The 55,231-nt window shown below is 59.1% G+C and carries 58 protein-coding genes and 1 tRNA gene (2 of these 59 running past the window's edge); 15 read left to right on the top strand and 44 right to left on the bottom strand.

Annotated elements, in window-relative coordinates:
* Positions 1–353: the 3' portion of an ABC transporter substrate-binding protein gene (locus BFQ03_RS27180; RefSeq protein ID WP_032857394.1), read on the top strand. The gene continues 1,390 nt to the left of window position 1, outside the view; 353 of the gene's 1,743 nt are visible here — the last part of the coding sequence; its start codon lies off the left edge, out of view; it ends in the stop codon at positions 351–353.
* 86 nt (positions 354–439) lie between these two features.
* Here BFQ03_RS27180 and BFQ03_RS27175 read toward each other — a convergent pair whose 3' ends face one another.
* The 25 genes from BFQ03_RS27175 to BFQ03_RS27050 all read right to left on the bottom strand — a co-directional run bounded on the left by BFQ03_RS27175 (position 440) and on the right by BFQ03_RS27050 (position 28,376).
* Positions 440–754 carry a helix-turn-helix domain-containing protein gene (locus BFQ03_RS27175; protein ID WP_032857393.1) on the bottom strand — a complete coding sequence of 105 codons (315 nt, stop codon included), beginning with the start codon at positions 752–754 and terminating at the stop codon, positions 440–442.
* The gene (locus tag BFQ03_RS27170; protein ID WP_065944452.1) at positions 751–1,095 is read right to left on the bottom strand and encodes a type II toxin-antitoxin system RelE/ParE family toxin; all 345 of its coding nucleotides are present in this window, start codon (positions 1,093–1,095) and stop codon (positions 751–753) included. Before BFQ03_RS27170 ends, BFQ03_RS27175 begins: the two co-directional genes overlap by 4 nt.
* A gap of 238 nt (positions 1,096–1,333) precedes the next feature.
* The gene (nuoN, locus tag BFQ03_RS27165; RefSeq protein ID WP_065944419.1) at positions 1,334–2,797 is read right to left on the bottom strand and encodes an NADH-quinone oxidoreductase subunit NuoN; all 1,464 of its coding nucleotides are present in this window, start codon (positions 2,795–2,797) and stop codon (positions 1,334–1,336) included.
* Between the two features lie 7 nt (positions 2,798–2,804).
* A complete protein-coding gene (gene nuoM, locus BFQ03_RS27160; RefSeq protein ID WP_029293337.1) occupies positions 2,805–4,337 on the bottom strand; it encodes an NADH-quinone oxidoreductase subunit M in 1,533 nt (510 codons plus the stop codon).
* Between the two features lie 39 nt (positions 4,338–4,376).
* Positions 4,377–6,230, bottom strand: a complete 1,854-nt coding sequence (nuoL, locus tag BFQ03_RS27155; protein ID WP_032857391.1) for an NADH-quinone oxidoreductase subunit L — start codon at positions 6,228–6,230, stop codon at positions 4,377–4,379.
* Entirely contained in the window at positions 6,227–6,535 is a 309-nt protein-coding gene (gene nuoK / locus BFQ03_RS27150) for an NADH-quinone oxidoreductase subunit NuoK (RefSeq protein WP_003174727.1), read from the bottom strand. Before nuoK ends, nuoL begins: the two co-directional genes overlap by 4 nt.
* A gap of 2 nt (positions 6,536–6,537) precedes the next feature.
* Positions 6,538–7,041 carry an NADH-quinone oxidoreductase subunit J gene (gene nuoJ / locus BFQ03_RS27145; protein ID WP_017476146.1) on the bottom strand — a complete coding sequence of 168 codons (504 nt, stop codon included), beginning with the start codon at positions 7,039–7,041 and terminating at the stop codon, positions 6,538–6,540.
* Positions 7,042–7,050: 9 nt separating this feature from the next.
* Entirely contained in the window at positions 7,051–7,599 is a 549-nt protein-coding gene (gene nuoI, locus BFQ03_RS27140; RefSeq protein ID WP_003174725.1) for an NADH-quinone oxidoreductase subunit NuoI, read from the bottom strand.
* Positions 7,600–7,610: 11 nt separating this feature from the next.
* Positions 7,611–8,618: an NADH-quinone oxidoreductase subunit NuoH gene (gene nuoH / locus BFQ03_RS27135; RefSeq protein ID WP_017737147.1), complete on the bottom strand. Its 1,008-nt coding sequence runs from the start codon at positions 8,616–8,618 to the stop codon at positions 7,611–7,613.
* The gene (gene nuoG, locus BFQ03_RS27130; protein WP_065944418.1) at positions 8,615–11,329 is read right to left on the bottom strand and encodes an NADH-quinone oxidoreductase subunit NuoG; all 2,715 of its coding nucleotides are present in this window, start codon (positions 11,327–11,329) and stop codon (positions 8,615–8,617) included. Before nuoG ends, nuoH begins: the two co-directional genes overlap by 4 nt.
* Positions 11,330–11,464: 135 nt before the next feature.
* Positions 11,465–12,820: an NADH-quinone oxidoreductase subunit NuoF gene (gene nuoF, locus BFQ03_RS27125; RefSeq protein ID WP_032857385.1), complete on the bottom strand. Its 1,356-nt coding sequence runs from the start codon at positions 12,818–12,820 to the stop codon at positions 11,465–11,467.
* A complete protein-coding gene (nuoE, locus tag BFQ03_RS27120) occupies positions 12,817–13,314 on the bottom strand; it encodes an NADH-quinone oxidoreductase subunit NuoE (protein ID WP_029293358.1) in 498 nt (165 codons plus the stop codon). The genes nuoF and nuoE overlap by 4 nt, the downstream gene beginning before the upstream one ends.
* A gap of 2 nt (positions 13,315–13,316) precedes the next feature.
* Complete coding sequence (gene nuoC, locus BFQ03_RS27115; protein ID WP_032857382.1) at positions 13,317–15,101, bottom strand: NADH-quinone oxidoreductase subunit C/D; 1,785 nt, start codon at positions 15,099–15,101, stop codon at positions 13,317–13,319.
* A gap of 72 nt (positions 15,102–15,173) precedes the next feature.
* Entirely contained in the window at positions 15,174–15,848 is a 675-nt protein-coding gene (locus BFQ03_RS27110; RefSeq protein WP_012724951.1) for a NuoB/complex I 20 kDa subunit family protein, read from the bottom strand.
* A gap of 10 nt (positions 15,849–15,858) precedes the next feature.
* Positions 15,859–16,272, bottom strand: coding sequence for an NADH-quinone oxidoreductase subunit A (locus BFQ03_RS27105; protein WP_003219575.1), 414 nt, complete (start codon positions 16,270–16,272; stop codon positions 15,859–15,861).
* A gap of 576 nt (positions 16,273–16,848) precedes the next feature.
* A complete protein-coding gene (gene aceA / locus BFQ03_RS27100; protein WP_007946425.1) occupies positions 16,849–18,174 on the bottom strand; it encodes an isocitrate lyase in 1,326 nt (441 codons plus the stop codon).
* 508 nt (positions 18,175–18,682) lie between these two features.
* Positions 18,683–19,408: a secretin N-terminal domain-containing protein gene (locus BFQ03_RS27095; protein ID WP_032857378.1), complete on the bottom strand. Its 726-nt coding sequence runs from the start codon at positions 19,406–19,408 to the stop codon at positions 18,683–18,685.
* Between the two features lie 238 nt (positions 19,409–19,646).
* Complete coding sequence (locus tag BFQ03_RS27090; RefSeq protein WP_032857376.1) at positions 19,647–20,069, bottom strand: GNAT family N-acetyltransferase; 423 nt, start codon at positions 20,067–20,069, stop codon at positions 19,647–19,649.
* Positions 20,062–21,231 (bottom strand): ribosomal protein uL16 3-hydroxylase, encoded by a 1,170-nt coding sequence (locus tag BFQ03_RS27085; RefSeq protein ID WP_065944417.1) that lies wholly within the window; start codon positions 21,229–21,231, stop codon positions 20,062–20,064. Before BFQ03_RS27085 ends, BFQ03_RS27090 begins: the two co-directional genes overlap by 8 nt.
* A gap of 84 nt (positions 21,232–21,315) precedes the next feature.
* A complete protein-coding gene (purB, locus tag BFQ03_RS27080) occupies positions 21,316–22,686 on the bottom strand; it encodes an adenylosuccinate lyase (RefSeq protein WP_032857373.1) in 1,371 nt (456 codons plus the stop codon).
* Positions 22,687–22,811: 125 nt separating this feature from the next.
* The gene (hflD, locus tag BFQ03_RS27075) at positions 22,812–23,435 is read right to left on the bottom strand and encodes a high frequency lysogenization protein HflD (RefSeq protein ID WP_032857372.1); all 624 of its coding nucleotides are present in this window, start codon (positions 23,433–23,435) and stop codon (positions 22,812–22,814) included.
* On the bottom strand, positions 23,432–24,556 hold the full coding sequence (mnmA, locus tag BFQ03_RS27070; protein ID WP_065944416.1) for a tRNA 2-thiouridine(34) synthase MnmA: 1,125 nt from the start codon (positions 24,554–24,556) through the stop codon (positions 23,432–23,434). Before mnmA ends, hflD begins: the two co-directional genes overlap by 4 nt.
* Positions 24,557–24,615: 59 nt before the next feature.
* Complete coding sequence (locus tag BFQ03_RS27065; RefSeq protein WP_065944415.1) at positions 24,616–25,062, bottom strand: NUDIX hydrolase; 447 nt, start codon at positions 25,060–25,062, stop codon at positions 24,616–24,618.
* Positions 25,063–25,569: 507 nt separating this feature from the next.
* On the bottom strand, positions 25,570–25,971 hold the full coding sequence (locus BFQ03_RS27055) for a carbohydrate-binding module family 20 domain-containing protein (RefSeq protein WP_032857367.1): 402 nt from the start codon (positions 25,969–25,971) through the stop codon (positions 25,570–25,572).
* A 179-nt stretch (positions 25,972–26,150) separates the two neighbouring features.
* On the bottom strand, positions 26,151–28,376 hold the full coding sequence (locus tag BFQ03_RS27050) for an NADP-dependent isocitrate dehydrogenase (protein WP_032857365.1): 2,226 nt from the start codon (positions 28,374–28,376) through the stop codon (positions 26,151–26,153).
* Between the two features lie 495 nt (positions 28,377–28,871).
* Between BFQ03_RS27050 and icd the strand changes: the two genes are divergently transcribed.
* Entirely contained in the window at positions 28,872–30,128 is a 1,257-nt protein-coding gene (gene icd / locus BFQ03_RS27045; protein ID WP_032857553.1) for an NADP-dependent isocitrate dehydrogenase, read from the top strand.
* Between the two features lie 79 nt (positions 30,129–30,207).
* On the opposite strand, the gene cspD is transcribed toward icd, so the two are convergent.
* Complete coding sequence (cspD, locus tag BFQ03_RS31045) at positions 30,208–30,507, bottom strand: cold shock domain-containing protein CspD (protein WP_032857551.1); 300 nt, start codon at positions 30,505–30,507, stop codon at positions 30,208–30,210.
* A gap of 224 nt (positions 30,508–30,731) precedes the next feature.
* On the opposite strand from cspD, the gene clpS reads away from it, so the two are divergent.
* Together clpS and clpA are read left to right on the top strand one after the other, a co-directional pair.
* Positions 30,732–31,100 carry an ATP-dependent Clp protease adapter ClpS gene (gene clpS / locus BFQ03_RS27035; RefSeq protein WP_029293391.1) on the top strand — a complete coding sequence of 123 codons (369 nt, stop codon included), beginning with the start codon at positions 30,732–30,734 and terminating at the stop codon, positions 31,098–31,100.
* A gap of 29 nt (positions 31,101–31,129) precedes the next feature.
* Positions 31,130–33,400, top strand: coding sequence for an ATP-dependent Clp protease ATP-binding subunit ClpA (gene clpA, locus BFQ03_RS27030; protein WP_032857364.1), 2,271 nt, complete (start codon positions 31,130–31,132; stop codon positions 33,398–33,400).
* Positions 33,401–33,586: 186 nt separating this feature from the next.
* Here clpA and infA read toward each other — a convergent pair whose 3' ends face one another.
* The 3 genes from infA to aat all read right to left on the bottom strand — a co-directional run bounded on the left by infA (position 33,587) and on the right by aat (position 35,349).
* Positions 33,587–33,805 carry a translation initiation factor IF-1 gene (infA, locus tag BFQ03_RS27025; protein ID WP_002553999.1) on the bottom strand — a complete coding sequence of 73 codons (219 nt, stop codon included), beginning with the start codon at positions 33,803–33,805 and terminating at the stop codon, positions 33,587–33,589.
* A 100-nt stretch (positions 33,806–33,905) separates the two neighbouring features.
* Positions 33,906–34,613, bottom strand: a complete 708-nt coding sequence (locus BFQ03_RS27020) for an arginyltransferase (protein WP_065944413.1) — start codon at positions 34,611–34,613, stop codon at positions 33,906–33,908.
* A gap of 55 nt (positions 34,614–34,668) precedes the next feature.
* On the bottom strand, positions 34,669–35,349 hold the full coding sequence (aat, locus tag BFQ03_RS27015) for a leucyl/phenylalanyl-tRNA--protein transferase (RefSeq protein WP_065944412.1): 681 nt from the start codon (positions 35,347–35,349) through the stop codon (positions 34,669–34,671).
* Positions 35,350–35,863: 514 nt separating this feature from the next.
* On the opposite strand from aat, the gene BFQ03_RS27010 reads away from it, so the two are divergent.
* The 6 genes from BFQ03_RS27010 to cysG are packed head-to-tail and all read left to right on the top strand — an operon-like array spanning position 35,864 to position 43,352.
* Positions 35,864–38,272, top strand: coding sequence for a DNA translocase FtsK (locus BFQ03_RS27010; protein ID WP_065944411.1), 2,409 nt, complete (start codon positions 35,864–35,866; stop codon positions 38,270–38,272).
* 57 nt (positions 38,273–38,329) lie between these two features.
* The gene (lolA, locus tag BFQ03_RS27005) at positions 38,330–38,953 is read left to right on the top strand and encodes an outer membrane lipoprotein periplasmic chaperone LolA (RefSeq protein ID WP_032857353.1); all 624 of its coding nucleotides are present in this window, start codon (positions 38,330–38,332) and stop codon (positions 38,951–38,953) included.
* Positions 38,954–38,963: 10 nt separating this feature from the next.
* Complete coding sequence (locus BFQ03_RS27000) at positions 38,964–40,289, top strand: replication-associated recombination protein A (protein WP_032857352.1); 1,326 nt, start codon at positions 38,964–38,966, stop codon at positions 40,287–40,289.
* Complete coding sequence (gene crcB, locus BFQ03_RS26995; protein ID WP_032857351.1) at positions 40,286–40,660, top strand: fluoride efflux transporter CrcB; 375 nt, start codon at positions 40,286–40,288, stop codon at positions 40,658–40,660. The genes BFQ03_RS27000 and crcB overlap by 4 nt, the downstream gene beginning before the upstream one ends.
* 16 nt (positions 40,661–40,676) lie before the next feature.
* Positions 40,677–41,957 carry a serine--tRNA ligase gene (serS, locus tag BFQ03_RS26990; protein WP_032857349.1) on the top strand — a complete coding sequence of 427 codons (1,281 nt, stop codon included), beginning with the start codon at positions 40,677–40,679 and terminating at the stop codon, positions 41,955–41,957.
* Positions 41,958–43,352: a siroheme synthase CysG gene (gene cysG / locus BFQ03_RS26985; protein WP_065944410.1), complete on the top strand. Its 1,395-nt coding sequence runs from the start codon at positions 41,958–41,960 to the stop codon at positions 43,350–43,352.
* Between the two features lie 128 nt (positions 43,353–43,480).
* Here the strand turns inward: cysG and BFQ03_RS26980 are convergent, their stop codons facing one another.
* The 7 genes from BFQ03_RS26980 to BFQ03_RS26950 all read right to left on the bottom strand — a co-directional run bounded on the left by BFQ03_RS26980 (position 43,481) and on the right by BFQ03_RS26950 (position 47,691).
* Positions 43,481–44,476: a glutathione S-transferase family protein gene (locus BFQ03_RS26980; protein ID WP_032857347.1), complete on the bottom strand. Its 996-nt coding sequence runs from the start codon at positions 44,474–44,476 to the stop codon at positions 43,481–43,483.
* 88 nt (positions 44,477–44,564) lie between these two features.
* On the bottom strand, positions 44,565–45,566 hold the full coding sequence (locus BFQ03_RS26975; RefSeq protein ID WP_065944409.1) for a glycosyl transferase family protein: 1,002 nt from the start codon (positions 45,564–45,566) through the stop codon (positions 44,565–44,567).
* On the bottom strand, positions 45,563–45,898 hold the full coding sequence (locus tag BFQ03_RS26970) for a TusE/DsrC/DsvC family sulfur relay protein (RefSeq protein WP_032857343.1): 336 nt from the start codon (positions 45,896–45,898) through the stop codon (positions 45,563–45,565). Before BFQ03_RS26970 ends, BFQ03_RS26975 begins: the two co-directional genes overlap by 4 nt.
* A complete protein-coding gene (gene tusB / locus BFQ03_RS26965; RefSeq protein ID WP_065944408.1) occupies positions 45,895–46,188 on the bottom strand; it encodes a sulfurtransferase complex subunit TusB in 294 nt (97 codons plus the stop codon). The genes BFQ03_RS26970 and tusB overlap by 4 nt, the downstream gene beginning before the upstream one ends.
* Positions 46,188–46,538 carry a sulfurtransferase complex subunit TusC gene (gene tusC, locus BFQ03_RS26960; protein WP_032857340.1) on the bottom strand — a complete coding sequence of 117 codons (351 nt, stop codon included), beginning with the start codon at positions 46,536–46,538 and terminating at the stop codon, positions 46,188–46,190. Before tusC ends, tusB begins: the two co-directional genes overlap by 1 nt.
* Before the next feature lies 1 nt (position 46,539).
* Complete coding sequence (gene tusD / locus BFQ03_RS26955; RefSeq protein ID WP_032857339.1) at positions 46,540–46,932, bottom strand: sulfurtransferase complex subunit TusD; 393 nt, start codon at positions 46,930–46,932, stop codon at positions 46,540–46,542.
* Positions 46,933–47,019: 87 nt separating this feature from the next.
* Positions 47,020–47,691: a Bax inhibitor-1/YccA family protein gene (locus tag BFQ03_RS26950; RefSeq protein WP_029293588.1), complete on the bottom strand. Its 672-nt coding sequence runs from the start codon at positions 47,689–47,691 to the stop codon at positions 47,020–47,022.
* Positions 47,692–47,843: 152 nt separating this feature from the next.
* On the opposite strand from BFQ03_RS26950, the gene BFQ03_RS26945 reads away from it, so the two are divergent.
* Positions 47,844–47,934: transfer RNA gene (locus BFQ03_RS26945), tRNA-Ser, on the top strand.
* A 116-nt stretch (positions 47,935–48,050) separates the two neighbouring features.
* On the opposite strand, the gene BFQ03_RS26940 is transcribed toward BFQ03_RS26945, so the two are convergent.
* The 3 genes from BFQ03_RS26940 to BFQ03_RS26930 are packed head-to-tail and all read right to left on the bottom strand — an operon-like array spanning position 48,051 to position 49,568.
* Positions 48,051–49,100 carry a tyrosine-type recombinase/integrase gene (locus tag BFQ03_RS26940; RefSeq protein ID WP_065944407.1) on the bottom strand — a complete coding sequence of 350 codons (1,050 nt, stop codon included), beginning with the start codon at positions 49,098–49,100 and terminating at the stop codon, positions 48,051–48,053.
* Position 49,101: 1 nt separating this feature from the next.
* Positions 49,102–49,344, bottom strand: coding sequence for a DUF4224 domain-containing protein (locus tag BFQ03_RS26935; protein ID WP_065944406.1), 243 nt, complete (start codon positions 49,342–49,344; stop codon positions 49,102–49,104).
* Between the two features lie 2 nt (positions 49,345–49,346).
* Positions 49,347–49,568, bottom strand: coding sequence for a hypothetical protein (locus BFQ03_RS26930; RefSeq protein ID WP_065944405.1), 222 nt, complete (start codon positions 49,566–49,568; stop codon positions 49,347–49,349).
* A 747-nt stretch (positions 49,569–50,315) separates the two neighbouring features.
* Between BFQ03_RS26930 and BFQ03_RS26925 the strand changes: the two genes are divergently transcribed.
* On the top strand, positions 50,316–50,729 hold the full coding sequence (locus tag BFQ03_RS26925; protein WP_065944404.1) for a TonB family protein: 414 nt from the start codon (positions 50,316–50,318) through the stop codon (positions 50,727–50,729).
* Between the two features lie 81 nt (positions 50,730–50,810).
* On the opposite strand, the gene BFQ03_RS26920 is transcribed toward BFQ03_RS26925, so the two are convergent.
* Positions 50,811–51,179: a hypothetical protein gene (locus BFQ03_RS26920; RefSeq protein WP_065944403.1), complete on the bottom strand. Its 369-nt coding sequence runs from the start codon at positions 51,177–51,179 to the stop codon at positions 50,811–50,813.
* A gap of 193 nt (positions 51,180–51,372) precedes the next feature.
* On the opposite strand from BFQ03_RS26920, the gene BFQ03_RS26915 reads away from it, so the two are divergent.
* Positions 51,373–51,621, top strand: coding sequence for an Arc family DNA-binding protein (locus BFQ03_RS26915; RefSeq protein WP_065944402.1), 249 nt, complete (start codon positions 51,373–51,375; stop codon positions 51,619–51,621).
* A 243-nt stretch (positions 51,622–51,864) separates the two neighbouring features.
* Here BFQ03_RS26915 and BFQ03_RS30105 read toward each other — a convergent pair whose 3' ends face one another.
* Both BFQ03_RS30105 and BFQ03_RS26905 read right to left on the bottom strand, forming a co-directional pair.
* Positions 51,865–52,146, bottom strand: a complete 282-nt coding sequence (locus tag BFQ03_RS30105) for a hypothetical protein (protein ID WP_139115750.1) — start codon at positions 52,144–52,146, stop codon at positions 51,865–51,867.
* Positions 52,147–52,479: 333 nt separating this feature from the next.
* Positions 52,480–53,172 (bottom strand): ASCH domain-containing protein, encoded by a 693-nt coding sequence (locus BFQ03_RS26905; protein ID WP_065944400.1) that lies wholly within the window; start codon positions 53,170–53,172, stop codon positions 52,480–52,482.
* A 107-nt stretch (positions 53,173–53,279) separates the two neighbouring features.
* Here BFQ03_RS26905 and BFQ03_RS26900 point away from each other — a divergent pair, with 107 nt between their 5' ends.
* Entirely contained in the window at positions 53,280–53,954 is a 675-nt protein-coding gene (locus tag BFQ03_RS26900; protein ID WP_065944399.1) for a hypothetical protein, read from the top strand.
* A gap of 96 nt (positions 53,955–54,050) precedes the next feature.
* Here BFQ03_RS26900 and BFQ03_RS26895 read toward each other — a convergent pair whose 3' ends face one another.
* Entirely contained in the window at positions 54,051–54,272 is a 222-nt protein-coding gene (locus BFQ03_RS26895) for a DUF4406 domain-containing protein (protein WP_239695291.1), read from the bottom strand.
* Positions 54,269–54,700: a hypothetical protein gene (locus tag BFQ03_RS26890; RefSeq protein WP_065944398.1), complete on the bottom strand. Its 432-nt coding sequence runs from the start codon at positions 54,698–54,700 to the stop codon at positions 54,269–54,271. Before BFQ03_RS26890 ends, BFQ03_RS26895 begins: the two co-directional genes overlap by 4 nt.
* 54 nt (positions 54,701–54,754) lie before the next feature.
* On the opposite strand from BFQ03_RS26890, the gene BFQ03_RS26885 reads away from it, so the two are divergent.
* Positions 54,755–55,231, top strand: the 5' portion of a protein-coding gene (locus tag BFQ03_RS26885) for a hypothetical protein (protein ID WP_065944397.1). It continues 414 nt past the right edge of the window; the window shows 477 of its 891 coding nt (coding positions 1–477); the start codon lies at positions 54,755–54,757; the stop codon falls past the right edge of the window.

The raw sequence follows: 55,231 nt of genomic DNA, 5'->3' as shown, positions 1-55,231 counted from the left end.
AGTTCTACCGCAGCCCGGCGCGGGTGCAGTGGACACCGACCGGTACCAACGTGCCGGACTATCCACGCCTGGCCCAACTGTGGTGGAGCCACATTTCGGAAGCCGCCAGCGGCGAGAAAACCCCGCAACAGGCACTGGATGGCCTGGCCAAGGACCAGGACGCGATCATGACGCGCCTGGAGCGCTCCAAGGTGCAGCCGATCTGCGGACCGAAGATGAACCCCGAGCGCGACGCCCAGTACTGGTTCGACCAGCCGGGCGCACCGAAGCCGAAACTGGCGAACGAGAAACCCAAGGGTGAAACCGTGAACTATGCCGATTTGCTCAAGTCGTGGGAGGCGGCGCGTAAGTGAGGTAGGTCGGATAGTAAAACGGCACCGTGAGGTGCCGTTTTTGTTGATGTGTGAAAGACCGCTTCAGCAGTCTTTAAGGCAGATAATTAGCTTAGCAATGCCAATCGTTCCACCGTATCCGGAAACTTTGATACCAGGCGAATCAGTATGGCCGCCTGGGCATTAGGTCGCGCGCGGCCTTGCTCCCAGTTTTCCAGGGTGCGTGTATTGGTGCGTAGGTACATGGCAAATACAGCACGGGAAAGATTGAGTTGTTGTCGTACTGCAATGACGTCTTCAGCGGTGAGAGGGGCCAGTTTGTTTTGCTGCACGGTATGAGTACGTAGTGTGACCTTGCCTTGGCGCTCATTGGCCAATGCATCGAAGCCTTCGACCAGTTCGGAAAAAATGTCACGGTTCATGTGAATCCTCTCGCTTTGATTTCCCTGTCCAGCATGTGTTTGAGGGCTTTTTTGTGTTGTGGGCTCAAGTCGCTCTGCTCGTGCTTGCCGTACAGCGTGAACAGCCAAAATTGAGTGCCGCCTGACCACCAGTAGTAGATGACGCGTAATCCACCTCGCTTGCCTTTGTTTCGTCGTTCATCGACGAAGCGCAGCTTGCGTAACCCACCGGTGCCTTCCATCACGGCTCCCGTTTCGGGGTTCTTCATTAGCTCTTGTTGAAAGCCGTGAAACAGTTCGTCAGTCAGGTAGTCCTTGCGGTACCGCTCAAAGGGCGGCAGTTCGATAAATAGAGCATCCATGTTCTGTACGTAGCCTGCGTATAGTTTGGTGGCCCATGTGCCAGGGGTCAAGTGACCCTGGTGTGGGATTCTTCCTAAAGCGCACACACCATACGAGCGGCTCTGGCAGGTAGATGCCAGACACAGAGGCATTTCAGTAAGGAATATTCCTTGAACTGGGCAGGGAGCTTGAACCTTTCCCAGAAACGCAAAACGGCACCCAAAGGTGCCGTTCTGTTTACTGCTTGAGCCTAAGCGATCAACCCGCCATCACCGCATGCTGCACCAGGGTGAGCAACGGTTGTGGGTACACACCCAGGAAGAATGCCAGCAGGGCGATAGCCAGCAGCATCACGCCGCCGGCTTTCTGTTCCCAGTGCAGCTCGGCATCCACACGGCGCAGGTTTGGCTCGATCAGGTACAGGGTGACCATCACGCGCAGGTAGTAGAACACGCCGATGGCACTGCCCAGCACCAGGGAGGCAACCAGCCACCATTCGTGGGCTTCGACACCGGTCGCGACGATGTAGAACTTGCCGATAAAGCCTGCTGTCAGCGGGATGCCGGCCAGGGACAGCATCATCACGGTCAGCACGGCAGTCAGGTACGGACGGCGCCAGAACAGGCCGCGATACTCGTACAGGGCGTCGGCGTCACGGCCTTTGTACGGCGAGGACATCAGGGTGATCACACCGAAAGCGCCAAGGCTGGTGATCACGTAGGTGACCAGATACACGCCGATGGCTTCCACGGCCAGGCCTTTGCTCGCCACCAGGGCGATCAGCAGGTAGCCGAAGTGGGCGATGGACGAGTAACCCAGCAGACGCTTGAGGTTGTTCTGGGTCAGGGCCAGCAGGTTACCGAACAGGATCGACGCGATGGCGATCACGGTCAGCACGTCGCTCAGCACGCCCGTGTTGGCGGCAGGGGAGATCTGGAACAGACGCACCATCACCGCAAACACTGCAACCTTCGAGGCAGTGGCCAGGAACGCGGCCACCGGCGCCGGGGCGCCTTCGTACACGTCTGGGGTCCACAGGTGGAAGGGGACCAGCGACAGCTTGAACGCCAGGCCGATCAGCATCATGGCCAGGCCCAGTTGGGCGATGGGCGCAGGCATGCTGGTGGCGGCCAGGGCGTGGCCGATACCGCTGAAGCTCAGGCTGCCGGCTTCGGCGTAGAGCAGGGCCATACCGAACAACAGGAACGCGGAACCGGCGGCCGACAGCACCATGTACTTGATGCCGGCTTCCAGGGAGCGCTTGTTGAAGAAGGCGTACGCCACCAGGCCGTAGGTCGGGATCGACAGCAGTTCCAGGCCGATGAACAAACCGGCCAGGTGCTGCGCGCTGACCAGCACGATACCGCCGGCCGCAGCCAGCAGGATCAGCAGGTACAGCTCTTCGCGGTTGCCCGGGTAGCCGGTGCCGCCTTCGCCGAGGTAGGCGTGGGCGAGGGTGACGCAGGCCAGTGTCGCAACGAGGATCAACGCGGTGTACAGCAGCGCGAAGTCATCGATCATGACCAGCGGGGTCACCGCCAGCGGGGCGACCTTGAGGGCCGGGATAATCGACAGCAGGGCCAGGTTCAGGCCTGCGGTGGACAGCAGGAACGTCTGCGAGTGATTGCGGCGCCAGGCGATCGCCAGCATCACCACCACAATGGTGAGGCTGGTAATCAGCAGCGGCGCAAGCGCGATAAAGTGTTGGATCGTGAATTCCATAGCGCTCTTACCGGGCCGAAGCGAGTTGAGTGAAGGCGGTGCTCAACCACTGCTGCACGCCATGCATCGTGGCGGCAGAGGTGTCGAGGAACGGTTGCGGATACACGCCGATGTACACCAGCAGTACCGCAAGGCCGAGCACCATGATCAGTTCGCGAGCATCCATCCCTTTGAGGACGGCGTCCGACTTGGTCGGGCCGAAGTAGGCGCGGTGGATCATGATCAGCGAGTAGACCGAACCGAACACCAGGCCGGAAGTGGCAATCGCGGTGATCCATGGCGCACTGACGAAGCTGCCCATCAGGATCAGGAACTCACCGACAAAGTTACCCGTACCCGGCAAGCCCAGGGACGCGGCGGCAAAGAACAGGCTGATCGCCGGCAGGTAGGCGATACGCGACCAGATGCCGCCCATCTCACGCATGTCACGGGTGTGCAGGCGCTCGTACAACTGGCCACTGAGGATAAACAGTGCGGCGGCTGAAACACCGTGGGCCAACATCTGGATCACTGCGCCTTGCAACGCCAGCTGGCTGCCGGAGTAGATGCCGATCAGTACGAAACCCATGTGGGAAACGGACGAGAAGGCAATCAGACGCTTGATGTCGGTTTGCGCGAAGGCCAGGAATGCGCCGTAGAAGATCCCGATCAGACCCAGGGTCATGGCGATCGGCGCAAACTCGGCCGAAGCATTCGGGAACAGCGGCAGGGCGAAACGCAGCAGGCCGTAGGCCGCCGTCTTCAACAGGATACCGGCCAGGTCCACGGAACCTGCGGTTGGCGCCTGTGCGTGAGCGTCAGGCAGCCAGGAGTGGAACGGCACCACCGGCAGCTTCACCGCGAAGGCGATGAAGAAACCGAGCATGAGAATGTACTCGGTAGTCATCGACATCTTGGTTTTCAACAGGTCGGCGTAGTTGAAGGTAATCACGCCGGTGTTGTTGAAGTTGACCAGGACCAGGCCCAGGATCGCCACCAACATGATCAGGCCGGAAGCCTGGGTGAAGATGAAGAACTTGGTTGCCGCGTAGATCCGGGTTTTCTTGCCGTCCGAAGAACTGTGACCCCAGAGCGCGATGAGGAAGTACATCGGCACCAGCATCATTTCCCAGAAGAAGAAGAACATGAACAGGTCGAGGGCGAGGAACACGCCAACCACGCCGCCCAGGATCCACATCAGGTTCAGGTGGAAGAAGCCCACGTGACGCTCGATTTCTTTCCAGGAGCAAAGTACCGAGAGGATACCCAGCAGGCCGGTCAGCAGGATCATCAACAGCGACAGGCCGTCGAGGGCCAGGTGCACGTTGATGCCGAAGCGCTCGATCCAGACGTGCTTGAATTCAAGCGCGAAGGTTGGATCGACACCCGGTGCCGGAGCAAATGAATAGTCGCCATGGGCCCACAGCCAGAGGCCGAGTGCGAGTTCCAGGGACATGGTCAGCAACGCAATCCAGCGGGGCAGGGTGGCGCCGAAGCGTTCACCCATCCAGCAGAGCAGGCCGCCGATAAAGGGGATCAGGATTAGCCAGGGCAGAATCATGACGGGCTCGTTTCCTTTCGCAAGTTCGCAAAGTTCATATCAGACCGCTACCACTACGATGGCGCCGATCACCAGCACGGCACCGGCCGCCATGGAAGCTGCATACCAACGCAATTGGCCTGTCTCGGTGCGGCTCAGGGCGGTGTGGCCGGCCTTGGCAGCACGCGGGATCAAACCAATGGTCTGGTCGAGCGGGTCTTTGCGCAGTACATGGCTGATCGCAAGGTAAGGCTTGACGAACAGTTTGTCGTAGATCCAGTCGAAGCCCCAGGCGGCGAACCACCAGGCCGAAAGGAAGCGGCCAATGCCGCTGTTGGCCACGGCAGTCACGAAGCGACGCTTGCCGAGGAACAGCAGGGCCGCCAGCAGGATACCGGCGATGGCAATGGCGCCCGAGGCGATTTCCAGGCTGTGCTTGGCATCGCCGCCGGCATGCCCGACGCTTTGTGGCAGTACGCCAGCCAGTGGCGGGGTGATCATGGCGCCGACGAAGGTCGACAGGATGATCAGCACCGACAGTGGCAGCCAGTGGGAGATGCCGTGGCCTGCGTGCGCTTCAGTCTTGGCTTCACCGTGGAAGGTGATGAAGATCAGGCGGAAGGTGTACAGCGAGGTCATGAACGCACCCACCAGACCGGCGTACAGCAGGCCTTGGTTACCGCTGGCAAAGGCTTCCCAGAGGATTTCGTCTTTCGAGTAGAAACCTGCGGTCACCAGTGGCAGGGCTGCAAGCGCGGCACCACCGACGATGAAGCTGGCGTAGGCCAACGGCAGTTTCTTCCACAGGCCGCCCATCTTGAAGATGTTCTGCTCGTGGTGGCAGGCAACGATCACCGCACCGGACGCCAGGAACAGCAGGGCCTTGAAGAAGGCGTGGGTCATCAGGTGGAAGATCGCGCCGTCCCAGGCGCCGACGCCCAGGGCCAGGAACATGTAGCCGATCTGGCTCATGGTCGAGTAGGCGAGGATCCGCTTGATGTCGGTCTGCACCAGCGCGGCGAAGCCGGCCAGGACCAGGGTCACGCCACCTACCAGGCCCACCAGATGCAGAATCTCCGGCGCCAGGGTGAACAGGCCGTGGGTACGGGCGATCAGGTAGACACCGGCGGTCACCATGGTAGCGGCGTGGATCAGTGCCGACACCGGGGTAGGACCGGCCATGGCGTCTGCCAGCCAGGTTTGCAGGGGCAGTTGTGCCGATTTACCGACAGCGCCACCCAGCAGCATCAGAGTTGCCAGGGTGATCCAGAAGTCGCCGACCTGGAATTTCTGCGGTGCCAGCACCAGCAGTTCCTGGATATTCAGCGTGCCCACCTGTTGGAACAGGATGAACAAGCCGATGGCCATGAACACGTCGCCGATCCGGGTCACGACAAAGGCCTTGAGTGCCGCATTACCGTTGTTGCGGTTGCTGTAGTAGAAACCGATCAACAGGTACGAGCACAGGCCCACGCCTTCCCAGCCGAAGTACAGGAACAACAGGTTATCGCCCAGCACCAGGAACAGCATGCTGGCGATAAACAGGTTGGTGTAGGCGAAGAAGCGCGAGTAGCCGGCTTCACCGCGCATGTACCAGGACGCGAACAGGTGGATCAGGAAGCCCACGCCCACCACCACGCCGAGCATGGTGATCGACAGGCCATCGACGTAGAGGGCGAAGTCAGGCTTGAAGCCCTCGACCGCCATCCACTGCCACAGCACCAGGGTGTAGTGACCGGCTTCGGGCGGTGCAACGTTGAATTGCCAGATGACGTAGGCGGCAACAATCGCCGACAGGCCAATGGAACCCACGCCGACCAGGGCCGAGAGGTTTTCCGACCAGCGTCCACGGGAGAACGACAGCAGCAGGAAACCGATCAGGGGGAATACGAAAGTCAGAAAGATCATGTTCATCCGCGCATCTCACTGGCAGCGTCGATATCAAGCGTGTGGAAGCGACGATACAGTTGCAGCAGGATCGCCAGGCCAATACTGGCCTCGGCGGCTGCCAGGCTGATCACCAGGATGAACATCACTTGTCCATCCGGCTGGCCCCAACGCGCACCCGCCACGATGAAGGCCAGTGCAGCAGCGTTCATCATGATTTCCAGGCTCATCAACACAAACAGGATGTTACGGCGAACCATCAGGCCGACCAGGCCAAGGCAGAACAGGATGCCGGCAACCGCCAGACCATGCTCCAAAGGGATAGCAGGCATCGTCATTGCTCCTTGGCTTCGTTGCGGCCCAAGTGGAAGGCAGTGATGGCTGCAGCGAGCAGCAGCATCGAAGCCAGTTCGACCACCAGCAGGTACGGGCCGAACAGGCTGATGCCCACGGCCTTGGCGTCTACGGTGGTGTGGCCGATGGCCTGGCCGCTCTGGTGAGCGAACAGTACATACAGCAGTTCAGCCAGCAGCAGGGCTGCCAGGATCACCGGGCCAAGCCAGATGCCGGGCTTGAGCCAGACGCGTTCCTGGGCGACCGAAGCGGGCCCCAGGTTGAGCATCATTACCACAAACACGAACAGCACCATGATGGCGCCAGCGTAGGCGATCACTTCCAGGACACCGGCAAACGGTGCGCCGAGGCTGAAAAAGGTCATGGCCACGGCGATCAGCGAAATGATCAGGTAGAGCAGGGCGTGCACGGGGTTGGTGTTGGTGATCACGCGAAGCGTGGACACCACTGCAATACCCGATGCGAAATAGAAAGCGAATTCCATCTTTCTTCCTTAAGGCAGCAAGCTCTTCACGTTGATCGGCTCGGCTTCGTTTTGTGCGGCGCCCTTCGGCTTACCGGCAACGGCCATACCTGCAACACGATAGAAGTTGTAATCAGGGTTTTTACCGGGACCGGAGATCAGCAGATCTTCTTTCTCGTACACCAGGTCCTGACGTTTGAACTCGGCCATCTCGAAATCCGGTGTCAGCTGGATCGCGGTGGTCGGGCAAGCTTCCTCGCACAGGCCGCAGAAAATGCAGCGCGAGAAGTTGATGCGGAAGAAGTCCGGGTACCAGCGACCGTCTTCGGTTTCAGCTTTCTGCAGGGAAATACAGCCCACCGGGCACGCCACGGCGCACAGGTTGCAGGCTACACAACGCTCTTCGCCGTCGGGGTCGCGGGTCAGCACGATACGGCCGCGATAGCGCGGCGGCAGGTACACCGCTTCTTCCGGGTATTGCAGGGTGTCGCGTTTGCGAAAGCCATGGCCGAAAACCATCACCAGGCTTCGCAACTGGGTACCGGTACCCTTAACGATGTCGCCAATATATTTGAACATGGGTCAAATCCTCACTGAACCGCGCCCGCTGGCGTGTTCAACAACACAACGGCAGCAGTCACCAGCAAATTGATCAGGGTCAGCGGCAGGCAGAAGCGCCAGCTGAAATCCATCACCTGGTCGTATCGTGGGCGCGGAATGGAAGCGCGCAGCAGGATAAACAACATGATGAAGAACGCGGTCTTGAGGAAGAACCAGAAGAACGCCAACTGCGGCAGGATGCCGAACGGACCGTGCCAGCCGCCGAAGAACAGCGTGACCAGCAGGGCCGAGATCAAGATGATGCCGATGTACTCACCGACGAAGAACATGCCCCATTTCATGCCGGCGTATTCAATGTGGTAGCCGTCGGCCAGTTCCTGTTCCGCTTCCGGCTGGTCGAAGGGGTGACGGTGAGTCACGGCCACGCCAGCGATGAAGAAGGTACAGAAGCCAAAGAACTGCGGGATGATGAACCACAGGTTCTGCGCCTGGTACTCGACGATGTCGCGCATATTGAACGAGCCAACCTGCACCACGATGCCCATCAGCGCCAGGCCCATGAACACTTCGTAGGACACAGTCTGGGCCGAGGCCCGCAAGCTGCCCAGCAGGGCGAACTTGTTGTTACTGGCCCAGCCGGCGAACAGCACCGCGTAGACCGACAAACCGGCCATGGCGAAGAAGAACAGCAAGCCGATGTTCAGGTCCGCCACGCCCCAGGTCGGGGTGATCGGGATGATTGCGAAGGCAATCAGCAAGGCGCTCATGGCCACGACCGGTGCCAGGGTGAAGATCACCTTGTCGGCAAACGGTGGGGTCCAGTCTTCCTTGAAGAACATTTTCAGCATGTCGGCAGCGATCTGGAACATGCCGAACGGGCCTACGCGGTTCGGACCATAACGGTCCTGCCACCAGCCCAGCAGGCGACGTTCGACGAAGCTGAGCAGGGCGCCCGCGACCACCACGGCCAGCAGGATCACGATGGCCTTGACCACCGAGATGATCACGTCGATCACTTCAGGAGTGAACCAAGTCATTGCGCTGCCTCCTGCAGACCGTCAACGGTGTGGCCGAAGATCGCCGGCGGAATGCCGGCGATGCCTTTTGGCAGGGCAACCAGGCCAGCACCCAACTCGTCGTTGATGCGCAGCGGCAGACGCAGGGTCTGGCCGGCTACGTTCAAGCTGAGCAGGGCACCGTCGTTGACGCCCAGGCGGTCGGCTTCGGACTTGGCCAGCGCCACGTAGGCCGCCGGGATGCGCTCTTGCACCGGCGCGGCCTTGGAAGAGTTCTCTTCGCTGCCGAACAGGTGGAAGAACGGCACAACCTGCCAGGTGCCCTGGGCCGGGTTGAACGGACGCGGCACACCAGCGAACCAGTTCAGCGAGTCACCGGTGCTTTCGATCAGGCGGGTGCCCGGGTCGCCAGCGCGGATATGACCACCGACTTCGTCCTGGAACTTGTTCCAGGCCTGCGGCGAGTTCCAGCCCGGCGACCAGGCGAAAGGCACCTGCTGACGTGGCTCGACCGAACCCGAGTAACCTTCCATGGAGAAGGCGAACGCGGTGTCGTTGTCTTGTGGGGTACGCGGTTCGTGCACGCTGATGTCAGCGCGCATGGCGGTACGCCCGGAGTAACGCAGCGGTTCACGGGCCAGTTTCATGCCCTTGATGCGGAACGCGGCGGACGGTGCGGCATCGACGATACGCGCCAGTTGCGGTGCGCTGGAGGCGGTGGCGGCGGTGACGTGGTCGAGTTGGGTCCAGTCGATCGGCTGGTTCAACAGGGTTGCGCGCAGGGCATGCAGCCAGCGCCAGCCTTCGTGAACCAGGATGCTGGCGTCCATGTACTTCGGATCGAACACCTGGAAGAAGCGCTGGGCGCGGCCTTCCTGGCTGACCAGGGTACCGTCGCCTTCGGCGAAGGTGGCGGCTGGCAGCACCAGGTGGGCACGGTCGCTGGTGGCGGTCTTCTGGTGGTCGGCGACGATCAGCACTTTGGCGGCGTTCAGTGCAGCGTCAACCTTGGCGGCATCGGTGCGGGTGTACAGATCGTTTTCCAGCACCACAATGGCGTCGGCATTGCCGTCGATCACCGCTTGCAGGGCTGCGTCCACGGACTCGCCGCCGAGCATGGCCAGGCCAAGGCTGTTGGCTTCCGGTACAACCAGGCTGATGGAGCCGTTCTTGTCGCGCAGCTTGAGGGCCTTGGCGATGTTGGCTGCGGCCTCGATCAGCGCCTTGGAACCCAACGAGGTACCGGCAATGATCAAAGGACGCTTGGCCGCCAGCAGGGCGTCGGCGATGCGCTGGGCCAGGGCCACGGCTTCTGCGTCCAGGCCTTCGACGGCAGGCGCGCTGGCGTCAAGGGCGTGGGCCACGGCGAAACCGATGCGGGCCAGGTCGTCTGGCGCTGCGTGCACGCACTCTTCGGCGATATCGTCGAGCTTGGTTTCAGCCAGGCTTGCGATAAACAGCGGGTTCAGCGCGTGCTGGCCGATGTTTTTCACTGCGGCGTCAAGCCACGGTTGGACGCGCATGGCGTCGGCCATTTCTTCGGCCTTGCCTTTGACCGACTGACGCAGGGACAGTGCCACACGGGCGGCGGTCTGGGTCAGGTCTTCACCGAGGACGAAGATCGCATCGTGGTCTTCGATGTCGCGCATGTTCGGTACGGGCAGCGGGCTGTCGTTCAGCACCTGCAGGACCAGGCGGATGCGCTCCAGTTCAGCGGCTTCGATACCGCTGTAGAAGTGCTCGGCACCGACCAGTTCGCGCAACGCGTAGTTGCTTTCGAGGCTGGCTCGCGGCGAACCGATACCGACGATGTTACGGCCGCGCAGCAGGTCGGCGGCTTTATCCAGCGCGTCGTCCAGGCTCAGCTTGGCACCATCGGGCAGCAGTGGCTGACGCGGACGGTCTTCGCGGTTGACGTAGCCATAGCCGAAACGGCCACGGTCGCACAGGAAGTACTGGTTGACCGAACCGTTGAAGCGGTTTTCGATGCGACGCAGTTCCCCGTAGCGCTCGCCCGGGGAAATGTTGCAACCGCTGGAGCAGCCATGGCAGATGCTCGGGGCGAACTGCATGTCCCACTTGCGGTTGTAGCGCTCGGAGTGGGTCTTGTCGGTGAACACACCGGTCGGGCAGACCTCGGTGAGGTTGCCGGAGAATTCGCTTTCGAGCACGCCGTCTTCAACGCGACCGAAGTACACGTTGTCGTGGGCACCGAAGACGCCCAGGTCGGTGCCGCCGGCGTAGTCTTTATAGAAACGCACGCAGCGGTAGCAGGCGATGCAGCGGTTCATTTCGTGGGAAATGAACGGGCCCAGTTCCTGGTTCTGGTGGGTACGCTTGGTGAAGCGATAACGGCGCTCGTTGTGGCCGGTCATCACCGTCATGTCTTGCAGGTGGCAGTGACCGCCTTCCTCACAGACCGGGCAGTCGTGGGGGTGGTTGGTCATCAGCCATTCGACAACGCTGGCGCGGAACGCCTTGGACTCTTCATCTTCGATGGAGATCCAGGTGTTGTCGGTGGCTGGGGTCATGCAGGACATGACGATACGACCACGGGTGTCGTTCTCGTCGGTGTACTGCTTGACCGCACACTGGCGACAGGCACCGACGCTACCAAGCGCGGGGTGCCAGCAGAAATAAGGGATGTCGAGGCCTAGTGACAGACACGCCTGTAACAGGTTGTCTGCCCCATCGACTTCGAGCGCTTTGCCGTCTACGTGGATAGTGGCCATGGTTCAAAGTTCTTCGTTGGCCCGTTGTCAGCGGGCGTGGCTAATGGAATCTTGTTATTCATGTGCATCAACACAGCCTTCAAGGCGTCAGCACATGACAAAGCGAAGGGCACGGACCCTTCGCTTATTGAAGCGTTACGCGCCGACTACGATCGGCTTTGCCAGAGGCGGGACGGCGGCGCTTTTGGGCGCGATGCCGGCTTCGAACTCCGAGCGGAAGTACTTGATTGCGCTGCCCAGTGGCTCCACGGCACCCGGTGCGTGAGCACAGAAGGTCTTGCCAGGGCCGAGGAAACCGACCAGGCCCAGCAGGGTCTCGATATCCCCCGGCTGGCCTTCGCCTTTCTCGATGGCCATCAGGAGCTTGACGCTCCATGGCAGGCCATCGCGGCACGGGGTGCAGAAACCACAGGATTCACGGGCGAAGAACTGCTCCATGTTGCGCAGCAACGACACCATGTTCACGGTATTGTCCACCGCCATCGCCAGGCCGGTACCCATCCGGGTGCCTACCTTGCCGATGCCGCCGGCATACATTTGTGCGTCGAGGTGTTCAGGGAGCAGGAAGCCGGTACCGGCGCCGCCTGGCTGCCAGGCTTTCAGGGTGTAGCCGTCGCGCATGCCGCCGGCGTAGTCCTCAAACAGCTCGCGGGCGGTCACGCCGAATGGCAGTTCCCACAGGCCCGGGTTCTTGACCTTGCCGGAGAAGCCCATGAGCTTGGTGCCCATGTCTTCGCTGCCTTCGCGGGCCAGGGATTTGTACCAGTCCACGCCGTCGGCGATGATCGCCGGCACGTTGCACAGGGTCTCGACGTTGTTCACGCAGGTCGGCTTGCCCCACACGCCCACGGCGGCAGGGAAGGGCGGCTTGGAACGCGGGTTGGCACGGCGGCCTTCAAGGGAGTTGATCAGGGCGGTTTCTTCACCGCAGATATAACGCCCGGCGCCGGTGTGCACGAACAGCTCGAAGTCAAAACCCGAACCGAGGATGTTCTTGCCCAACAGGCCTGCGGCCTTGGCTTCTTCCACGGCACGGTTCAGGTGCTTGGCGGCGGTGGTGTATTCGCCACGCAGGAAGATATAGCCACGGTAGGTTTTCAGCGCGCGGGCACTGATCAGCATGCCCTCGATCAGCAGATGGGGCAGTTGCTCCATCAGCATGCGGTCTTTCCAGGTGTTGGGCTCCATTTCATCCGCGTTGCACAGCAAGTAGCGGATGTTGATGGATTCGTCCTTGGGCATCAGGCCCCACTTCACACCCGTGGGGAAGCCAGCACCGCCGCGACCCTTGAGGCCGGCATCCTTCACGGTCTGGACGATATCGTCCTGGGCCATGTCGGAAAAAGCCTTGCGCGCTGCGGCATAACCGTTCTTGGCCTGGTACTCGTCAAGCCATACTGCCTCGCCGTCGTCACGCAGGCGCCAGGTCAGCGGGTGGGTTTCGGCCGAACGCTTGATCAGGTTGGCCGGGCCAAAGGAAGTCAGGGTCATGGGTAGCCCTCAAGCAATTGGGTGACGCCAGAGGCCTGGACGTCGCCGAATGTGTCGTCGTCGATCATCAACGCCGGCGCCTTGTCGCAGTTACCCAGGCAGCACACCGGCAGCAGGGTGAAACGCCCGTCTGCAGTGGTCTGGCCGAGGCCGATGCCCAGCTTGCTCTGGATCGCGTCGACCACCGACTCGTGGCCGCCGATGTAGCAGACCATGCTGTCGCACACGCGAATAATGTGGCGGCCGACCGGCTGGCGGAAGATCTGGCTGTAGAACGTGGCCACGCCTTCAACGTCGCTGGCCGGGATGCCGAGGATCTCGCCAATGGCGTAGAGGGCGCCGTCGGGCACCCAGCCACGTTCCTTCTGGACGATCTTCAAGGCTTCGATCGACGCTGCGCGCGGATCTTCGTAGTGATGCAGCTCGTGCTCGATGGCCGAGCGCTCGGTTTCACTCAAGGTGAAACGGTCTGTCTGGATAAGCGTGCTGTTCATGCTTAGCGGTCCACGTCGGCCATAACGAAATCGATACTACCCAGGTACGCAATCAAGTCCGCGACCATCTCGCCTTTGATCACCGAAGGGATCTGCTGCAAGTGCGGGAAGCTTGGGGTGCGAATCCGGGTGCGGTAGCTCATGGTGCCGCCATCGCTCGTCAGGTAATAACTGTTGATACCCTTGGTCGCTTCGATCATCTGGAAGGACTCGTTGGCCGGCATCACCGGGCCCCACGAGACTTGCAGGAAGTGCGTGATCAGGGTTTCGATGTGTTGCAGGGTGCGCTCTTTAGGCGGCGGCGTGGTCAGCGGGTGATCCGCCTTGTACGGGCCTGCCGGCATGTTGCGCATGCACTGCTCGATGATCTTCAGGCTCTGGCGCATTTCTTCGACGCGCACGATGCAACGGTCGTAGGCATCGCCATTGGCCGCCAGCGGGACTTCGAACTCGAAGTTCTCGTAGCCGGAGTACGGACGCGCCTTGCGCAGGTCGAAATCGCAACCCGTCGAACGCAAGCCCGCACCGGTGACGCCCCATTCCAGGGCCTCTTTGGTGTTGTAGGCAGCGACACCGATGGTCCGACCCTTGAGGATGCTGTTGTCCAGGGCGGCTTTCTGGTACTCGTCCAGACGCTTGGGCATCCAGTCGATGAACTCCTTGACCAGGCGCTCCCAGCCGTTCGGCAGGTCGTGGGCCACACCGCCGATGCGGTACCAGGCCGGGTGCAGGCGGAAGCCCGTGATGGCTTCGATGACCTTGTACGCACGCTGACGGTCGGTGAAGGTGAAGAACACCGGGGTCATGGCGCCGACGTCCTGGATATAGGTACCCAGGAACAGCAGGTGGCTGGTGATCCGGAAGAACTCGGCCATCATGATGCGGATGGTGTCGACGCGGTCCGGGACCTTGATGCCGGCCAGCTTCTCGACCGAGAGCACGTACGGCAGGTTGTTCATCACGCCGCCGAGGTAGTCGATACGGTCGGTGTACGGGATGAAACTGTGCCAGGACTGGCGCTCGGCCATCTTCTCGGCACCACGGTGGTGGTAGCCAATGTCGGGCACGCAGTCGACGATTTCCTCGCCGTCCAACTGCAGGATGATACGGAATGCGCCGTGGGCCGAAGGGTGGTTCGGGCCCAGGTTGAGGAACATGTAGTCCTCGTTGGTGCCGGAACGCTTCATGCCCCAGTCTTCCGGGCGGAAGCGTGCGGCTTCTTCTTCAAGCTGCTGCTTGGCCAGGTTCAGGCTGAACGGGTCGAATTCGGTGGCGCGCGCCGGGAAGTCCTTGCGCAGCGGGTGACCTTCCCAGGTCGGCGGCATCATGATGCGCGTCAGGTGCGGGTGGCCCGGGAAGTCGATACCGAACATGTCCCAGACTTCACGCTCGTACCAGCTGGCGTTCGGCCAGATGCCGGTCACGGTCGGGATGCTCAAGTCGCTTTCCGAGAGGGCAACCTTGATCATCACGTCGCTGTTACGTTCCAGCGACATCAGGTGATAGAACACGGTGAAGTCGGCGCCGCTCGGCAGCCCCTGGCGCTTGGTACGCAGACGCTCGTCCACGCCATGCAGGTCATAGAGCATGACGTACGGCTTGGGCAGGTTGCGCAGGAAGGTCAGGACTTCGACGAGTTTGGCACGCGCCACCCACAGCACCGGCATACCGGTGCGCGTGGCCTGGGCGGTGAAGGCGTCAGGGCCAAAACGGTTATTGAGTTCGACGACCACATCCTGGTCGTCTGCCTTATAAGGCGGGATGTACAGAGCACTGCCTGTAGTCATGGTTTTTTATCGCTTTCGGTCAACGTAAAGAATGAAGCCAGGTTTTCGTTCTATAAAAGAAGCGGTGCTGGATCAGACTTCGTCGGGGCTGCGCAGGTTGGTGACTGCGATTCGCTGTTCGCGGCGCTGTTCCTTTTGCGACGGCATCTCGGCGCGGTACACGCCTTGATCGCCGACGACCCAGGAAAGCGGGCGACGCTCCTTGCCAATCGATTCCTGCAGCAGCATCAAGCCTTGCAGGAATGCTTCAGGGCGGGGCGGGCAGCCAGGCACGTAGACGTCCACGGGCAGGAACTTGTCCACCCCCTGAACCACGGAGTAGATGTCGTACATGCCACCGGAGTTGGCGCACGAACCCATGGAGATCACCCACTTTGGTTCGAGCATTTGCTCGTAGAGACGCTGGATGATCGGCGCCATCTTGATAAAGCAGGTGCCGGCGATAACCATGAAATCCGCCTGGCGCGGCGATGCCCGGATAACTTCGGCGCCAAAGCGCGCGATGTCATGGGGCGCCGTGAAGGCGGTGGTCATTTCCACGTAGCAGCACGAAAGGCCGAAGTTGTACGGCCACAGGGAATTCTTGCGCCCCCAGTTGACCGCGCCACTCAGCACGTCTTCCAGCTTGCCCATGTAGATGTTTTTGTGGACTTGGTCTTCTAACGGATCGGAGACGGTTTCCCGTTCGCCGATGGGGTACTGATCGTTAGGAGCATCCGGGTCGATCCTGGTGAGATTGTATTGCATCGCCAAAGCCTCATTGTTTCAGCTTCGCTTGCCGCTTGCGACGAGCTTCCGGAGCCCAGTCAAGGGCGCCCACTCGAAATAGGTAGACAAGGCCTGCCAACAGAATTGCTATGAAAACGAGAGCTTCGACGAATCCGGTCCAGCCGCTTTCGCGAACAGACACAGACCAGGCAAAGAGAAAGAGGGCTTCGATATCGAAGATCACGAATAGCATCGCGACCAGATAGAATTTGGCTGAGAGCCGCAAGCGGGCGCCACCTGTAGGTAGCATGCCGGACTCGAACGGTTCGTTTTTGCTGCGGCCCCAGGCTTTTGACCCGAGGAGGCTGGAAACACCGAGCATGAAGGCGCAAAGGCCGACAACACCGAGGAGGAAAATGGCAAAGCCCCAGTTGTGGGCCATGAGTCCTGTCGCTTCGGTCATGCTGGAAATCCTTAACAGAGAGCAAAGGTCTCTGAGCTCGAAAAAGTAACGACGCAGTGACGATATGTCGCAGCGCAATCAATCGCGGTGATTTTATGGCTAAACACCTAGCAAGTAAAATTCCTGTAGCTAATTTATTCGCTGAATTAAGGACATAGTGCGCCTTTATGGGGCTGGAGCCCAGACGCTGCGGGCATTAGCTTGATTTTAATCAATTGTGTTTTGTTTAGGGTGTAATGAAGTTTTAATGCTCTAAATGATAATGAATATTGTTTGCAAGAGTTTTAGGCGGGTGTTGGGCGCGTCGCGGGGGAAGTTGTTGTTACTTGCCCGTTTGGCGCAAGTTGCTAGCGCGCAACTTTTAACCGATTTTTCCTAAGTGAATACCGCTCTGGATCAAGGTTTTGCGCAAAACATCAGGTTGGTCGCATTTTTATTGTGGGAGATTCTGATCTTCGCTGGGGCAGGAGGGTTTTCTCGGGGCAAAAAAACGCCCCGAACCAGTCGGGGCGTCAGATTGTGCGGCACTGCGGTTAGCTTTCTATCGGGCCCGCAATGGCCGTGTGCTCAGGTCACTTAGTGAAACTGTTCTTCTTCGGTCGAGCCGGTCAGCGCGGTCACGGACGAGGAGCCGCCCTGGATTACGGTGGTCATGTCGTCGAAGTAGCCAGTGCCCACTTCCTGCTGGTGCGCCACGAAGGTGTAACCTTTGGACGCGTCGGCAAATTCCTGCTCTTGCAGCTTCACGTAGGCAGTCATGTCGTTGCGGGCGTAGTCGTGCGCCAGGTTGAACATGCTGTGCCACATGTTGTGAATGCCGGCCAGGGTGATGAACTGGTGCTTGTAGCCCATGGCGGACAGTTCGCGCTGGAACTTGGCGATGGTCGCGTCGTCCAGGTTCTTCTTCCAGTTGAAAGAAGGCGAGCAGTTGTAGGACAGCAGTTGGTCCGGGTATTCCTTTTTGATCGCTTCAGCGAAGCGACGGGCTTCGTCCAGGTCTGGCTTGGCGGTTTCGCACCAGATCAGGTCGGCGTACGGTGCGTAGGCCAGGCCACGGGCGATCGCCTGGTCGAGACCGGCGCGTACTTTGTAGAAGCCTTCCTGAGTGCGTTCGCCAGTCACGAACGGCTGGTCGTACGGGTCGCAGTCCGACGTCAGCAGATCAGCTGCGTTGGCGTCGGTACGGGCCAGGATGATGGTCGGGGTGCCGGCAACGTCAGCAGCCAGGCGGGCAGCGGTCAGCTTCTGTACGGCTTCCTGGGTCGGAACCAGTACCTTGCCGCCCATGTGGCCGCATTTTTTCACGGAAGCCAGTTGGTCTTCGAAGTGAACACCGGCAGCGCCTGCCTCGATCATGCTCTTCATCAGCTCGTAGGCGTTCAGTACGCCACCGAAACCGGCTTCGGCGTCAGCCACGATTGGCGCGAAGTAGTCGATGTAGCCTTCGTCGCCCGGACCTTTACCTGCTTTCCACTGAATCTGGTCGGCGCGGCGGAACGAGTTGTTGATGCGCTTGACCACGGTTGGCACGGAGTCCACCGGGTACAGCGACTGGTCAGGGTACATGGACTCGGCGGAGTTGTTGTCCGCAGCCACTTGCCAGCCGGACAGGTAGATCGCCTGGATGCCAGCCTTGACTTGTTGCACAGCCTGGCCACCGGTCAGGGCGCCCATGCAGTTGACGAAATCTTTCTCAGGACGGAAGGACGGCTTGGCGCCCTGGGTGACCAGGTTCCACAGCTTCTCGGCGCCCAGTTTTGCGAAGGTGTGCTCAGGTTGAACCGAGCCGCGCAGGCGGACGACGTCAGCAGCGGAGTAAGCGCGAGTCACGCCTTTCCAGCGTGGGTTTTCAGCCCAGTCTTTTTCAAGGGCTGCAATTTGCTGTTCGCGTGTCAGTGCCATGGGGAAAAACCTCGTCGCGTCTTTTGTGGAAAAACTACTGGGTTGAAAATTCCGTTTGCCAGCCACGTATTCAGTGCGTGGGTTTGGCTGCTCGCTGACCAGAAGCTTAGGCGGTCAAGTCGGGTCTGGCGGGGAAGGCGACGGGATGAACGATGAGCTCAAGGGAGAAAGTGAGCAGGTAGAGGCGAACCGAGAACAGTCTTCGGGCGTCGTGGGCCTTGATACGATCCATCAGTGTGTTGCCGGGTTACCTGGTTAGCTTCCGTCCCTCGGGACAACTTCGTTCCAGTCGCAACCTCGTCAAACACGCCTTGTGGGCGGTACAGACACGAATCGGCTCAGGTGGGTAGCTTAGAGCGACGATCCGAAGGCCCTTGCCAGGGCCCCTGATTAGCGGGAGCGAGGCCATCATGCCCATGCTTTTTTGGATCGTCAAATGTTTTGTAGTGCTTTTTTTATAGCACTACATCTTTGGTCTAATACGACTAATCAGTCAGTTTTTGGTGCTTCAGTTCAGGGGGTCGACTTTGACCCGCAGTGTCAGGTCATCCCGGCCTTGAGTCGAGTAGGTGCGGGTCGCGCCCTGTTTGTCAGCCTGGGTCTGGCGGTTGACGCCGGCCAGGGTGATCCACTCGCCCAGGCGCCCGCTGACAGTTGTGTCGGTGCTTTGCACGTTCACTACATCGGGACGCTCCTGGCTCATGCGGTCACGATTGGTGCTGATGCTCAGGTGTACGGTCTCGCCGGTGACGCTGGCAGTCACGTAGAAGCCCTGAGTGACGTTGCGGTACTGGGTCTGGTTCTGTGGGCGGCCATAGGCGTCGGGCTGGGAGGTGGTCAGTGGCACGCTCTGGCCGACCTGGATCAGTGCTGGCACGCCTTCGCTGGCCTGGATCTGCTGGATCCCGCCATCACGGCTTTCGGTGCTGTAGGTGATGATGTGGCTATTGGTTTGCTGATTGTTTTCGTTGGTGTCGACGGTGATCAGCAAGCGTTTGGAGGGTGTGTCCAGTTGTGCGAGCAGGGCGCGCAAGCCCTGGATTTTGTCCGGCTCGGCATTGACGATCAACTGATTGCCGTAGGCGCTGACCGTGCCGTCCTTGCCAATGAAATTCTGCGCAACGGGCAACAGGTCGGCGCTGGTGCGGTTGTTCAGGGGTAGGACTTCGGTAGCTGCAATTGCTGAAAAACTGACGGCCATGAGCAGGCTGGCGACTAGGGTGCGTAGGGACATGTCCGTTATCTCTGCAGTCATTTGGGCTTGATAGTGCCAGTTTATCGGCCTGGTGGGGCGCAAGTTGAATCGTAGACGGCAAAAGGCCCTGGCATCGGTGGATGGCAGGGCCTTTTTGGGTGTTGCTGATGACGCCTTCGCGAGCAAGACTGCTCTCACACTTGACCGCATTCCAGAGGTCGAACCTGATCAAATGTGGGAACGGGCTTGCTCGCGAAGGGCGCGAATCGGTCTAAAGTCAGCCCTCGCGCTCCATATCAACATGGGGAATCCCGACTTCCAGGAACTCCCCGCTGACGATCTTGAACCCCAGTCGCTCATAAAACGGCGCGGCATACACCTGTGCGCTGAGGAACTGCCGGGTCTGGCCGCGTTTCTCAGCCGCACCCATCACCGCTTCCATCAGCTTGTCGCCGACCTTCAGCCCGCGCCAGTCCTTAAGGACCGACACACGGCCGATCTCGCCACTGGGCAGCAGGCGAGCGGTGCCAATCGGAAAGTCGCCTTCCAGCGCGAGGAAATGCATGGCTCCAGCGTCGTCTGCGTCCCACTCCAGCTCAGGTGGAACCGATTGCTCAGCGATAAATACCGCTTCACGAATGCGCCGAATCTCGGCGATATCCTTTTGCCAGTCTGCGACACGTACGCGAATTTTATTCATCGGCAAACCCCAGGCTTCCTTGCTTGACCAGTTCGCATAGCAGGTCGCGGCCATCTTCATCGGCCAGCCACGGCCCCAGGTTGTCCACGTGCAGGGCGTCGGCCGCGCAGATCATCTTCAGCAGTTCGCGCAGTTTGCCCGGCAGGTAACGGCTCTGGCCGCTGGCGAACAGCAGTACGTCGTCGTCCACTTCCGACCAGGCCAGGCGCGCGCTTGGGTTGCGGATCAGTACTGCGCCGTCTTCCAGGCTGCTGATCACTTCGTCCTGCGCCAGCTCTTCGGGGCCTGCGACCAGTTCCGGGTAGCGCGGCTCGGTCATGAACTGGCCGAACCAGGTCAGCAACATGCGCTCATCGCTCATGTGCTCGGCCAGCAGGCTCTTGAGGCGGTCCAGGGCGTCGCTCTGGATCTGGTGCGGGTCGCTGACGGGCTGGGCGTCGGCGTCGGTGTAGCGTTCTTCATCCGTCAGGTACTGGCTGAGGAAGTCGGTGAAGTGGGTCAGCACTTCGGCGGCGCTCGGTGCGCGGAAACCTACCGAGTAGGTCATGCAGTCATCTTCAGCGATGCCGAAGTGCGCCAGGCGCGGCGGCAGGTAAAGCATGTCGCCCGGTTCCAGCACCCATTCGGCAGTCTCTTCGAATTCGGCGAGGATGCGCAGGTCGGCGTGCTGCAGCAGCGGGCTTTCCGAGCTGCACATCTGGCCGATCTTCCAGTTACGCTTGCCCTGTGCTTGCAGCAGGAATACGTCGTAGTTATCGAAGTGTGGACCGACGCTGCCACCGGGGGCAGCAAAGCTGATCATCACGTCGTCGATGCGCCAGCTTGGCAGGAAGCGGAACTGCTCCAGCAGCTCGGCCACTTCCGGCACGAACTGGTCGACCGCCTGCACCAGCAGGGTCCACTCGCGCTCGGGCAGGCTGCTGAAGGCGTCTTCGGCAAACGGGCCGCGGCGCAGTTCCCACGGGCGTTCGCCGTGTTCGATCACCAGTCGCGATTCGACTTCTTCTTCCAGGGCCAGGCCTGCCAGTTCGTCGGCGTCGATCGGGCTTTCGAAATCAGGGATGGCCTGGCGGATCAGCAGCGGTTTTTTCTGCCAGTAGTCGCGCAGGAATTCCCGTGCCGTGATGCCGTCCAGAAGTTGAAGAGGAATATCAGGATTCATGTGTAACCTATTGAAAAAAAGCACTTTTAAGACGGGAATAAAAACGCCCGGCGCTGCCGGGCGTCTTAAGGGTTCAAGCCGCAATCAGATGCGTTTGGCTTGCTCTACAGCGTTGCCGATGTAGTTGGCCGGGGTCAGCAGTTTCAGCTCGGCCTTGGCCGCGGCGGGCATGTCCAGGCCGTCGATGAAAGACTGCAACGCCTCGGGGCTGATGCCCTTGCCGCGTGTCAACTCTTTCAACTTTTCGTACGGGTTTTCGATGTTGTAGCGGCGCATTACGGTCTGGATCGGCTCGGCCAGGACTTCCCAGCAAGCGTCCAGGTCAGCGGCGATTTTCTGCGCGTTGAGTTCCAGCTTGCTGATGCCTTTGAGGCTGGCTTCGTACGCGATCACGCTATGGGCAAAGCCCACGCCGAGGTTGCGCAATACGGTGGAGTCAGTCAGGTCGCGCTGCCAGCGGGAGATTGGCAACTTGCTGGCCAGGTGCTGGAACAGGGCGTTGGCGATCCCCAGGTTGCCTTCGGAGTTTTCGAAGTCGATCGGGTTGACCTTGTGCGGCATGGTCGACGAACCGATTTCGCCAGCGATGGTGCGCTGCTTGAAGTAACCCAGGGAGATGTAGCCCCAGATATCACGGTCGAAGTCGATCAGGATGGTGTTGAAGCGTGCAATGGCGTCGAACAGCTCGGCGATGTAGTCGTGCGGTTCGATCTGCGTGGTGTAAGGGTTGAAGCCCAGGCCCAACTCGTCTTCGATGAAGGCGCGGGCGTTGGCTTCCCAGTCGATCTCAGGGTAGGCCGACAGGTGGGCGTTGTAGTTGCCTACGGCGCCGTTGATCTTGCCCAGCAACGGCACGGCGGCCACTTGAGCGATCTGGCGCTCCAGGCGGTACACCACGTTAGCCAGTTCTTTACCCAGGGTAGTCGGCGAGGCCGGCTGGCCGTGGGTGCGCGACAGCATCGGCACGTCGGCGAAGCGGATGGCCAGTTCGCGGATGGCGTTGGCGGTCTGGCGCATCAGTGGCAGCATCACGTCATCACGGCCTTCGCGCAGCATCAGGGCGTGGGACAGGTTGTTGATGTCCTCGCTGGTGCAGGCAAAGTGGATGAATTCGCTGACCTGGGCCAGTTCCGGCAATTTGGCCGCTTGCTCCTTGAGCAGGTACTCGATGGCTTTGACGTCGTGGTTGGTGGTGCGCTCGATCTCTTTCACACGCTCGGCGTGCTCCAGGGAGAAGTTTTCCGCCAGGGTGTTCAGTACAGCGTTGGCCTCGGCGGAGAACGCCGGCACTTCGCTGATGGCAGGGTGAGCGGCCAGGCGCTGGAGCCAGCGCACTTCAACCAGTACACGAGCACGGATCAGGCCGTATTCGCTGAAAATAGGGCGCAGGGCCTGGGTTTTGCCGGCGTAGCGGCCGTCAACAGGGGAAACCGCAGTGAGCGAAGAGAGCTGCATGGGGTGTTCTCGGACAGTCGGGCAACGAAATGGGGCGCGTATCATACATGAAAAAATCCGCCGGTCCGTCGCCAACTGACCGGCGTATTACGCGTAACGGCTTGAAAATAGCCTGTTGCTGCGACTTATTCGTTGCGCATCAACGGGTAAAGCTCTTTAAGCAATTTGCGACGGCTGATGACCAACTGCCAACGATGACCGCCCAACTGGCGCCACAACCGCGCCGAACGAATACCGGCCAGGAGCAGGGCGCGGATTTTCGAGGCGTTGTTCGGTTGTTGCAGGTTGCGCATGTCGCCATGAACCTGGATTCGCTGGCGCAAGGTGCTCAAGGTGTCCTGGTACAGCGCACCACAGGCGGCGATCACGTTCTCGTGGGCCGGGCCGAAGTGTTGCACTTGTGACTGGATCTGCGGCAGGCGTTTGCCGATGGTTTCCAGCAGATCGTCGCGCTTGGCCAACTGCCGCTCAAGGCCGAGCATCGACAGGGCGTAACGCAACGGCTCGCGCTGCAAGGTGCTCGGGTCGCGTTCGAGGGCGCCGATCAGGGCGCGATAACCCTCACGCAGGCTCAGGTCGTCGCCGCCGTACACATCCAGAGTGTCCTTGGGGTCGACCACCAGCAAGCTGCCGAGCATGCAGGTCAGGCCCGCCTCGGTCACCTGGCCGGTCTTGGCGATCTTGTCCACCAGCACGGCGGCGAGGAAGACCCCACCCAGTGCTGTCAATTGCTCCTGGGTCGGGCTCATGCCGGGTTGCTCCAGGGTTCGGCGACTTCAATCACGCCGCCCCCCAGGCAGATCTCACCGTCGTAGAACACGACCGATTGGCCAGGCGTGACCGCGCGCTGCGGATCATCGAACGTCGCACGGTAGCCACTGGCGGTTTTTTCCAGGGTGCAGGGCTGGTCGCTCTGGCGATAGCGCACCTTGGCGGTCAGGCGGCGTGGAGTGCTCAGGTCGATCGGGTTGACCCAATAGATCTCCGAGGCCAGCAGTGCGCCGGAGAACAGCAGCGGGTGCTCATTGCCCTGGCCGACGATCAGCACATTGTTTTCCAGGTCCTTGACCAGCACGTACCACGGCTCTTCACCGGCGTCTTTCAAGCCGCCGATGCCCAGGCCCTGGCGCTGGCCGATGGTGTGGTACATCAGGCCGTGGTGACGGCCAATAACTTCACCTTCAGTGGTCTTGATCTCGCCCGGTTGCGCCGGCAGGTACTGCTTGAGGAAGTCGCTGAAGCGGCGTTCGCCGATAAAGCAGATCCCCGTGGAGTCTTTCTTCTTCGCGGTAGCCAGGCTGTGTTTCTCGGCGATCTTGCGCACTTCGGGTTTTTCCAGCTCGCCCACCGGGAACAGGGTCTTGGCGATCTGTTCACCGCCCACGGCGTGCAGGAAGTAGCTCTGGTCCTTGTTCGGGTCCAGGCCCTTGAGCAGTTCGGTGCGCCCATCGATATCGCGACGGCGCACGTAGTGGCCAGTGGCAATCAGGTCGGCGCCGAGGATCATGGCGTAGTCGAGGAACGCCTTGAACTTGATTTCGCGGTTGCACAGGATGTCCGGGTTCGGCGTGCGACCGGCCTTGTATTCGGCCAGGAAGTGCTCGAACACATTGTCCCAGTACTCGGCGGCGAAGTTGGCGGTGTGCAGCTTGATACCGATCTTGTCGCAGACGGCCTGGGCATCGGCCAGGTCGTCCATGGCGGTGCAGTATTCCGTTCCATCGTCTTCTTCCCAGTTCTTCATGAACAGGCCTTCCACCTCATAACCCTGCTCTATGAGCAGAACGGCGGAAACGGAAGAATCCACGCCGCCGGACATGCCGACGATGACGCGCTTCTTTTGTGTGTCAGAAGGGGCTGGATCACGCATAGGATTTCAACGGGTGTCTTGAAAAAGGACGCGATTCTAGCAGGCCCGAGCCCGCAAGGCTAAAGAGAAGGGCGGATCAATTCGAGACTGTGGCAGTGACCGGCCAGATAATCATCGATACAGCGGATGATCAGCTCGCTACGCCAGTTGTCGCGCACGGCCATCAGTTCGTCACGGGTCAGCCAGCGGGCGCGCACGATGCCTTCGTCCAGTTGATAGTCCGGGTGGTGTTTCAGGGCCTTGGCGATAAAGCACACGCGCTGGTAGGTCACCCCATTACTTGGGGCCGTGTACAGGTAAATGCCGACAATGCCGGTGGCTTCGACGTCCCAGCCGGTTTCTTCGAGGGTTTCACGTACGGCGGCTTCGGTCAGGGTTTCGTGCGGGTCGAGATGGCCGGCGGGCTGGTTGAGCACGGCGCGGCCGCCCTTGAGTTCTTCGACCATCAGGAAGCGGCCGTTGTCTTCGACGATGGTGGCGACGGTGATGTGGGGTTGCCAGGTCATTTGAACGCCTCGATTCAGGGTGTGACGCGGTCAGTGTGGGAGCGGGCTTGCTCGCGAAGGCGGTGTTTGAACCACCGAATATATTGGCTGAGCTACCGCTTTCGCGAGCAAGCCCGCTCCCACATTTTGATTGGGTTTCTTCAGTGAGGCGGCATAAGCAATCTGCATGATGCGCCTGACATTCTGTGATTTTACCGGAGCCAGACCGGGGCGCAGGTTACCTCTTCAGAACAGTCGTTATTGAAGAGTGTCATGAATCCGGTTGCCCGCAAAAGCTACGAGGTGCGTCTGGCATCGCGGCTGCCTGTTGCCTTTATTATGCTCTGGCGTGTCTTTGCGCGTGTTTATGTTGGTATGGCTGGGGAGCGTGAGAGGCAGGAGGTTTTGCTGGCATGGGTCAAGGTGGCGTGCATGTTCCGATGTCCTGGCTGTCGAGCTCAAGTAGAGGATGATAAGTCGCGGCGCACGGAATACGGGGTTGTTTAAGTCGCTGGAAATGCGTGCTGGTCAGAATGTGCCGACTGCCTGCGGCTCTGGAGAGAAGGCAAATGTTACCTGATTGTCAGGGTCTGGCTGCCATTGTGGTTTTTCCAGTGGGTCTTTTTCATTGCGGATGATGCATTTCCATTCCAGCGTGTCACCGGGTTTAACGTTTTTGAACTGTACCCTGCCAGACCAGGTTGGGTGGCCTGGGTTTTTGAGTAATACGGCTTTGGATGGATCCCAATTTCCCAGCTCTGGGCGTGATCCGCTAATAAACACGCTGTATCCCGGTTTGGTGTGGCCGTTATGACAGGTAAAGCTTACGTTGAGGAAATACTCAATTTGTACGTTCTGGCCGGCGTTGGCTGCGGACAGTATCGCAAGTAAGAGAGCGCTCAGTGGCAATAGATAATGAATGCGCAGCATTTGATTGTCTCCTGCCCTCAAGTCGTTGAGTACGGCAGCAGAATGCTCTTCGGAGGGCTGGAAGTAACCTGTTAGAACTTACAGTTCATTAGAGTTTTTCGCGATAGTTCTTCTGTTGTGAGCGCGGGAAAACACAAACCCCGGCACTTGGCCGGGGTTTGTGATGTTCCTTTGCGAACTTACTTCAACTTGGCAATCGCCGCGTTAAGCGTGCTGCTCGGACGCATAGCCTTGCTAGTCAGCTCAGGATTCGGCGCGTAGTAGCCGCCGATGTCCACTGGCTTGCCCTGTACGGCGTTGAGTTCGGCAACGATGGTTGCCTCGTTCTCGGCGAGGGTTTTTGCCAGTTCGCCGAACTGCGCCTGCAGCGCGGTATCTTCAGTCTGGGCGGCCAGGGCTTGTGCCCAGTACAGCGCCAGGTAGAAGTGGCTGCCGCGGTTGTCGATGTTGCCGACTTTGCGCGATGGCGACTTGTTGTTGTCGAGGAACTGGCCGGTGGCCTGGTCCAGGGTCTTGGACAGTACCAGGGCTTTCGGGTTGTTGTAGTTCACACCCAAATGCTCAAGGGACGCGGCCAGGGCCAGGAACTCGCCCAGGGAATCCCAGCGCAGGAAGTTTTCTTCCAGCAACTGCTGCACGTGTTTTGGAGCCGAGCCGCCAGCGCCGGTTTCGAACAGGCCGCCACCGTTCATCAGCGGTACGATCGACAGCATCTTGGCGCTGGTGCCCAGTTCCATGATCGGGAACAGGTCAGTCAGGTAGTCGCGCAGTACGTTGCCGGTCACCGAGATGGTGTCCAGGCCCTTGCGGGTGCGTTCCAGGGTGAACTTCATCGCGTCGACCGGCGACATGATGCGGATGTCCAGGCCTTCGGTGTTGTGGTCTTTCAGGTAGGCCTGAACTTTCTCGACCACGACGCCATCGTGGGCGCGCAGCGGGTCCAGCCAGAAGATGGCCGGTGTGCCGCTGGCGCGGGCGCGGTTGACGGCCAGTTTGACCCAGTCCTGGATCGGCGCGTCTTTGGTCTGGCACATACGGAAGATGTCGCCGGCTTCAACCGACTGTTCCATCAGCAGGTTGCCCTTGCTATCGGTGACGCGGACTACGCCGTCAGCCTTGATCTGGAAGGTCTTGTCGTGGGAGCCGTACTCTTCGGCTTTCTTCGCCATCAGGCCAACGTTTGGCACGCTGCCCATGGTGGTTGGGTCGAAGGCACCATTGGCCTTGCAGTCTTCGATGACCGCCTGGTAGATGGTGGCGTAGCAGCGATCCGGGATCACGGCCTTGGTGTCGTGCAGTTGGCCGTCGGTGCCCCACATCTTGCCGGAGTCACGGATCATGGCTGGCATCGAGGCGTCGACGATCACGTCGCTCGGCACGTGCAGGTTGGTGATGCCTTTGTCGGAGTTGACCATCGCAAGCGATGGGCGAGCGGCGTAGACCGCCTGGATGTCCGCTTCGATCTGCGCTTGCTGGTCGGCCGGCAGGGCCTTGATGCGAGCGTACAGGTCGCCGATGCCGTTGTTCAGGTTGAAGCCGATCTGTTCGAGCACGGTGGCGTGCTTGGCCAGGGCGTCTTTATAGAACTCGGCAACGATCTGGCCGAACATGATCGGGTCGGAGACCTTCATCATGGTGGCTTTGAGGTGAACCGACAGCAGTACGCCCTGTTTCTTGGCGTCTTCGATTTCGGCGGCAATGAACGCGCGCAGGGCGTTCTTGCTCAGCACGGCGCTGTCGAGGATCTCGCCGGCCTGTGCGGTGGTCTTTTCTTTCAGGACGGTGGTGGTGCCATCCTTGCCGACCAGTTCGATTTTGACCGCGTCAGCGGCTTCGATCTGTACGGCTTTTTCACTGCCGTAGAAGTCGCCATTGCTCATGTGCGCAATGTGGGACTTGGAGTCGGCAGCCCAGGCGCCCATTTTGTGCGGGTGCTTGCGTGCGTAGTTCTTGACCGACAGTGGCGCGCGGCGGTCGGAGTTGCCTTCGCGCAGGACCGGGTTCACGGCGCTGCCCTTGACCTTGTCGTAACGTGCGCGGGTTTCTTTTTCCGCGTCGGTGGTTACGGTTTCCGGGTAGTCCGGCAGGGCGTAGCCCTGGGCTTGCAGTTCCTTGATCGCGGCTTGCAGCTGCGGGGTCGAGGCGCTGATGTTAGGCAGCTTGATGATGTTGGCTTCGGGGGTTACGGCCAGGGCGCCCAGTTCGGCGAGGTGGTCCGCAACAGCCTTGTTGCCCAGTTGCTCGGGGAAGCTTGCGAGGATGCGCCCTGCGAGGGAGATATCGCGGGTTTCCACTTCAATATCAGCGGAAGCGGTGAAGGCCTCTACGATAGGCAGCAGTGAATAGGTGGCGAGGGCCGGGGCTTCGTCGGTGAAGGTATAGATGATCTTCGAGCGGGTGGGCATATTCGGATTAACTCTCTTCTTTGCTAAAAGCGTGCGCGGAAACTCGAGATGCGCCGGGTAAAGCGCGTTCGTTCAAAGTCATCCATGAGCCGAATGTCGATGTTTCTTCGCGGTGATGTTGGGTTGCATCAGTCGAGCGTCAAGCGGGTGGGCTACGGTGGCAGCCCGGCTTTTTCAGGCGCAGGTGCTCGATATAGAGCGGTCGGCCGTCGTGACTCTTTGGTCAGCGGCGGCATTATACATAGGTCGCTATGCTTACGCCGAGCCTTCATACAAAAGGTGGGTCGTCCATTGGTCTAAAGGTCGCAGGGGCCTGATTGCGCCTAAAGTCGCACGTAGTGCTCAAGTTTGGCGTTTTTCCCTTTTGTTTCAAGGTTGTAGGCGACTAAATCTACGGTTTTCGCCGCAAATGTGCCGGGGGCAAGGTTCCAGTCCACATTCAACTGGAGTAGGCTCGGACACAGCCAGATGTTCAATCCACAAACGGAGTTCAGCATGGGATACAAGAAGATTCAGGTTCCGGCAGTCGGCGACAAAATCACCGTCAACGCAGACCATTCTCTCAATGTTCCTGATAACCCGATCATTCCCTTCATCGAAGGTGACGGTATTGGCGTCGACATCAGCCCGGTGATGATCAAGGTGGTCGATGCAGCTGTTAACAAGGCTTACGGCGGCAAGCGCAAAATCTCCTGGATGGAGGTGTATGCCGGCGAGAAGGCGACTCAAGTTTACGACCAGGACACCTGGCTGCCCCAGGAAACCCTGGACGCGGTCAAGGACTACGTGGTTTCCATCAAGGGCCCGCTGACCACGCCGGTCGGTGGCGGCATCCGCTCGCTGAACGTGGCGCTGCGCCAGCAACTGGACCTGTATGTCTGCCTGCGCCCGGTGCGCTGGTTCGAAGGTGTACCAAGCCCGGTCAAGAAACCAGGCGATGTGGACATGACCATCTTCCGTGAAAACTCCGAGGATATTTACGCCGGTATCGAGTGGAAAGCCGGCTCGCCGGAAGCGATCAAGGTCATCAAGTTCCTGAAAGAAGAAATGGGCGTCACCAAGATTCGTTTCGACCAGGATTGCGGGATTGGCGTCAAGCCGGTTTCCAAGGAGGGCACCAAGCGCCTGGCGCGCAAGGCCCTGCAATATGTAGTGGATAACGACCGCGAGTCGCTGACCATCGTCCACAAGGGCAACATCATGAAGTTCACCGAAGGTGCCTTCAAGGAATGGGCCTATGAAGTGGCGGCCGAAGAGTTCGGCGCGACCCTGCTTGATGGTGGGCCGTGGATGCAGTTCAAGAACCCACGCACCGGCAAGAACGTTGTGGTCAAGGACGCCATTGCCGACGCCATGCTCCAGCAGATCCTGCTGCGTCCGGCCGAATACGATGTGATCGCCACCCTGAACCTCAACGGCGACTATCTCTCCGACGCCCTGGCGGCAGAAGTGGGGGGTATCGGTATTGCGCCGGGCGCCAACCTGTCGGATACCGTGGCGATGTTCGAAGCCACCCACGGTACTGCGCCCAAGTACGCCGGCAAAGACCAGGTCAACCCCGGTTCGTTGATTCTGTCGGCCGAAATGATGTTGCGTCACATGGGCTGGACCGAAGCCGCCGACTTGATCATCAAGGGCACCAACGGGGCGATTTCGGCCAAGACCGTAACCTATGACTTCGAGCGCTTGATGGACGGCGCCAAGCTGGTGTCGTCGTCGGGCTTTGGGGATGCGTTGATTTCGCACATGTAAGCCGAAAGCCATAAGAAAACGGCCATCCTGACTGCTCGGGATGGCCGTTTTTTATGCAGGGTATCTACTCAGTGGCTGATCAGGCCGTTTGCTTCTTTTTGGAAGGAGCGGATTTATCTGCCTTGTCGTGCTTGTCTTCGTGGGGTTTTCCAGGTGCAGCCGCACCGGCTGCGCAGATTTCGACAGCATGCAGGCCCTTGGGTCCCTGGATGATCTCAAAGGACACCTGCTGGCCCGCTTTCAGCGTTTTATACCCCTCCATGGCAATCGCCGAGAAATGCGCAAAAAGGTCTTCATCCTTGCCGTCTTCATTAATGAAGCCGTATCCCTTGGCATTGTTGAACCATTTGACCTTGCCGTTGATCTTGACGCCAGACATACCCATATCCCTCTGCACCAGACTCCATCACTGGAGTATCATCCAGTTTATCCGTCCTAACCCGAATAAATAAGGTTGACTGCGCGGACCTTTTTTACCCACTGTGGGTTCTATTGGTTGTATCACCGTTTTGCCGATAGTCAAGTTGACCAGTCGGTCGGAGTTGAATTTCTGACAGGTCGCCCCCACCACTGTAAATGCACAACTGACGAACCTTTCTTTCCATGCATGCATTCAGCCAGATTCGACTAACATTCAATCAGGATCGCCCGGATCATCTAGAAGACGATGACGGTTCTGCAGGCATCGCTGTTCAAGAGGCCAAGCCTGCTTTACAGGCGCCGCCGATGTACAAGGTGGTTTTGTTCAATGATGACTACACGCCGATGGATTTCGTCGTCGAAGTACTCGAGGTGTTTTTTAATCTGAACCGCGAGTTGGCGACCAAGGTAATGCTGGCCGTTCACACAGAAGGACGGGCAGTATGTGGAGTGTTTACCCGCGACATCGCCGAGACCAAGGCCATGCAGGTCAACCAGTACGCCAGGGAAAGCCAGCATCCGCTACTCTGTGAAATCGAGAAGGACGGTTAACTCCGACCACTTGGGTATGAGGTGAAGCTATGTTAAACCGCGAGCTCGAAGTCACCCTTAATCTTGCCTTCAAGGAGGCTCGTTCGAAGCGTCATGAATTCATGACCGTCGAACACCTGCTGCTGGCACTTTTGGATAACGAAGCTGCCGCCACCGTTCTGCGTGCGTGCGGCGCCAACCTCGACAAGCTCAAGCATGATCTGCAGGAGTTTATCGACTCCACCACGCCACTGATCCCCGTGCATGACGAGGACCGTGAGACCCAGCCAACCCTGGGCTTCCAGCGGGTATTGCAGCGTGCTGTCTTCCACGTGCAGAGCTCCGGCAAGCGTGAAGTCACGGGCGCCAATGTGCTTGTGGCAATTTTCAGCGAACAGGAAAGCCAGGCAGTGTTCTTGCTCAAGCAGCAGAGCGTTGCCCGTATTGATGTCGTCAACTACATCGCCCACGGCATCTCCAAAGTGCCTGGGCACGGCGATCACTCCGAAGGTGAGCAGGATATGCAGGACGACGAGGGCGGTGAGTCTTCTTCTTCAAGCAACCCGCTGGATGCCTATGCCAGCAATCTCAATGAACTGGCGCGCCAGGGGCGGATCGATCCGCTGGTTGGGCGCGAGATGGAAGTTGAGCGGGTGGCGCAGATCCTGGCCCGTCGGCGCAAGAACAATCCACTGTTGGTGGGCGAGGCAGGCGTGGGTAAAACCGCGATTGCCGAAGGCCTGGCCAAGCGTATTGTTGATAACCAGGTACCGGACCTGTTGGCCAACAGCGTCGTCTACTCCCTTGACCTGGGGGCGCTGCTCGCCGGGACCAAGTACCGTGGCGACTTTGAAAAGCGTTTCAAGGCGTTGCTTGGCGAGCTGAAAAAGCGCCCGCAGGCGATCCTGTTCATTGATGAAATCCATACCATCATCGGTGCCGGTGCAGCTTCCGGTGGGGTGATGGATGCTTCCAACCTGCTCAAGCCACTGTTGTCTTCGGGCGATATCCGCTGCATCGGCTCGACCACGTTCCAGGAGTTTCGCGGGATCTTCGAAAAAGACCGTGCCCTGGCGCGTCGCTTCCAGAAGGTCGATGTGTCCGAGCCTTCGGTCGAAGACACCATCGGCATCCTGCGTGGGCTGAAAGGGCGTTTCGAAGCGCACCACGGCATCGAATACAGTGATGAGGCGCTGCGTGCGGCCGCTGAGCTGGCGTCGCGCTACATCAATGACCGGCACATGCCGGACAAAGCCATTGATGTGATCGACGAAGCAGGGGCTTATCAGCGCCTGCAGCCGGTAGAGAAGCGTGTGAAGCGTATTGAAGTGCCGCAGGTCGAGGACATCGTGGCGAAAATCGCGCGAATTCCGCCAAAACACGTCACCAGTTCCGACAAGGAGCTGCTGCGTAACCTGGAGCGCGACCTCAAGCTGACGGTATTTGGCCAGGATGCGGCGATCGACTCGCTGTCGACAGCGATCAAGCTGTCCCGGGCCGGCCTCAAGTCGCCGGACAAGCCTGTGGGTTCGTTCCTGTTTGCCGGGCCTACCGGCGTCGGCAAGACCGAGGCGGCGCGGCAGTTGGCCAAGGCCATGGGTATCGAGCTGGTGCGGTTCGACATGTCCGAATACATGGAGCGGCACACTGTGTCACGCCTGATCGGTGCGCCTCCGGGCTATGTCGGCTTTGACCAGGGCGGCCTGTTGACTGAGGCGATCACCAAGCAACCGCATTGTGTGTTGCTGCTCGACGAAATCGAAAAGGCTCACCCGGAAGTCTTCAACCTGCTGCTGCAGGTCATGGATCACGGGACCCTGACCGACAACAACGGACGCAAGGCGGATTTCCGCAACGTCATCGTGATCATGACCACCAACGCCGGTGCCGAGACGGCCGCGCGGGCTTCCATTGGCTTTACTCATCAGGATCACTCTTCCGACGCCATGGAAGTGATCAAGAAGAGCTTCACGCCGGAATTCCGTAACCGCCTGGACACCATTATCCAGTTTGGTCGCCTCAGCCATGAGGTGATCAAGAGCGTGGTGGACAAGTTCCTTACCGAGCTTCAGGCGCAGTTGGAAGACAAGCGCGTGCAGTTGGAAGTGACGGAAGCGGCACGCAGCTGGATCGCCGAGGGTGGCTACGACGCGGCAATGGGCGCCCGCCCAATGGCGCGCCTGATCCAGGACAAGATCAAGCGGCCGTTGGCCGAAGAGATCCTGTTTGGCGAGCTCTCCGACCATGGTGGCGTGGTGCATATCGACTTGAAGGATGGCGAGTTGACCTTCGAGTTCGAGACCACGGCCGAAATGGCCTGATTGCTGTAAACCTGTAGGAGCGAGCTTGCTCGCGAAGATCGTCAACGATAACGCATGCTTTCTGATTCGGTGCGTTGTCCTTGGGTTCTTCGCGAGCAAGCTCGCTCCTACAGTTGTTTTGCGGCCTGTATAAATATCACGCACACAAAAACGCCCGGCATAACCGGGCGTTTTGTATTGACTTGTTTAGCGAGCGCGGTAAGTGATGCGCCCTTTGCTCAAGTCATAGGGCGTCAGCTCGACGCGCACTTTGTCACCGGTAAGAATACGAATGTAGTTCTTGCGCATCTTGCCGGAGATATGCGCGGTTACGACGTGCCCATTTTCCAACTCCACGCGAAACATGGTGTTGGGCAGGGTGTCGACGACAGTGCCTTCCATTTCGAAGCTGTCTTCTTTCGACATGCAGTAAAGCCCTCGGTATCCAGTGAATGGCCCGGTGCAACTGCGCCAGGCAAAAGCGGCGTGCATTGTGCCCGAAAAAGGGTGTTCAAGCCAAGGGGTTCTAGTTAAGCGTGACCCATCTTTGATTAATCAGCAGTTCAATGGGCCGATATTGGGTCTTGTAGCTCATCTTTTTGCAGTTTTTGATCCAGTACCCGAGGTACACCGCTTCCAGTTTTTGCCTGGATGCTTCACTGATCTGCCAGAGAATGGCAAAGCGCCCGAGGCTGCGACGTTCTTCGGCGGGCTCGTAGAAGGTGTAGACCGCTGATAGACCGTTGGGCAGCAGGTCGGTGACCGCGACAGCCAGCAGCCTTCCTTCAAGCCGGAACTCGTAAAAGCGCGAGAACGGCAGATCCCGCACCAGGAACGTGGAAAATTGGTCGCGACTGGGTGGGAACATGTCGCCGTCGGCGTGGCGTTGTTCAATGTAGCGCTGGTAAAGATCGAAGTATTCTTCACTGAAGCCTGGCTTGGCGGGGGTCACGATCAGGTCGGCATTGCGCTTGAGGATGCGTTTCTGATTGCGGTCTGCAAGAAACTGTTCCACCGGTATGCGCGCCGGCACACAGGCGTTGCAGTTCTGGCAGTGCGGCCGGTACAGGTGGTCGCCACTGCGCCGAAAGCCCATCTCTGACAGATCGGCATACACATGCACGTCCATCGGCTGGCTGGGGTCGAGGAACAGCGTAGTGGCCTGTTCGTCGGGCAGGTAGCTGCAAGAGTGGGGTTGAGTGGCATAAAACTTCAAGCGCGCCAACTCGGTCATGATCAACCCTCGGATAAGCTTTGAAATAAGTGTAAGCCAGGTGCGAGGAAGTCGCTCAAGAAAGCCATGCTGCACTGCTGGGCTGGTCCAGGTGGCCGCGCAGGTAACCGGCAAAGTCGCTGCGCGCGATGGCGCGGGCACCGAGGCTGTGCAGGTGATCGGTGGGCATCTGGCAGTCGATCAGCACAAAGCCCCAGGCCTGTAATTGCCTGACCAGCGTGGCAAAGCCGAATTTCGAGGCGTTATCTGCACGACTGAACATGGATTCACCAAAAAACAACTGGCCCATGGCCAGGCCATACAGGCCGCCGACCAGTTCACCTTGGTCCCACACCTCGACGGAGTGGGCATAGCCGCGCTGGTGCAGTTGCAAGTAGGCGTTCTGCATGGCGTCAGTGATCCAGGTGCCGTCTGCATAGCTGCGAGGCGCGGCACAGGCCTGGATGACCGCGGCGAAGTCCTGGTCGAAGGTCACCTCGTAGCGTTGCTGGCGCAGCAGCTTGGCGAGGCTGCGGGATACGTGCAGCTCTGCGGGGAACAGTACCGTACGTGGGTCGGGCGACCACCACAGGATCGGCTGACCTTCCGAGAACCAGGGGAAGCAGCCGTGGCGATAAGCCTGGATCAGCCGGTCGGCAGACAGATCGCCGCCGGCGGCGAGCAGGCCGTTGGGCTCACGCATGGCTTTGGTCAGGGGTGGAAATGTCAGGGTGTTACGTTGCAACCAGGTCAGCATGGGATTCAGGCTTACAAGAAGGGGAGGGCGGTGGCAGGCCAAGCCCGCCGCGATAGGCTGTGATTGATTATTGTCGACGAAGCGCTTCCCGGCTACCCCGATCACGCAATCGGTGGGCCGATGGGTAAGTGGGTGTTTCTGCAACTTGGCCCTGTCAACGTGGTCGTAAGCGAGTCCGTCGGGCGGGTGATGGGTGGTGAACCTTGGTAAAGCTTGTCCAGTCTGATAAATACAGCTCATAAGCCTTTGTCAGCAAAGACAATGCATGCTCAAATTGAAGGATCTGCGAACAGGTTGTGCAAGCAGGCTCGCAAGCGTGGCAACAGGCACGCAAACCCGTACAATAAGCGGGCTGGATGCCGGTTTTCAGCGGTTATGGCCACTTCATGAATCCGTTACAGAGTGTTAAAAGAAGATTCGACAACACTCGTTCATTTTTCAACTGTCCGGATTGGCCAGTATTTTATAGTCATTCAACTGTTGGACGCGCTTAAGGCGCAGGAAAAGACCCGTTTTGAAGAAATCCACCGCAGCACCCAAAACAGCAGTGGTACCGGCCTGGCGCCAGCACCTGCATTATCGGCTCAAGGAAGGCGCGCTGATTGCCATCGGTGCTTTATGCCTGTTCCTGATGATGGCCTTGCTGACCTATGGCAAGGACGATCCGGGCTGGAGCCATAACAGCAAGATCGACGATGTGCAGAACTTCGGTGGGCCTGTGGGCTCCTACAGCGCCGATATCCTGTTCATGATCCTCGGCTATTTCGCCTATATCTTCCCGCTGTTGCTGGCGATCAAGACCTGGCAGATCTTCCGCCAGCGCCATGAGCCGTGGCAGTGGAGTGGCTGGCTGTTCTCCTGGCGCCTGATCGGCCTGGTGTTCCTGGTGTTGTCGGGTGCGGCGCTGGCACATATTCACTTCCACGCGCCGACCGGCCTGCCGGCGGGTGCGGGCGGAGCCCTGGGTGAAAGCCTGGGCGACCTGGCCCGCAGGACCCTGAATATCCAGGGCAGCACGCTGATGTTCATCGCCCTGTTCCTGTTTGGCCTGACGGTATTCACCGACTTGTCCTGGTTCAAGGTCATGGACGTGACCGGCAAGATCACCCTCGACCTGTTCGAGCTGTTCCAGGGCGCTGCCAACCGCTGGTGGGCCGCTCGCGTGGACCGCAAGCGCATGGTGGCGCAATTGCGTGAAGTCGATACCCGGGTCAATGATGTCGTGGCTCCAAGCACCCCGGATCGCCGTGAGCAGGCCAAGGTCAAGGAGCGCCTGATCGAACGCGAGCAGGCCCTGACCAAGCACATGTCCGATCGCGAGAAACAAGTGCCGCCGGTTATCGCCCCGGCGCCAATCAAGGCGCCCGAGCCAAGCCATCGGGTGCAGAAAGAGAAGCAGGCGCCGCTGTTTATCGACAGCGCCGTCGAAGGCACCTTGCCGCCGATCTCGATCCTCGATCCGGCCGAGAAGAAACAACTCAACTACTCCCCGGAGTCCCTGGCGGCGGTTGGCCATCTGCTGGAAATCAAACTCAAGGAGTTTGGCGTCGAGGTCACGGTGGATTCGATCCACCCTGGCCCAGTGATTACCCGTTACGAAATCCAGCCAGCCGCTGGCGTCAAGGTCAGCCGTATTTCCAACCTGGCAAAAGACCTGGCGCGCTCCCTGGCCGTGACCAGTGTGCGTGTGGTGGAAGTAATCCCTGGCAAAACCACCGTGGGTATCGAGATTCCCAACGAAGACCGCCAGATCGTGCGCTTCTCCGAAGTGCTGTCGACCCCGGAATACGACAACTTCAAGTCGCCGGTGACCCTGGCTCTGGGCCACGACATTGGCGGTAAGCCGGTGATCACGGACCTGGCGAAAATGCCTCACCTGCTGGTGGCCGGTACCACCGGTTCCGGTAAATCGGTGGGTGTGAACGCGATGATCCTGTCGATCCTGTTCAAGTCCGGCCCGGAAGACGCCAAGCTGATCATGATCGACCCGAAGATGCTGGAACTGTCGATCTACGAAGGCATTCCGCACCTGCTGTGCCCGGTCGTGACCGATATGAAGGATGCGGCCAACGCCCTGCGCTGGAGCGTTGCCGAGATGGAGCGGCGCTACAAGCTGATGGCGAAGATGGGCGTGCGTAACCTGTCCGGCTTCAACGCCAAGGTCAAGGAAGCCCAGGACGCCGGCACACCGCTGGCCGACCCGCTGTACAAGCGCGAAAGCATTCACGATGAAGCGCCGCTGCTGACCAAGCTGCCGACCATTGTCGTGGTGGTCGACGAATTTGCCGACATGATGATGATCGTCGGCAAGAAGGTCGAAGAGCTGATCGCGCGTATCGCGCAGAAGGCCCGTGCGGCCGGGATCCACTTGATCCTCGCGACCCAGCGGCCTTCGGTGGATGTGATCACCGGCTTGATCAAGGCCAACATCCCGACGCGTATGGCGTTCCAGGTGTCGAGCAAGATCGACTCGCGGACCATTATCGACCAGGGCGGTGCCGAGCAACTGCTGGGCCATGGTGACATGCTCTACATGCCGCCCGGCACCAGCCTGCCGATCCGGGTGCACGGTGCATTTGTTTCCGATGATGAAGTGCATCGGGTGGTGGAAGCCTGGAAACTGCGCGGCGCGCCTGAATACAACGACGACATCCTCAATGGTGTCGAAGAGGCCGGCAGCGGCTTTGAAAATGGCGGCGGCAGTGGTGATGACGATGCTGAAACCGACGCCTTGTACGACGAAGCCGTGCAGTTCGTCCTGGAAAGCCGCCGCGCCTCGATCTCTGCGGTGCAGCGTAAACTGAAGATCGGCTACAACCGCGCCGCACGTATGATCGAATCCATGGAAATGGCCGGCGTCGTCACGGCAATGAACACCAACGGCTCGCGCGAAGTGATCGCGCCAGGGCCGATGCGCGACTGACTTCGTGCCGCGTGGCAGCACGCGGCGCGCCTTTCACATCATTCTATGAGGACTCCCATGCGTCTTATCCGCATGCTGTTGTTGCCAGCCTTGGCCCTGACTGCGTTTTCGGCCCACGCTGACCAGGCATCCGTTGCGAGCCTGACCAACCTGCTGGACAAATCCAAGACCCTGACCGCGCGCTTCTCCCAGTTGACCCTGGACGGCGGCGGCACGCAGTTGCAGGAAACGGCCGGTGAAATGGCTGTGCAGCGCCCAGGCCTGTTCTTCTGGAAAACCGACGCGCCCAACGAGCAGACCATCGTCTCCGATGGCAAGAAAGTCACGCTGTGGGACCCGGACCTGGAGCAGGCGACCATCAAGACCCTTGACCCACGTCTGAGCCAGACCCCAGCCTTGTTGCTGTCCGGTGATGTGTCGCAGATCAGCGAGAGTTTCGAGATCACGTCCAAGCAACAAAGCAACGTGATCGATTTCACCCTCAAGCCCAAGTCCAAGGACACACTGTTCGACAGCCTGCGCCTGTCGTTTCGCAACGGTGTGATCAACGATATGCAACTGATCGACAGTGTTGGCCAGCGCACCAATATCCTGTTCACCGGGGTCAAGGCCAATGAGTCGGTCCCAGCCTCCACGTTCAAGTTCGACATCCCCAAGGGTGCCGATGTGATCCAGGAGTAAATCGCTGCCCATGGACCTGTTTCGCAGTGACCCGATTGCCCAGCCCCTGGCCGCGCGTTTGCGCTCGACCAACCTGGATGAGTATGTCGGGCAAGAGCACTTGCTGGCCCGCGGTAAGCCCCTGCGCGAAGCCCTGGAGCAGGGTGCCCTGCACTCGATGATTTTCTGGGGGCCGCCGGGCGTGGGCAAGACCACCCTGGCGCGGCTGCTGGCGAAAGTCTCGGACGCACACTTTGAAACAGTCTCGGCCGTGTTGGCCGGGGTCAAGGAGATCCGCCAGGCGGTGGAAGTCGCCAAACAGCAGGCCGGGCAGTACGGTCGGCGCACCATCCTGTTTGTCGATGAAGTGCACCGCTTCAACAAGTCGCAGCAGGATGCATTCCTGCCCTATGTGGAAGACGGCACGCTGATTTTTATTGGCGCCACCACTGAAAACCCCTCGTTTGAACTCAACAATGCCTTGCTCTCGCGGGCGCGGGTGTATGTCCTCAAGAGCCTCGATGAAGCCGCGATGCAGAAGCTGTTGCAGCGAGCGCTGGGCGAGGACAAGGGGCTAGGCAAGCGCCATCTGAGCCTGGGGGAGGAGGGTTTCAAGATCCTGCTGGCGGCGGCTGACGGTGACGGTCGACGTTTCCTCAACCTGCTGGAAAACGCCTCTGACCTGGCTGAAGACAATAGTGAGATTGGCGTCGACCTGCTGCAAAGCCTGCTGGGCGATACCCGGCGGCGCTTCGACAAGGGCGGCGAGGCCTTCTACGATCAGATTTCGGCATTGCACAAATCTGTACGCGGTTCCAACCCGGACGGCGCGTTGTATTGGTTTGCGCGCATGATCGACGGTGGCTGCGATCCGCTGTACCTGGCCCGGCGTGTGGTGCGCATGGCCAGCGAGGACATCGGCAACGCCGATCCCCGCGCCCTGAGCCTGTGCCTGGCGGCCTGGGAAGTGCAGGAGCGCCTCGGCAGCCCGGAAGGCGAGTTGGCGGTGGCGCAGGCCATTACCTACCTGGCCTGCGCGCCGAAAAGCAATGCGGTGTACATGGGCTTCAAGTCGGCGCTGCGTGCTGCGGCTGAGCATGGCTCATTGGAAGTCCCGCTGCACCTGCGTAACGCGCCGACCAAACTGATGAAACAGTTGGGTTATGGCGACGAATACCGCTACGCCCACGACGAGCCGGATGCCTATGCGGCCGGCGAAGACTATTTTCCTGATGATCTGGAGCCGCAACCGTTCTATCAACCGGTGCCCCGTGGCCTGGAGCTGAAGATCGGCGAGAAGCTCAATCACCTCGCGCAACTGGACCGCTTGAGCCCGAAACAGCGGAGAAAGCCATGATTCCCTTGGTGATCGCAGTCTCCGTAGGCGGTGTGGCCGGTACCCTATTGCGCTTTGCCACCGGCAATTGGATTAGCGCCAATTGGCCGAAACACTTCTATACCGCGACGCTGGCCGTTAATATCGTGGGCTGCCTGCTGATCGGCGTGTTGTACGGCCTGTTTCTGTTACGCCCGGAGGTGCCTGTTGAAGTGCGCGCCGGGTTGATGGTGGGCTTCCTTGGCGGCCTGACCACTTTTTCATCCTTTTCACTGGATACCGTGCGCCTGCTGGAAAGCGGGCAAGTGCCGCTGGCATTAGGCTATGTGGCCATCAGTGTATTCGGCGGGCTGCTCGCCACCTGGGCCGGCCTGTCCTTGACCAAACTTTGATAAACGAGAGACCGACATGCTCGATTCCAAACTGTTACGTAGCAACCTTCAGGACGTAGCGGACCGCCTGGCATCCCGTGGCTTTGCCTTGGATGTTGCGCGCATCGAAGCGCTGGAAGAACAGCGCAAGACCGTCCAGACCCGCACCGAAGCATTGCAGGCTGAACGGAATGCGCGCTCCAAATCCATCGGTCAGGCCAAGCAGCGTGGTGAAGACATCGCGCCGCTGATGGCGGACGTCGAGCGCATGGGCAGCGAGCTGTCTGACGGCAAGGTCGAGCTGGACAAGATTCAGTCTGAGCTGGACTCGATCCTGCTGGGTATCCCCAACCTGCCGCACGAATCCGTGCCGGTCGGCGCCGATGAAGACGGTAACGTCGAAGTCCGCCGCTGGGGTACGCCAAAAGCCTTTGATTTCGAGATCAAGGACCACGTTGCCCTGGGCGAACTGACCGGTGGCCTGGATTTTGAAACCGCCGCCAAAATGTCCGGCGCGCGCTTTGCCTTGCTGCGCGGTCCGATCGCACGCATGCACCGTGCCCTGGCGCAGTTCATGCTCAACCTGCACACCGGCGAACACGGTTACGAGGAGGCTTACACCCCGTACCTGGTGCAGGCTCCGGCGCTGATGGGCACCAGCCAGTTGCCGAAGTTCGAAGAGGACCTGTTCAAGATCAGCCGCGATGGCGAAGCCGATCTGTACCTGATCCCGACCGCCGAAGTATCGCTGACCAACATCGTGGCCGGCGAGATCCTCGACGCCAAGCAACTGCCGATCAAGTTCGTCGCCCACAGCCCGTGCTTCCGCAGCGAAGCCGGGGCATCGGGCCGTGACACCCGCGGCATGATCCGCCAACACCAGTTCGACAAGGTCGAGATGGTGCAGGTTGTCGAGCCGTCGACCTCCATGGAAGCCCTGGAAGGCCTGACCGCCAACGCCGAGCGCGTCCTGCAATTGCTGGAGTTGCCGTACCGCGTATTGGCGCTGTGCACCGGCGACATGGGGTTCAGCGCGGTAAAGACCTACGACCTCGAAGTGTGGGTGCCGAGCCAGGACAAATACCGCGAGATTTCCTCGTGCTCCAACTGCGGTGATTTCCAGGCCCGCCGCATGCAGGCGCGTTTCCGTAACCCGGAAACCGGCAAGCCGGAACTGGTCCACACCCTCAACGGCTCGGGCCTGGCTGTAGGCCGCACCCTGGTCGCGGTGCTGGAAAACTACCAGCAGGCTGACGGTTCGATCCGCGTACCTGAAGTGCTCAAGCCGTACATGGCGGGCGTTGAGGTCATCGGCTAAATGGAATTTCTGCCGCTGTTCCATAACCTGCGCGGCAGTCGTGTGTTGGTCGTCGGTGGCGGGGAGATTGCCTTGCGCAAATCCCGGCTACTGGCCGATGCCGGCGCGTTGTTGCGGGTGGTTGCTCCCCTGATCGAAGACCAGTTGCGTGAACTGGTACAGGGCAGTGGCGGTGAGCTTATTGTGCGTGGTTACCAGGAGGCGGACCTTGATGGCTGCACCCTGATCATCGCGGCAACCGACGACGAGCCGCTGAACGCGCAAGTGTCCAGTGATGCTCGGCGCCGTTGTGTGCCGGTCAATGTGGTGGACGCGCCGGCCTTGTGCAGCGTGATCTTCCCGGCGATCGTCGACCGCTCGCCCTTGGTGATTGCGGTGTCCAGTGGCGGTGATGCGCCGGTGCTGGCACGGCTGATTCGCGCCAAACTGGAAACCTGGATTCCGTCCACCTACGGTCAATTGGCCGGGCTGGCCGCACGTTTTCGCGCGCAGGTCAAAAATCTGTATCCCGATGTGCAGCAGCGCCGGGCCTTCTGGGAAGACGTTTTCCAGGGCCCGATCGCTGATCGGCAACTGGCAGGGCAAGGCGATGAAGCCGAGCGTTTGCTGGTGGAGAAGGTCAATGGCAAGCCGCCCCATGCGCTGGGTGAAGTGTATCTGGTGGGCGCAGGCCCCGGTGATCCGGACCTCCTGACCTTTCGCGCGCTGCGCTTGATGCAGCAAGCCGATGTGGTGCTGTATGACCGCCTGGTGGCGCCGGCGATTCTCGAATTGTGCCGTCGCGACGCCGAGCGGGTATATGTCGGCAAGCGCCGCGCCGATCATGCGGTGCCGCAAGACCAGATCAACCAGCAACTGGTGAAACTGGCCAAGCAGGGCAAGCGCGTACTGCGCCTCAAGGGCGGCGATCCGTTTATCTTTGGTCGCGGCGGCGAAGAGATCGAGGAGCTGGCGGCCAATGGCATCCCGTTCCAGGTGGTGCCGGGGATTACGGCAGCCAGTGGCTGTGCGGCGTATGCCGGTATTCCCCTGACCCATCGCGACTATGCGCAATCGGTACGCTTCATCACCGGGCACCTGAAAGACGGCACCTCGGATTTGCCCTGGAATGACCTGGTCGGGCCGTCGCAGACCCTGGTGTTCTACATGGGCTTGATTGGCTTGCCGATCATCTGCGAGCAACTGATCCGCCATGGCCGTTCGGCAGATACTCCGGCGGCGTTGATCCAGCAAGGCACCACGTCCAACCAGCGCGTGTTTACTGGCACCCTGGCGGATCTGCCGCGCCTGGTGGCGGAGCATGAAGTGCATGCGCCGACGCTGGTGATCGTAGGAGAAGTGGTGGTGTTGCGTGAGAAGCTGAAGTGGTTCGAAGGTGCCCAGTCCCAGGTGTGAAACCGGCACTCACATCAATTGTAGGAGCGAGCTTGCTCGCGAGAAACTCAAGGGCGCCGCGTTCATCCAGGATGCCAGCGTTATCGTTGACGATCTTCGCGAGCAAGTTCGCTCCTACCGTTTTTGCTTCAGCTCCAGACGCCCTTGCTGCTCAACTTCTGTCGGTCATGTTTGCTATCAAACGCCTGCAACGGCCCCTTCGGTACAATCCCCGTCGGATTGATCGTCCGGTGGCTGGCATAGTAATGCCCCTTGATATGGGCAAAATCCACGGTCTCGGCCACGCCGGGCCATTGATACAGCTCGCGTAACCAATTCGACAGGTTTGGATAATCCGCAATCCGCCGCAGGTTGCATTTGAAGTGGCTGTAATACACCGCATCAAACCGGATCAGCGTCGTAAACAGGCGTACGTCAGCCTCGGTCAGGTATTCACCGGCCAGGTAGCGGTGCCCCCCCAAGTGCTGCTCCAGGTGATCCAGCTCGGCAAACACGTCATCAAAAGCACTTTCGTACGCCTGCTGTGAAGTGGCAAAGCCTGCGCGATACACGCCATTGTTTACGGCGGGATAGATCCGCTCGTTCCACGCGTCGATGCTCGGGCGCAGCGGTTCGGGGTAAAAGTCCAGGGTGTTGCCCGTCAGTTCATTGAACGCGCTGTTGAACATGCGGATGATCTCCGCCGATTCATTACTGACGATGCGACTGAGCTTCTTGTCCCACAGCACGGGCACAGTGACGCGCCCGGTGTAGTCGGTGGTGTCGGCGGTATAGCGCTGGTGCATGAAGGAAAAATCGTCGAGCTTGTCGCCAGTTGAGCCGTGGGCCTTGTCGAAGGTCCAGCCATTTTCCAGCATCAGCCAACTGACCACTGAAACGTCGATCAGGCTTTCCAGGCCCTTGAGTTTGCGTAGGATCAGGGTGCGGTGCGCCCACGGGCAGGCGAGGGAGACATACAAGTGGTAGCGGCCGGCTTCGGCCTTGAAGCCGCCATCACCGCTGGGGCCCGGTTGGCCGTCGGTGCTGACCCAGTGCCGGCGTTGCGCCTGTTCCCGTTGGAAGGCGCCATCTGCGCTACTTTCGTACCACTGGTCATGCCAGCGTCCTTCAATCAGCAAACCCATGACTGACTCCTTGGCTAATAAGCGTTGGTGTGCAGTCTAATCGTCTGAGTTCGAAGAAATAGCGCAAAGGCTCGGGGTTAATGATCGATTAAATCGATTTGTCCCGCGCATCCCAATACTGCTGGGCCAGTTCAAAAGCCTGTTCCCGTGGGTGCCCAAGGCCGCGCAGGGCCAGGGCCATGGTGGCGATCAGTGCCAACTGCGGGTAGCTATCCTGCACCTCGCCGCGCCACAGGGCTTTCAAATGCTCAGGTTCTAGGCTGGCCGGCTTGACGTGGCGCTGAGCCGAGAGGGCTGGCCACTCTTCATCCCAGCTTGCGCCGCCGGTGGTGCCATATAAATGGCTGGTGGTATCGGGGTTGATCTCGATCTCGCCGCCATCGCCCTTGATCACAATCGTGTTGTCGCCCAGCAAGCCACTGGCATCACGGTGTACGCCCTGGTAGCCGGGGTGGAAGATACTTTGCAGGCCGCAGCGTGCGCCCAGCGGGTTGAGGATGCGTGCCAGGGAATGGATAGGTGAACGCAGGCCGAGGATGTTGCGCAGGTCAATCATGCGTTGCAGTTGCGGGGCCCAGTCGCCCAGCGGCATAAACGCCAGGTTGCCTTGCGCAAAGGCTGTCTCGACCTGCTGCCAGTTGCGGCACAGTGGAATCTGCAACTCACCCAGCAATTGTTCGGTGTACAGGCGCCCAGCCGTGTGGGCGCCGCCGCCGTGCATGAAGATTCGCACACCGTTCTGCGCCAGACACTTGGCGGCCAGCAGGTACCATGGCAGGTGGCGCTTTTTCCCCGCGTAGGTAGGCCAATCGATATCTACGTTCAGTGCTGGCGCGTTGAGGCGCTCACGCAGGGCTTCGGTGAAGCCGGCGAGCTCTTCCGGGCTTTCTTCCTTGTGGCGCAACAGCATCAGGAATGCGCCGAGCTGGGAGTCTTCGACCTTGTCGTCGAGCAGCATGCCCATGGCTTCCCGCGCTTCTTCGCGCGTCAGGCTGCGGGCACCACGCTTGCCTTTGCCGAGGATGCGTACAAACGGCGCAAAGGGATGTTCGGCGGGAGTTTCGGTGATCAACGGGGCAAAGTCGGTCATAAGCAATTCGTCGGCCTGGGCAGGCCCGCCAGCTTGGCGGCAAGTTTGGCGGGAGTGCCTTTGAACAGTCGGTTGAGGTGCAGGCTGTTGCCCTTTTCCGGGCCCAGCTTCAAGGCGGTGTACTTGATCAGCGGGCGGGTGGCCGGTGATAACTGGAACTCCTGGTAAAAGCCCCTGAGCAGCTCAAGGATTTCCCAGTGCTCGTCGGTCAACTCCAGTTCTTCGGCGCTTGCCAGGGCACTGGCCACTTCGACAGACCAGGCGTTCAGGTCAACCAGGTAACCGTCCTTGTCCAGTTCAAGGGTGCGCGCGCCTACGGTCAGGGTGTTCATAGCCAAGTGTTGACCTTGTCATGGTCGATCGACAACTGCACAAAACCCGGGTAGTCGACACTTTTGGCCCAATCCGGCAACGACAGGCCACGGGCCTGGGCATCCTCAGTCAGCACGAAGACATCCAGGGCCTTGGCTTGCAAGGCCTGGAAAGGCGCGCTGCCGGCTTGCAGGGCATAGGTTGCATCACCGCACAGCAGGACTGCATCCTGCGCGCCACACAGGCGTAGGCAACTGCCCAGGCGGCTGTCGGTAAAAGGGGAGTGGGACAACACATGCAAGGTCGACATCAGAGGGTCATCACCTGATCGTAACGGTCAATCATCTGGGAAATCTGTTCGCTGCTCAGTGGCTGCGCGTTATCAGGGGGGCTCAGCCCACGTTCGGCCAGGCTGTGGCTGCAGGCGAATACCTCATCGATACCAAACAGCGAGAGTGCCTGCAGGTTGGCAGTCACGTCCTTCTGCTGCAAGGCCTTGGCATCCTGCGCGGTTGCCAGTTGAAACACGCCGTCATCGAGAAACAGCAGCCCAATCGGCAAGTCGAATGCACCACCGGCCAGCACCACATCCAGCGCTTCTCGCGCACTGGGCCCGGACCACGGTGCCTGGCGGCTGATTACCAACAAGGATCTGGACATTTCATGGCCCTCCAAAGCAGATCAGGCGGTCGGCGTCCTGGATTGCATCGTGCAACTGCCCAAGGCCCGACAGCGCCCAGGGCGCATCGATATTGACCGCGCTACGTTGATAGCGTGAGGCTTCCTCGTTATTCAACACCCCACGACGCAATGCTGCGGCAATGCACACCACACCATCAAGCTGATGCTCGCTGACGAAGGCGCGCCACTGTTGAGCGATATCCTGCTCATCCTGCGGTGTTACCACCGAGTTGGATGCGCTGTAGACCCCATCCTGATAGAAAAACAGCCGCACAACCTCATGCCCACCGGCCAGCGCAGCCTGGGCAAACTGCAGGGCACGGCGCGAGGAAGGCGCATGGGCGGCGGAAAAAAGCGCAATCGCGAACTTCATGGAACACTCTGTAGGCAAACCTGCGCCAATGATAAAGCCGCAGGCAACAAAAAGCCCGCCGAAGCGGGCTTTTTGATGAGGCTGGGATCAGTCGTCGCGGCTCATGATGCCGAAGATCTGCAACAGGCTGACAAACAGGTTGTAGATCGATACATACAGGCTGATGGTCGCCATGATGTAGTTACGCTCGCCGCCATGGATGATGGCGCTGGTCTGGAACAGAATGCAGACCGAGGAAAACAGCACAAAACCGGCGCTGATCGCCAGCTGCAGGCCGCTGATCTGGAAGAACATGCTCGCCAGCACCGCCGCCAGCAACACGAAGAAGCCAGCCGTGATGAAGCCGCCGAGGAAGCTCATGTCCTTACGGGTGATCAGTACATAGGCCGACAGGCCACCAAACACCAGTGCCGTCATGGCAAACGCCGAGCTGACCACTTCCGCGCCGCCCTGCATACCCAGGTAACGGTTAAGGATCGGGCCCAGCAGGAACCCCATGAAACCGGTCAGGGCAAACGCCGACACCAGGCCCCAGGCCGAGTCGCGCAGCTTGTTGGTGAGGAAAAACAGGCCGTAGAAGCCGATCAATACCACAAAGATGTTCGGGTAGCCGACACGCATCTGTTGCGCCACATACGCCATCACGCCGCTAAATGCGAGGGTGAGGGCGAGCAGGCCGTATGTATTGCGCAGGACGCGGCTAACCTCTAGCTGCTCAGCCTGCACGTTGCTATTAACTGCGTAATCCTGTTCGCGCATGGCGACACTCCTTCAGTTTTGAAACGTTCAGTCGCAAAGATCATAACAGACGCTCTGTAACAAGCTATGCAGAGAGTTTGACAGTGTGTTTCATTCGGGTATTATGGCGCCCGCTGAGACAGGATGGGCTACTATAATCCTGTGTTGCACAAGGGAAATTGGCAGAGTGGTTGAATGCACCGGTCTTGAAAACCGGCGAACGTTAATAGCGTTCCCAGGGTTCGAATCCCTGGTTTCCCGCCAAGATTCATACGAAAGCCCCGCGATTGCGGGGCTTTTGTGTTTCTGGGGTTTGGGTCATATTTTGCTGTATTGGGTGGCAGTTCCGAAACTTTCGGGTATGAGTTCCGAAACTTTGGTTATTTAGACGGCTTCGCAGTCGCGCCGATCCTCCTGTAAACCCGTTTTGTGATCTCCTGTTTGCTGTGTCCCAGCAGCAGGCTGGCGTCGCCAATATCGATGATTTCCGAGGCGGCCTTCGGCCGTATGTCTCGGAACTGAAACCCTCCAATCTTGGCCGCGAGCGTCGGATCGCCTTGTTCGATGGCGTTCTGCTGAGCTTTTTCCCGAGCCTTGTCCCAGCGCAAGCGCAACATTCCCTTCGTCATCCGCTTTCCATGCCTATTGATCAACAGGTACTTGGACGGATGGCCGACATTCCTTTCACCAATTTCCCTGACCAATCTCCCCAAGCTGTTTTCCCCTGCATCTGTACGCATCAAGATTCTGAGCTTCTGCCCTGTCTTACCCTGTGTCACCAGGAAGTAGTCGCCCTCGGTATCGTCGCTGCGCATGATCAACACGTCAGCAGGCCGCTGCCCGGTCAAATAGCCCAGGTCCATGGCTTCCTTGAGTTCTTGTTCGGCAACGGCGTAGACGGCATCCCAAACAGCCGCATTGGCATAGTAGTCACGAGGCGCCTCCTTATTCTTCCTTATGCCCTGGCATGGGTTCTCTCGCTCGGTGAGTCCCCACTCCCTGGCCATGTTGAAAACGTGGGACAGGAGGGCGATCTCGCGGTTGGCTCGAACCTTTGCTGAGCGGGCATCACGGTACCCGGCAATGTTGAACGGCGTAATTGAATCGATGGGCGCCTCGTCAAACGTAGGGCGAAGCTGTTTCAGTTCAGCCATGTTGTCCTTCTGTGTCCGCTCCCCCTTTTTCGGAATGACATCGCGTACATACCGGTCGAAAATGCCCTTCATTGTTGTCAGATCGGCCGGCTTTTCTTTGGCCTCCAGTTCGGCCCACTTTAAGCGGGCTTTGCTCAGGTCTGTTCCAAGCGAGATCTCTTTGCCAGCAGAATCCCGGTAGTAGTAGCCGATCCAGACCTTGCCATTCTTCCTTGGGCGCTTACGGCGCACCATTCCTGGCGGCAAGTCCCTGTTTTCCGTGTTCCGGGGGCGCATATCAGTTCACTCTGGAGAAATCAGGCGTCCAAGCAGGTCGCGCCGGCGCCGGGTTTTGATCTGCAATTGTGGCGTTGACCATACCCAGCTTCATACGGGCGAACATCCGGCCAACCAGCGGCCGGCCGCCGCGGCTCTCGACGAACACCCAGTTGCGATCCTTGAGCCATTTGCGCTGATCAGATCGACGCTTGTAGCCGGTGAGGTCGGCGAGTTCATCGTCCGACAGTATTTCAGCCTGCATACCTACCTCCTGCCGCCCGCTGTAGGCCGCGCTGTCTTGATGATGTGGATGATGAAACCGAAGGTGAGCAGCATCCAGGCGACGGTGCCGGCGAATGCTGCGATCAGGGTCTGGTCGGTACCGGTGGAGAGCAGCTCCGGCACCTGCCAGAAAAACCAGAAGGTTGACCCTGCCACGTACAACACGATGGCCGTCAGGAGCAGGGTGAGTTTCGTTGCGTACATGGGGTGTCCTTGCCGCTCGAGGCGGCAGATATTGATATAGGGAAGGGCGGGTGTTTCTCGCTGGAAATTCAGTCAGGACTGTTTTCGGACAGTTCCTACAGACGATGCGAATCCGCGTTCATATGATTTTGGATTTCGTACCTAGCAACTCCTGTCGCCGCAGGCGAGGGGTTTTAGGTAGCCAAATTCATAGTCTCTAAGGGTTGAACATGTCTGATTACTGGAAAGAGGTTGCTGAGCTGAGTAGCAAGGTCGAAGTTGCTTCGAAAAACCTTACGGAGTATCTACGGATCAATCCTGAGCCTTGGAAAGCCGCTGACCTTAGGACGTTTACTGCTTTGCATGTAGAGCTTTTGGATGCACAGATTGCATACGTCTCTTTTCAACACACAAAACTTGTATAGACGCTCGATGCTCTTGAAACGGTGAGCGGCTTGCCAGAATCATTTGATAATGATTATCAGTAGAGTGTATCTTTACCGCGCTCCCCCCGCAGGGAAGGCTCTTTACCGGTCTATGGATGGCGAGGCGGACTCTGCTGGGTGAGCACCTCGCCCGCCGTTCACCGGCAGGAATTTATGGTGTAATGAGAAGGATTCTTAAAGGTGGGGCGAGATGGTCAAGGCGTTTAGGCGGGGCTACCCCGTTACCGATGACATCCAGCAAGCTAAATCATGAGATAGGGCATTGCGATGCGTTTATCTCAAGCCTCCATTCGCGAATGAAGGCGTCAAAGGAAATGCGCTCATGAAGTACAGCTGGATAGTGATTGTTTTACTGCTTTGTGCTTGCGTCAGTGGCCCAAGCCCTCAACAGTTGGCAGAGCAGCGCTTATGGGAGCAACAGTTGCTCACCCATCTCTCCTTGTACAAGTACTACCCCGAACAAGCTCGACTTCAAGGGGCGACGGGCATGGTTAGAGCCGAATTCTTCGTCGACGCCCGAGGCAACGTCTCACGTCAGAAAATCATCAGCTATTCCGGGTCGGAACTCTTCGTTCCTGCTGTACAGGTATTGATTTCGGCAGCATCACCTGTACCTGCACCGCCACCTTCAATGCTTAAAGACAACGAAATCCAAATAGTCGCCCCCTTTATATATTGCTTGGTTCCGGCTATATGCCCTGTCTCCCCGAGCGGGCTTCCAAGCATCAAGGAGTAGCGCTGCGGTAGCTCTAGCTGTCACAGCGGATTTTAAGAGCTAAGGGGCGACATTCCAGGCCATGAAGGGCGGCTACTGGGATCATGGCGTCACCCCTTCAGCTTTCGGGATCAGCTCGCCGGCAAGCTCAGCAGCCAATCCCACGGGCCACCAGTAGCGCGGGCGCTGGTATTCCGGATAGCTCTCCTCGCGAATCACCAGCCCCTTGCGCTGAAGCGCTTTGAAGACGCTCAGCACAGAGCCGGCCTCGATACTGAGGCGGCCACCAACCTGATATGTCAGGCCGCCCAGGCCGAAGGCGCAGGCTTGATCACCTCTTGCGATCCTGCCGCAAGCATCGTTATGCAGGCAGGGTGTGACGCCGCGATAGCGATATGCGTTTTCACGACCGATCTTGCGCAGCTCGTCGAGGATGAGTTGCTGCTTCTCTGTGAGCTTCACAGTTTTCATGGGCGAGTTCGTCCTTGCCGCTATAGCGGCTGACTTTGAAGAGGGAGGGGTCACTGCTGTTTTGCTATAAGAGAGGATGATGTGAAGAGTCAGGCATTCAGGGAGAATTCATCGCCACTTACAGATGTTTCCTACAGCTTTCGGTCTGGCGGTATCCATATGATATTTCTCCTTTGAAATAGCAGAGCGCAACATGCCTAACGATCTTGAGGCTTTTATCGTCCGCCTCCCCAGCCACCTTCATGCGAAAATTAAAGCCGCAGCAAAGGCGGACAGACGAAGCATGAACAATGAAATTGTCGGGAGGCTAGAAAGCTCTTTTGCGTCGGATCAGCTGAACAATGCAGAGGACCGCATCAACATTCTGCTGATGCAGCAAATCGAGCGGCTAGAAAAGAAAATCCAAGCTTATGAGCGCGCTTGTAGCTATTCACAGGTGTGAGCTACACCGCGCGCCGCGCCGTTGCCGGGCGGATTGGTTTGGGGTGTCCTTGCCGCGCTGGGCGGCAGAAGGTGAGGGTGAATTCTTCTGAAAGTGGATAGGGACGCGGCCATCAAAGGCAGCTAGTCTTCTGTTGTTCGCCCAGCCAGATGTTTCAGAGCAAACGCTGAGTGGCCTCAGATGGCTGGGTGAACTCTTTTTCGTTGCCCGCCGCTCACCGGCAGGCATATAGGGGGATTGGGGTTAGGCTTGTTTTGTGCAGAGGAAGCGCCGGCACTGGCATTGCATATCGTCGCAGTGCAGCTCACCAACCCATTCAGGGAATTGGTCGCCTTCGAAGCGCTCAATGCGGGAGTGGTTGAGCCCGCTTCGCTTCACATCTTTCACAAAGCGCTGCAGGTCTTTGGTGTTGTCATCGCGATCCGGGCTATCCCAGCGACTCATTACCAGAAGACCGCAATTTGTCTTGCCGTGATCCATCCAGCCGAGATGCTGTGGGGTGTGGACCTGGATTTCTTCAGGCATGCCGGGTTCCTTGCCGCTATCGCGGCTGACTTTGAAGGGGGAGGGTATTTATTTTGGATCGACCCTGGACTAGATCCAGAGGTGTGCTAGAAATGATGTGTCGCGCTTGTATTTCAGATATGTGTGGTTGAAGTGCTTATCCGACTGGCGCTCTATCAAGTCATTGGAGCGCGCTCTTCAAGCAGTGGGCAGTGAGTCAGTGGACCGAAGTAGTTAGCTGAGAGTTAAACAACTCCCTTCCTCTGGGCTAGTAACTCAACGCCTTGGTCCGCTGGTCACATCCTTGCCCAGTCACCTGTAGATGAAGACGTAGGCGAACCAGAGGGGGGGCGGTCATGGCGTCACCCGCTTGAACTCGACCACCCATACCCACGGGTTGGCGTCCCAGTTGCCGCCGGTGGAATCCCACAGCTCCTTCCAAGCCGCCGGGTACCAGTCTCGGTAATTCGGTGAAACGTCATCGCTTGTCAGCTCCGGCGGACACTGCAGGCCTTCTGCCCGTATATCGGCGCGGCTGATGTCCTGCAACCGCTCGACGCGAACTTTGGTGATCTCCAGCAGGATGCGGCAGGCAGCGCGAGGCATGTGGATGCTGGGCTTGTACTTCAGGCCGAAGTCTTTCCTTGCCTCGTCGCTGTGTGACCCAGGGCGGCAGTCGGCAGCGTAGGCGTAGCGCTGGAGTGGGCCGTCCGGGTCTGGGCGATGCTCAACACCGGTGCAGCGCAGATCAATGAAGGTTTCACGCACCCACAGCCGGTCTCCGCGCTTGCCATATGGGCAAGGTGCGTGCTGTTCCAGTTCCTTGGCGCACTCCGCTTCGGTCGATCCAAATACGCAGAAGCCATAGCGAGGGTCTTTCTGACCTATTGCGCTCCAGCGCTGACGATCACCAATGGAGATGGTCTTGTCCTCGATAGGGATCTGGAAGCTTTTCACCGCCCGCCGCGTGACCGTCTTCCGGCCTTCCAGGATGGCGCGCACCATCGGCGCCGAGAATAGGATGGGGCGTTCCTTTATTTCAGGCATGACTTCGTCCTTGCCGCTATAGCGGCTGACTTTGAAGGGGGAGGGATGGCTGATAATTCCTGTATCGAATATGATCAACCCAATATTATGTACGCCATGAGGGATGTATGCGTAACAAACTAGCTTGGATTGGAACAGTATTTACAACAATTTACTTACTGGGGTTTACATGGTTTATTTTTGGCCGTTTACCACAGCTACAAACAATGGAACTGAACAGTGTTGGAGATTTCTTGGCTGGAGCGTTTGGCCCGATCGCTTTTTTCTGGTTGATATTGGGTTTCATGCAGCAAGGCACTGAGCTTCGTGTCAGCGCTGATGCACTTCGAATGCAGGCTGATGAACTAAAAGCATCAGTTGAACAGCAGACGGCACTCGTCGCTGCACAACAGCGCAGTTTAGAAAATCATGAACGGTCGCTGGAGCCATTGATTCAGATGAAATATACACAGAATTACCAACATGAAGGCGACTATTATTCGGGTTTTTCACTCACAAATATTGGTAGTTATTGTGAGGGTGTTAATGTTGTTTTGTCTGTTGATGGCGTTGATCAGTACCCTATTACATTGGAGTCATTGTACAGCGGTGTAGAGCGTCATTTTACGCTGCATGATGTTTCCGAGGACTCTCGAAAGTTAATTGTTAAAATTAATTATGTGAAAATAAGTGGCCGTATGAATCATCAAAGCTTTGAACTGTATACGTATCATGATGAGGACGGTCCGGGAGTAAGCGTTAGAAAAGTTTCCATGCAGGACGAGGAAATTATTACTCCATAGTCGCTGAATCTGAAACTTCCTCCATCTGCAAATCATGGGCATTCACAACCGTCATACCGAGGCGTTCGGCGATCAGGACTTCCAGGCGGGCGCCCTTTAATGCTCCCAGCCGGGCAGGGTGGCCACGGTGTCACAGTCCATGAGCGCGGCAGTGTCGCGGCGCATGCAGTCGTTCCAGGTGCCGCCGTCGGGGTTGAGTTCGGCGGGGTTGGTGACGGTGTGGCCGACGGCGCGGAGGTTGGTGGTCATAGTGTGGAAGGCGGCGAAGTTGAGGTCGGGCAGGCCGGTCATGCGGTCGCTCAGGTAGATGCGCTTCATGCGGCCTCCGCGACTGACTGTCGAAACACCGGAAGGGCGCCGGCCTGCTCGCGTACTGCCTTCATGCCTTCCGCGTCGTAACCCCAGATGTTGCTGTCGTCGAACCGCTCAGGGCCGAGGTAACCAGGGTGCATTGGCTGCCCGGTGCGGATGTAATCCCGGAACCCTTCGACGAGCGACCGAAGCGTGCCGCCATGGCTGAAGCCGCGCCACCGACCGCCCCAGGTTGTTTTGTGCGTAAAGATCCGCCGGGCGCTGTAGTCGTCGATGAACCAGACTTTGCCGCGCTGATCCACTTGCATGCTGGCATAGCGATCAGCGACCTGGTTGAAGAAGAAGCGCCGACCGTGGGTGCCGATGATCCGGATCGCCTGATTGACCTGCTCGGCTCGCTGCTGCTTCAGGGTGAGTTTGTTTTCTGTCGGCATGGGGGATACCTCCTAGAGGCTATTCAGGATAATGTTGGAAAAAAGGAGCTGCACATGCCGACATTGGTTCTGTTAGGAGCGGGCGCTAGTCATGGGAGCGAACCCAGCCGAGCGCATAAGACACCTCCGCTCGGGAATGACCTATTTGGTGCACTTACCGAACTAGGTGGCGTTGCTTCGAGAATTCCCGATGACATTAAGAAGGTCTTTGATCAAGGGTTTGAGCTTGGCATGGCGTTGTTTAATCAGCGGATTGATGTGCAGTTGCAGGCATTTCATCGAGAGCTATCTTCTTATCTAGCAGATTTTGTTCCTTCACCTAATAGTTACTACGTTGAATTGCTTCGCCATTTAGTTGGAAGAAATGTGATTTTTAGTAGCTTGAACTACGACATGATGCTTGAAGAAGCCGCCTTTATGCTCGGCATGCGCGTCTCTTACGGAATAGAGCGCATGCCGAATGCTATTAGGGTTATCAAACCCCATGGATCAATTAATTTTTGGCCTGATTTCCCACCCGATATGATCAAG

Source organism: Pseudomonas sp. 25 R 14 (assembly GCF_900004755.1).
Lineage (GTDB): Bacteria > Pseudomonadota > Gammaproteobacteria > Pseudomonadales > Pseudomonadaceae > Aquipseudomonas > Aquipseudomonas brenneri.
Note: the sequence above shows the minus strand (reverse complement) of the source record. Positions and strands in the feature narration are given on the sequence as shown.

Coding starts and splice junctions, on each gene's coding strand:
- BFQ03_RS27175 (WP_032857393.1), bottom strand. CDS start 754: ATGAACCGTGACATTTTTTCCGAACTGGTCGAAGGCTTCGATGCATTG.
- BFQ03_RS27170 (WP_065944452.1), bottom strand. CDS start 1,095: ATGGATGCTCTATTTATCGAACTGCCGCCCTTTGAGCGGTACCGCAAG.
- nuoN (WP_065944419.1), bottom strand. CDS start 2,797: ATGGAATTCACGATCCAACACTTTATCGCGCTTGCGCCGCTGCTGATT.
- nuoM (WP_029293337.1), bottom strand. CDS start 4,337: ATGATTCTGCCCTGGCTAATCCTGATCCCCTTTATCGGCGGCCTGCTC.
- nuoL (WP_032857391.1), bottom strand. CDS start 6,230: ATGAACATGATCTTTCTGACTTTCGTATTCCCCCTGATCGGTTTCCTG.
- nuoK (WP_003174727.1), bottom strand. CDS start 6,535: ATGCCTGCTATCCCTTTGGAGCATGGTCTGGCGGTTGCCGGCATCCTG.
- nuoJ (WP_017476146.1), bottom strand. CDS start 7,041: ATGGAATTCGCTTTCTATTTCGCATCGGGTATTGCAGTGGTGTCCACG.
- nuoI (WP_003174725.1), bottom strand. CDS start 7,599: ATGTTCAAATATATTGGCGACATCGTTAAGGGTACCGGTACCCAGTTG.
- nuoH (WP_017737147.1), bottom strand. CDS start 8,618: ATGACTTGGTTCACTCCTGAAGTGATCGACGTGATCATCTCGGTGGTC.
- nuoG (WP_065944418.1), bottom strand. CDS start 11,329: ATGGCCACTATCCACGTAGACGGCAAAGCGCTCGAAGTCGATGGGGCA.
- nuoF (WP_032857385.1), bottom strand. CDS start 12,820: ATGACCCTGACTTCCTTTGGCCCGGCCAACCTGATCAAGCGTTCGGCC.
- nuoE (WP_029293358.1), bottom strand. CDS start 13,314: ATGAACAGCACGCTTATCCAGACAGACCGTTTCACCTTGAGTGAAACC.
- nuoC (WP_032857382.1), bottom strand. CDS start 15,101: ATGACTACAGGCAGTGCTCTGTACATCCCGCCTTATAAGGCAGACGAC.
- BFQ03_RS27110 (WP_012724951.1), bottom strand. CDS start 15,848: ATGCAATACAATCTCACCAGGATCGACCCGGATGCTCCTAACGATCAG.
- BFQ03_RS27105 (WP_003219575.1), bottom strand. CDS start 16,272: ATGACCGAAGCGACAGGACTCATGGCCCACAACTGGGGCTTTGCCATT.
- aceA (WP_007946425.1), bottom strand. CDS start 18,174: ATGGCACTGACACGCGAACAGCAAATTGCAGCCCTTGAAAAAGACTGG.
- BFQ03_RS27095 (WP_032857378.1), bottom strand. CDS start 19,408: ATGTCCCTACGCACCCTAGTCGCCAGCCTGCTCATGGCCGTCAGTTTT.
- BFQ03_RS27090 (WP_032857376.1), bottom strand. CDS start 20,069: ATGAATAAAATTCGCGTACGTGTCGCAGACTGGCAAAAGGATATCGCC.
- BFQ03_RS27085 (WP_065944417.1), bottom strand. CDS start 21,231: ATGAATCCTGATATTCCTCTTCAACTTCTGGACGGCATCACGGCACGG.
- purB (WP_032857373.1), bottom strand. CDS start 22,686: ATGCAGCTCTCTTCGCTCACTGCGGTTTCCCCTGTTGACGGCCGCTAC.
- hflD (WP_032857372.1), bottom strand. CDS start 23,435: ATGAGCCCGACCCAGGAGCAATTGACAGCACTGGGTGGGGTCTTCCTC.
- mnmA (WP_065944416.1), bottom strand. CDS start 24,556: ATGCGTGATCCAGCCCCTTCTGACACACAAAAGAAGCGCGTCATCGTC.
- BFQ03_RS27065 (WP_065944415.1), bottom strand. CDS start 25,062: ATGACCTGGCAACCCCACATCACCGTCGCCACCATCGTCGAAGACAAC.
- BFQ03_RS27055 (WP_032857367.1), bottom strand. CDS start 25,971: ATGCTGCGCATTCATTATCTATTGCCACTGAGCGCTCTCTTACTTGCG.
- BFQ03_RS27050 (WP_032857365.1), bottom strand. CDS start 28,376: ATGCCCACCCGCTCGAAGATCATCTATACCTTCACCGACGAAGCCCCG.
- icd (WP_032857553.1), top strand. CDS start 28,872: ATGGGATACAAGAAGATTCAGGTTCCGGCAGTCGGCGACAAAATCACC.
- cspD (WP_032857551.1), bottom strand. CDS start 30,507: ATGTCTGGCGTCAAGATCAACGGCAAGGTCAAATGGTTCAACAATGCC.
- clpS (WP_029293391.1), top strand. CDS start 30,732: ATGCATGCATTCAGCCAGATTCGACTAACATTCAATCAGGATCGCCCG.
- clpA (WP_032857364.1), top strand. CDS start 31,130: ATGTTAAACCGCGAGCTCGAAGTCACCCTTAATCTTGCCTTCAAGGAG.
- infA (WP_002553999.1), bottom strand. CDS start 33,805: ATGTCGAAAGAAGACAGCTTCGAAATGGAAGGCACTGTCGTCGACACC.
- BFQ03_RS27020 (WP_065944413.1), bottom strand. CDS start 34,613: ATGACCGAGTTGGCGCGCTTGAAGTTTTATGCCACTCAACCCCACTCT.
- aat (WP_065944412.1), bottom strand. CDS start 35,349: ATGCTGACCTGGTTGCAACGTAACACCCTGACATTTCCACCCCTGACC.
- lolA (WP_032857353.1), top strand. CDS start 38,330: ATGCGTCTTATCCGCATGCTGTTGTTGCCAGCCTTGGCCCTGACTGCG.
- BFQ03_RS27000 (WP_032857352.1), top strand. CDS start 38,964: ATGGACCTGTTTCGCAGTGACCCGATTGCCCAGCCCCTGGCCGCGCGT.
- crcB (WP_032857351.1), top strand. CDS start 40,286: ATGATTCCCTTGGTGATCGCAGTCTCCGTAGGCGGTGTGGCCGGTACC.
- serS (WP_032857349.1), top strand. CDS start 40,677: ATGCTCGATTCCAAACTGTTACGTAGCAACCTTCAGGACGTAGCGGAC.
- cysG (WP_065944410.1), top strand. CDS start 41,958: ATGGAATTTCTGCCGCTGTTCCATAACCTGCGCGGCAGTCGTGTGTTG.
- BFQ03_RS26980 (WP_032857347.1), bottom strand. CDS start 44,476: ATGGGTTTGCTGATTGAAGGACGCTGGCATGACCAGTGGTACGAAAGT.
- BFQ03_RS26975 (WP_065944409.1), bottom strand. CDS start 45,566: ATGACCGACTTTGCCCCGTTGATCACCGAAACTCCCGCCGAACATCCC.
- BFQ03_RS26970 (WP_032857343.1), bottom strand. CDS start 45,898: ATGAACACCCTGACCGTAGGCGCGCGCACCCTTGAACTGGACAAGGAC.
- tusB (WP_065944408.1), bottom strand. CDS start 46,188: ATGTCGACCTTGCATGTGTTGTCCCACTCCCCTTTTACCGACAGCCGC.
- tusC (WP_032857340.1), bottom strand. CDS start 46,538: ATGTCCAGATCCTTGTTGGTAATCAGCCGCCAGGCACCGTGGTCCGGG.
- tusD (WP_032857339.1), bottom strand. CDS start 46,932: ATGAAGTTCGCGATTGCGCTTTTTTCCGCCGCCCATGCGCCTTCCTCG.
- BFQ03_RS26950 (WP_029293588.1), bottom strand. CDS start 47,691: ATGCGCGAACAGGATTACGCAGTTAATAGCAACGTGCAGGCTGAGCAG.
- BFQ03_RS26940 (WP_065944407.1), bottom strand. CDS start 49,100: ATGCGCCCCCGGAACACGGAAAACAGGGACTTGCCGCCAGGAATGGTG.
- BFQ03_RS26935 (WP_065944406.1), bottom strand. CDS start 49,344: ATGCAGGCTGAAATACTGTCGGACGATGAACTCGCCGACCTCACCGGC.
- BFQ03_RS26930 (WP_065944405.1), bottom strand. CDS start 49,568: ATGTACGCAACGAAACTCACCCTGCTCCTGACGGCCATCGTGTTGTAC.
- BFQ03_RS26925 (WP_065944404.1), top strand. CDS start 50,316: ATGAAGTACAGCTGGATAGTGATTGTTTTACTGCTTTGTGCTTGCGTC.
- BFQ03_RS26920 (WP_065944403.1), bottom strand. CDS start 51,179: ATGAAAACTGTGAAGCTCACAGAGAAGCAGCAACTCATCCTCGACGAG.
- BFQ03_RS26915 (WP_065944402.1), top strand. CDS start 51,373: ATGCCTAACGATCTTGAGGCTTTTATCGTCCGCCTCCCCAGCCACCTT.
- BFQ03_RS30105 (WP_139115750.1), bottom strand. CDS start 52,146: ATGCCTGAAGAAATCCAGGTCCACACCCCACAGCATCTCGGCTGGATG.
- BFQ03_RS26905 (WP_065944400.1), bottom strand. CDS start 53,172: ATGCCTGAAATAAAGGAACGCCCCATCCTATTCTCGGCGCCGATGGTG.
- BFQ03_RS26900 (WP_065944399.1), top strand. CDS start 53,280: ATGCGTAACAAACTAGCTTGGATTGGAACAGTATTTACAACAATTTAC.
- BFQ03_RS26895 (WP_239695291.1), bottom strand. CDS start 54,272: ATGAAGCGCATCTACCTGAGCGACCGCATGACCGGCCTGCCCGACCTC.
- BFQ03_RS26890 (WP_065944398.1), bottom strand. CDS start 54,700: ATGCCGACAGAAAACAAACTCACCCTGAAGCAGCAGCGAGCCGAGCAG.